At 62.2% G+C, this 43,488-nt stretch carries 46 protein-coding genes and 2 pseudogenes; 35 read left to right on the forward strand and 13 right to left on the reverse strand.

Translation table 11 applies throughout. From position 1 onward, the window contains the following. Positions 1-59: 59 nt before the first annotated feature. Complete coding sequence (locus HN018_RS27820) at positions 60-1,010, reverse strand: GntR family transcriptional regulator (RefSeq protein ID WP_171837198.1); 951 nt, start codon at positions 1,008-1,010, stop codon at positions 60-62. A gap of 274 nt (positions 1,011-1,284) precedes the next feature. Between HN018_RS27820 and HN018_RS27825 the strand changes: the two genes are divergently transcribed. The 3 genes from HN018_RS27825 to istB (HN018_RS27835) all read left to right on the forward strand — a co-directional run bounded on the left by HN018_RS27825 (position 1,285) and on the right by istB (HN018_RS27835) (position 5,010). After that, positions 1,285-2,433 (forward strand): pyridoxal phosphate-dependent aminotransferase, encoded by a 1,149-nt coding sequence (locus tag HN018_RS27825; RefSeq protein ID WP_239479501.1) that lies wholly within the window; start codon positions 1,285-1,287, stop codon positions 2,431-2,433. Between the two features lie 286 nt (positions 2,434-2,719). Continuing rightward, positions 2,720-4,231: an IS21 family transposase gene (istA, locus tag HN018_RS27830; RefSeq protein ID WP_408886729.1), complete on the forward strand. Its 1,512-nt coding sequence runs from the start codon at positions 2,720-2,722 to the stop codon at positions 4,229-4,231. An 11-nt stretch (positions 4,232-4,242) separates the two neighbouring features. Beyond that, positions 4,243-5,010, forward strand: a complete 768-nt coding sequence (gene istB, locus HN018_RS27835; protein ID WP_171837390.1) for an IS21-like element helper ATPase IstB — start codon at positions 4,243-4,245, stop codon at positions 5,008-5,010. A 343-nt stretch (positions 5,011-5,353) separates the two neighbouring features. Here istB (HN018_RS27835) and HN018_RS27840 read toward each other — a convergent pair whose 3' ends face one another. Beyond that, a complete protein-coding gene (locus HN018_RS27840) occupies positions 5,354-6,253 on the reverse strand; it encodes a LysR family transcriptional regulator (RefSeq protein ID WP_171837233.1) in 900 nt (299 codons plus the stop codon). A gap of 113 nt (positions 6,254-6,366) precedes the next feature. Here HN018_RS27840 and HN018_RS27845 point away from each other — a divergent pair, with 113 nt between their 5' ends. From HN018_RS27845 to HN018_RS27890, 10 genes and pseudogenes are all read left to right on the forward strand, one after another. Further along, positions 6,367-7,107 (forward strand): SDR family oxidoreductase, encoded by a 741-nt coding sequence (locus HN018_RS27845; RefSeq protein ID WP_171837239.1) that lies wholly within the window; start codon positions 6,367-6,369, stop codon positions 7,105-7,107. A 61-nt stretch (positions 7,108-7,168) separates the two neighbouring features. Continuing rightward, positions 7,169-8,071: an SDR family oxidoreductase gene (locus HN018_RS27850; protein WP_171837232.1), complete on the forward strand. Its 903-nt coding sequence runs from the start codon at positions 7,169-7,171 to the stop codon at positions 8,069-8,071. A gap of 10 nt (positions 8,072-8,081) precedes the next feature. After that, positions 8,082-8,531 (forward strand): DUF4158 domain-containing protein, encoded by a 450-nt coding sequence (locus tag HN018_RS27855; protein WP_171837231.1) that lies wholly within the window; start codon positions 8,082-8,084, stop codon positions 8,529-8,531. 252 nt (positions 8,532-8,783) lie between these two features. Beyond that, a complete protein-coding gene (locus tag HN018_RS27860; RefSeq protein WP_171837229.1) occupies positions 8,784-9,143 on the forward strand; it encodes a hypothetical protein in 360 nt (119 codons plus the stop codon). A gap of 10 nt (positions 9,144-9,153) precedes the next feature. Next, positions 9,154-9,915, forward strand: a pseudogene (gene istB, locus HN018_RS27865) (IS21-like element helper ATPase IstB). A 79-nt stretch (positions 9,916-9,994) separates the two neighbouring features. Next, complete coding sequence (locus HN018_RS27870) at positions 9,995-10,132, forward strand: hypothetical protein (protein WP_171837228.1); 138 nt, start codon at positions 9,995-9,997, stop codon at positions 10,130-10,132. Positions 10,133-10,303: 171 nt separating this feature from the next. Beyond that, positions 10,304-11,725, forward strand: coding sequence for a sugar porter family MFS transporter (locus HN018_RS27875; protein ID WP_171837227.1), 1,422 nt, complete (start codon positions 10,304-10,306; stop codon positions 11,723-11,725). Positions 11,726-12,422: 697 nt separating this feature from the next. Further along, entirely contained in the window at positions 12,423-13,097 is a 675-nt protein-coding gene (locus tag HN018_RS27880; RefSeq protein WP_171837226.1) for a ParA family protein, read from the forward strand. A 146-nt stretch (positions 13,098-13,243) separates the two neighbouring features. Next, entirely contained in the window at positions 13,244-13,435 is a 192-nt protein-coding gene (locus tag HN018_RS27885) for a hypothetical protein (protein ID WP_171837225.1), read from the forward strand. Positions 13,436-13,726: 291 nt separating this feature from the next. Continuing rightward, positions 13,727-14,353 (forward strand): helix-turn-helix domain-containing protein, encoded by a 627-nt coding sequence (locus HN018_RS27890; RefSeq protein ID WP_171837224.1) that lies wholly within the window; start codon positions 13,727-13,729, stop codon positions 14,351-14,353. A gap of 38 nt (positions 14,354-14,391) precedes the next feature. Here the strand turns inward: HN018_RS27890 and recD2 are convergent, their stop codons facing one another. Then, complete coding sequence (gene recD2, locus HN018_RS27895) at positions 14,392-16,587, reverse strand: SF1B family DNA helicase RecD2 (RefSeq protein WP_171837238.1); 2,196 nt, start codon at positions 16,585-16,587, stop codon at positions 14,392-14,394. Between the two features lie 183 nt (positions 16,588-16,770). Between recD2 and HN018_RS27900 the strand changes: the two genes are divergently transcribed. The 3 genes from HN018_RS27900 to HN018_RS27910 all read left to right on the forward strand — a co-directional run bounded on the left by HN018_RS27900 (position 16,771) and on the right by HN018_RS27910 (position 18,808). Continuing rightward, positions 16,771-17,205, forward strand: a complete 435-nt coding sequence (locus HN018_RS27900; RefSeq protein WP_171837223.1) for a nucleotidyltransferase family protein — start codon at positions 16,771-16,773, stop codon at positions 17,203-17,205. Beyond that, complete coding sequence (locus HN018_RS27905) at positions 17,205-17,567, forward strand: HepT-like ribonuclease domain-containing protein (RefSeq protein WP_171837222.1); 363 nt, start codon at positions 17,205-17,207, stop codon at positions 17,565-17,567. The genes HN018_RS27900 and HN018_RS27905 overlap by 1 nt, the downstream gene beginning before the upstream one ends. Before the next feature lie 218 nt (positions 17,568-17,785). Then, positions 17,786-18,808 carry a PAS domain S-box protein gene (locus HN018_RS27910; protein ID WP_171837221.1) on the forward strand — a complete coding sequence of 341 codons (1,023 nt, stop codon included), beginning with the start codon at positions 17,786-17,788 and terminating at the stop codon, positions 18,806-18,808. 107 nt (positions 18,809-18,915) lie between these two features. Here HN018_RS27910 and HN018_RS27915 read toward each other — a convergent pair whose 3' ends face one another. Both HN018_RS27915 and HN018_RS27920 read right to left on the reverse strand, forming a co-directional pair. After that, positions 18,916-19,869: a sensor histidine kinase gene (locus HN018_RS27915; RefSeq protein WP_338034065.1), complete on the reverse strand. Its 954-nt coding sequence runs from the start codon at positions 19,867-19,869 to the stop codon at positions 18,916-18,918. A gap of 45 nt (positions 19,870-19,914) precedes the next feature. Continuing rightward, entirely contained in the window at positions 19,915-20,526 is a 612-nt protein-coding gene (locus HN018_RS27920; protein WP_239479503.1) for a chemotaxis protein CheB, read from the reverse strand. A gap of 246 nt (positions 20,527-20,772) precedes the next feature. Here HN018_RS27920 and HN018_RS27925 point away from each other — a divergent pair, with 246 nt between their 5' ends. Continuing rightward, entirely contained in the window at positions 20,773-21,198 is a 426-nt protein-coding gene (locus tag HN018_RS27925; protein WP_204259812.1) for a helix-turn-helix domain-containing protein, read from the forward strand. Here the strand turns inward: HN018_RS27925 and HN018_RS27930 are convergent. Continuing rightward, the gene (locus HN018_RS27930; protein ID WP_171837219.1) at positions 21,161-21,367 is read right to left on the reverse strand and encodes a hypothetical protein; all 207 of its coding nucleotides are present in this window, start codon (positions 21,365-21,367) and stop codon (positions 21,161-21,163) included. The genes HN018_RS27925 and HN018_RS27930 overlap by 38 nt on opposite strands. A gap of 274 nt (positions 21,368-21,641) precedes the next feature. Between HN018_RS27930 and HN018_RS27935 the strand changes: the two genes are divergently transcribed. The 3 genes from HN018_RS27935 to HN018_RS27945 are packed head-to-tail and all read left to right on the forward strand — an operon-like array spanning position 21,642 to position 22,820. Then, positions 21,642-21,893 (forward strand): AbrB/MazE/SpoVT family DNA-binding domain-containing protein, encoded by a 252-nt coding sequence (locus HN018_RS27935; protein WP_171837218.1) that lies wholly within the window; start codon positions 21,642-21,644, stop codon positions 21,891-21,893. Next, entirely contained in the window at positions 21,890-22,288 is a 399-nt protein-coding gene (locus HN018_RS27940) for a type II toxin-antitoxin system VapC family toxin (protein WP_171837217.1), read from the forward strand. Before HN018_RS27935 ends, HN018_RS27940 begins: the two co-directional genes overlap by 4 nt. Before the next feature lie 10 nt (positions 22,289-22,298). Further along, positions 22,299-22,820 carry a hypothetical protein gene (locus tag HN018_RS27945; protein ID WP_171837216.1) on the forward strand — a complete coding sequence of 174 codons (522 nt, stop codon included), beginning with the start codon at positions 22,299-22,301 and terminating at the stop codon, positions 22,818-22,820. A gap of 120 nt (positions 22,821-22,940) precedes the next feature. Here the strand turns inward: HN018_RS27945 and HN018_RS27950 are convergent, their stop codons facing one another. From HN018_RS27950 to HN018_RS27960, 3 genes are all read right to left on the reverse strand, one after another. Beyond that, complete coding sequence (locus HN018_RS27950) at positions 22,941-23,456, reverse strand: hypothetical protein (protein ID WP_171837215.1); 516 nt, start codon at positions 23,454-23,456, stop codon at positions 22,941-22,943. 314 nt (positions 23,457-23,770) lie between these two features. Continuing rightward, positions 23,771-24,052 (reverse strand): conjugal transfer protein TraD, encoded by a 282-nt coding sequence (locus HN018_RS27955; protein ID WP_171837214.1) that lies wholly within the window; start codon positions 24,050-24,052, stop codon positions 23,771-23,773. A 13-nt stretch (positions 24,053-24,065) separates the two neighbouring features. Beyond that, positions 24,066-24,374, reverse strand: coding sequence for a conjugal transfer protein TraD (locus HN018_RS27960; protein WP_171837213.1), 309 nt, complete (start codon positions 24,372-24,374; stop codon positions 24,066-24,068). A 163-nt stretch (positions 24,375-24,537) separates the two neighbouring features. Here HN018_RS27960 and traA point away from each other — a divergent pair, with 163 nt between their 5' ends. From traA to HN018_RS27975, 3 genes are all read left to right on the forward strand, one after another. Then, a complete protein-coding gene (traA, locus tag HN018_RS27965; protein ID WP_338034063.1) occupies positions 24,538-27,387 on the forward strand; it encodes a Ti-type conjugative transfer relaxase TraA in 2,850 nt (949 codons plus the stop codon). Positions 27,388-27,391: 4 nt separating this feature from the next. Continuing rightward, a complete protein-coding gene (locus HN018_RS27970) occupies positions 27,392-28,027 on the forward strand; it encodes a hypothetical protein (protein ID WP_171837212.1) in 636 nt (211 codons plus the stop codon). Positions 28,028-28,122: 95 nt separating this feature from the next. After that, the gene (locus tag HN018_RS27975; RefSeq protein WP_171837211.1) at positions 28,123-28,317 is read left to right on the forward strand and encodes an AbrB/MazE/SpoVT family DNA-binding domain-containing protein; all 195 of its coding nucleotides are present in this window, start codon (positions 28,123-28,125) and stop codon (positions 28,315-28,317) included. A gap of 16 nt (positions 28,318-28,333) precedes the next feature. On the opposite strand, the gene HN018_RS27980 is transcribed toward HN018_RS27975, so the two are convergent. Continuing rightward, positions 28,334-28,711, reverse strand: a complete 378-nt coding sequence (locus HN018_RS27980; RefSeq protein ID WP_171837210.1) for a PRC-barrel domain-containing protein — start codon at positions 28,709-28,711, stop codon at positions 28,334-28,336. A gap of 142 nt (positions 28,712-28,853) precedes the next feature. Between HN018_RS27980 and HN018_RS27985 the strand changes: the two genes are divergently transcribed. The 6 genes from HN018_RS27985 (at position 28,854) to HN018_RS28010 (ending at position 33,067) form a co-directional block, all read left to right on the forward strand. Further along, positions 28,854-29,567, forward strand: coding sequence for a hypothetical protein (locus HN018_RS27985; RefSeq protein WP_171837209.1), 714 nt, complete (start codon positions 28,854-28,856; stop codon positions 29,565-29,567). 99 nt (positions 29,568-29,666) lie between these two features. Next, positions 29,667-30,926, forward strand: coding sequence for an ATP-binding protein (locus HN018_RS27990; protein ID WP_171837208.1), 1,260 nt, complete (start codon positions 29,667-29,669; stop codon positions 30,924-30,926). A gap of 227 nt (positions 30,927-31,153) precedes the next feature. Continuing rightward, entirely contained in the window at positions 31,154-31,477 is a 324-nt protein-coding gene (locus tag HN018_RS27995) for a nucleotidyltransferase family protein (protein WP_171837207.1), read from the forward strand. A gap of 176 nt (positions 31,478-31,653) precedes the next feature. Beyond that, positions 31,654-31,857, forward strand: a complete 204-nt coding sequence (locus HN018_RS28000) for a hypothetical protein (RefSeq protein ID WP_171837206.1) — start codon at positions 31,654-31,656, stop codon at positions 31,855-31,857. After that, positions 31,854-32,045, forward strand: a complete 192-nt coding sequence (locus tag HN018_RS28005) for a hypothetical protein (protein WP_171837205.1) — start codon at positions 31,854-31,856, stop codon at positions 32,043-32,045. Before HN018_RS28000 ends, HN018_RS28005 begins: the two co-directional genes overlap by 4 nt. A gap of 8 nt (positions 32,046-32,053) precedes the next feature. After that, positions 32,054-33,067 carry a tyrosine-type recombinase/integrase gene (locus HN018_RS28010; protein WP_239479499.1) on the forward strand — a complete coding sequence of 338 codons (1,014 nt, stop codon included), beginning with the start codon at positions 32,054-32,056 and terminating at the stop codon, positions 33,065-33,067. A gap of 40 nt (positions 33,068-33,107) precedes the next feature. Here the strand turns inward: HN018_RS28010 and HN018_RS28015 are convergent, their stop codons facing one another. After that, positions 33,108-34,010, reverse strand: a complete 903-nt coding sequence (locus tag HN018_RS28015) for an SMP-30/gluconolactonase/LRE family protein (RefSeq protein ID WP_171837204.1) — start codon at positions 34,008-34,010, stop codon at positions 33,108-33,110. Between the two features lie 154 nt (positions 34,011-34,164). On the opposite strand from HN018_RS28015, the gene HN018_RS28020 reads away from it, so the two are divergent. The 5 genes from HN018_RS28020 (at position 34,165) to HN018_RS28040 (ending at position 40,330) form a co-directional block, all read left to right on the forward strand. Beyond that, on the forward strand, positions 34,165-35,943 hold the full coding sequence (locus HN018_RS28020; protein WP_171837235.1) for a thiamine pyrophosphate-requiring protein: 1,779 nt from the start codon (positions 34,165-34,167) through the stop codon (positions 35,941-35,943). A 12-nt stretch (positions 35,944-35,955) separates the two neighbouring features. Beyond that, the gene (locus HN018_RS28025; RefSeq protein ID WP_171837203.1) at positions 35,956-37,056 is read left to right on the forward strand and encodes an enolase C-terminal domain-like protein; all 1,101 of its coding nucleotides are present in this window, start codon (positions 35,956-35,958) and stop codon (positions 37,054-37,056) included. Positions 37,057-37,058: 2 nt separating this feature from the next. Further along, positions 37,059-38,039, forward strand: a complete 981-nt coding sequence (locus HN018_RS28030) for a hypothetical protein (RefSeq protein ID WP_171837202.1) — start codon at positions 37,059-37,061, stop codon at positions 38,037-38,039. Beyond that, a complete protein-coding gene (locus HN018_RS28035) occupies positions 38,032-38,697 on the forward strand; it encodes a gluconate 2-dehydrogenase subunit 3 family protein (RefSeq protein ID WP_171837201.1) in 666 nt (221 codons plus the stop codon). The genes HN018_RS28030 and HN018_RS28035 overlap by 8 nt, the downstream gene beginning before the upstream one ends. Before the next feature lie 64 nt (positions 38,698-38,761). Next, positions 38,762-40,330, forward strand: a complete 1,569-nt coding sequence (locus tag HN018_RS28040; protein WP_408886864.1) for a GMC family oxidoreductase — start codon at positions 38,762-38,764, stop codon at positions 40,328-40,330. A 211-nt stretch (positions 40,331-40,541) separates the two neighbouring features. Here the strand turns inward: HN018_RS28040 and HN018_RS28045 are convergent. Then, positions 40,542-41,144, reverse strand: a pseudogene (locus tag HN018_RS28045) (IS630 family transposase); the annotation flags it as partial. Between the two features lie 87 nt (positions 41,145-41,231). Here HN018_RS28045 and HN018_RS28050 point away from each other — a divergent pair. Continuing rightward, a complete protein-coding gene (locus HN018_RS28050; protein WP_171837200.1) occupies positions 41,232-42,260 on the forward strand; it encodes an IS110 family RNA-guided transposase in 1,029 nt (342 codons plus the stop codon). A 60-nt stretch (positions 42,261-42,320) separates the two neighbouring features. On the opposite strand, the gene HN018_RS28055 is transcribed toward HN018_RS28050, so the two are convergent. Beyond that, the gene (locus tag HN018_RS28055; protein WP_171837199.1) at positions 42,321-42,830 is read right to left on the reverse strand and encodes a helix-turn-helix domain-containing protein; all 510 of its coding nucleotides are present in this window, start codon (positions 42,828-42,830) and stop codon (positions 42,321-42,323) included. Positions 42,831-43,488 lie beyond the last annotated feature (658 nt).

The raw sequence follows: 43,488 nt of genomic DNA on the forward strand, positions 1-43,488 counted from the left end.
CTCGTGTCACCAGCCGCCACTTCGAGCGTTGGAAGTTTAACCCGTGCTGGCGATAGCGGTCATCCATCGTGAGATGTGGCCCAGAAGGGAGCATGTCCTACTCGCGCTGCACTTGTAGGCCACTCTCCGGAACGAGGTTCTTGTCGTGCCATTCTTGTAGAGCTGACCGACGCCAGGTGACGTCGCATAAGATCGGCTGCATCTCCGCGCTTGGCGGCCAGCAAGAGACGGGCGATCTGCAAGTGTTCGCGGCATCTCACTACGGCGTAATCGCGATCAATCGACTGCCTGAACTCCCTGATCCGGCGCAAGGTATCGATGCGCTTCAGATTATCCCGGAAGAATGCATTATGGCTACATTCGATGACTAACTGATGTATTTGGCTGTTCAGTTCGAATAGTTCTGCATCGGAGACGGTCCAGATTCTGCCTGCAACCAAACTTTGCTGCTCACGGCAGCACTCCTCCAGAGCCGGGTGTTTCAGCTCGAAACCGGGGTCCAAGATCGCCGCAGGCTCGATGACCAGCCGGAACCGGTAACTGTCCTCATAGGCTTGCGCCGAGGTGAGCAGCGGCAGGAACGCCCAGCCGCGACCGGGTAGGCGCTCGATCCATCCTTCACCGGCAATCCGGCGAAGCACTTTCGCCAGTTGAACGCGCGTCAGGCCGTACCGCCGGACCAGGGTATTCTCTGTAACCTTATCCGGCAGCCCGCCGGATAGCCGGTCTTCCGCGACCTTACCGTAGATCTCCTCGTCGCTGGCTGGCGGCTGCGGTCTTGGCCGTATGTCCTGGATAGGCTTGAGGACCATATAGCCGCCACGCTCGGGCGCTCCCACGATCCCTTCGGTCTGCAGCACGCGCAGGGCGTTGCGGACGGGTGAACGCGACACGCGCAACTGGTCTGCCAACTTTCGCTCGACCAACAGGGTCCCTTCAGGTGCGTGGCCAGCGCGGATGTAGTCGGCGATCTGTGTCGCGACCCGCGCGGTAAGTTCTGTTGCCTCCATCAAACTCTCTGTTTGGTCCAGTGTGCAGCGTCTGAGTGCTTCTAATACCACGGGTGTTGCCGCGTAACCCGGATGCCGGAGATGGCTGCTGGTGCGGCGTCCTGCCCGTTGGTTAGGCAACAAGGCGCTGTTATGGTTTTAAATGGTTGCTTAGTGCCAAACGCTCGCGTAAGCGCCATAGCATGCTGGGCATGTGCCTCGGCGGTGTGCAGGAGGGTCCTTGAGCCAGCTATCCAGTCGTCTCGGCCAGTTCCGTCCATCACCGACCACCGAGATGGGTGCCCTGGTCCGCCGCCTTAGGGCCGAGGGCCGCGACATCATCGGCATGGTGAACGGTGAACCCGACTTCTCGACGCCGGACAACATCAAGGACGCTGGTATCCGGGCCATCGCGACGAACAACACCCGGTACACCGACTCCAACGGCACGGCCGAGTTGCGCACGGCGCTGTCGGCGAAGTTCAAGCGCGAGAACGGCCTTGACTACGCGCCTGACCAGATCGTGGTCAGCAGCGGCAACAAGCCCCTGCTGCATGCCGCACTCCTGGCGATGATTGATCCAGGCGACGAGGTCATCATCCCGGCGCCGCACTGGCCGTCGCACCCCGACATCGTGCAGATGGCTGGTGGCGTGCCGGTTTCTGTGCTTTGCCCGATAGAAGCCGGGTTCCGGCTGTCGCCTGAAGCCCTGGAAGCCGCCATCACTCCGCGGACCCGTGCGCTGGTGCTCAATTCTCCCAACAACCCCACCGGTGCCGCCTACGACAGGCATGAACTGCAAGCGCTCATCGCCGTCCTCAAGCGGCATCCTGATATCTGGATCCTAACCGACGAGATCTACGAACACATCCGCTTCGACGGACGGGACATGCCGTCACTTGCCGCCCTCGACGAGGAGATCGCGGCCAGGACAGTGACGGCGAACGGCGCCTCCAAGGGTTATGTAATGACGGGCTGGCGCATCGGCTTCGCCGGCGGCCCCCGGCCGATCATGGAGGCGATCTCGTCCATCGTTGGACAACTAATCGGTTCGCCCTCCGCGATCTCCCAAGCCGCGATGATCGAGGCATTGGCAGGCGACCAAGGCTTCCTCCAACGGAATGCCTCGATCTTCCAGGAACGCCGGGACATTGCGGTGGAGGCTCTGGGGCAGATGCCCGGCCTGCGCTGCCATGTTCCGGAGGGGGCCTTCTACCTGTTCGTTGACTGCGCCGGCGTCATCGGATGCACCCAGCCTGATGGACATGTCATCCAGACAGACGACGATTTCGTGCGCGGCTGCGTGAAGCACGCCGGAGTGGCGTTCGTGCCGGGAAGCGCGTTCGGGTTGTCCCCGTACTTCCGTCTCGCCTACTCCCTAGAAACGGGCCAGCTCCGCGTCGCCATGGAACGGCTGCGCCGCTACTGCAACATGATCCACTGACCACCGGTCCGGTGTTGCGCGCGCTCTATCCTCGTCTCGCTTAAGGAGCTTGCTGGCATGTTGCGTGTTCCGGCTGATCCTGATCACTGATTCCGTTTGATGGTGATCATTGAATCCGTTCGATCTCGATCATGCATTCCGTTTGATGGCGATCATCGGTTCCGGTGATCCTGATCATGCTGGAGATGACGATGCCGGTCGGCTGCCGCTGACAGTCTTCAACCGAGGGTAGTGTCGACCTGTTGCCGGGGAGCAAGGGGTCGGGATGCCAGGCGAGAGAGTGTCGATGCGCAAGATACGCGAGCTTCTGCGGCTGCGGTTGGAACAGCGGCTGCCGCAGCGAACGATCGGACTGAGCCTGCGGCTGGGCCAGGGAACGATCAGTGATTACCTGGGCCGGGCCCATCGTGCTGGCCTGGATTGGCCATTACCGGATGACATGGACGACACGCAGCTTGAGGCGCTGCTGTTTCCGCCACTGCCGGATGTGCCGCTGGATCAGCGGCCGGTGCCAGACTGGGCGGCGGTTCACCGCGATTTGCGCCGGCCAAACATGACGCTGGCCCTGTTATGGGAAGAATACCGCGCAGGATCGGCTCACGCGTTTGGCTACTCGTGGTTTTGTGATCTCTATCGCGCGTGGGCCGGACGGTTGAAACCGACGCTGCGCCAGGTGCACACGGCCGGCGAAAAGCTGTTCGTCGACTTCGCCGGTCAGAGCATGTCCGTCATCGACGGGGCAAGCGGGGAGAAGCATCAGGCCGAAATCTTCGTGGCTGTGCTGGGGGCGTCGAGTTTTGTCTACGTGGAGGCGACCTGGAGCCAGACGCTGCCGGACTGGATTTCGGCTCATGTCAACGCTCTGGCCTTCTTTGGCGGCGTGCCGCACCAGATCGTCAGCGACAATCTCAAGGCCGGCGTCACCAGGGCCTGTTTCTTTGAGCCGACGATCAATCGCACCTACGCCGAGATGGCGGCGCATTATCGCAGTGCGGTCATTCCGGCCCGGCCCTACAAGCCGCGCGACAAGGCCAAGGTCGAAGTCGGCGTGCAGGTGGTCCAGCGCTGGGTTCTGGCCCAGCTCCGTAACCGGCAGTTCTTCTCGCTGGCCGATCTCAACTTGGCGATCCGTGAGCTGGTCGAGCAGATCAACGACCGGCCGATGCGCGGCTGGGGCACGACGCGCCGTGCCCTGTATGAACAGCTCGATCGTCCGGCCCTGCTGGCGTTGCCAGAAGTGCCTTACGAGTATGCGGACTGGCGGTACTGCCGGGTTAATCTCGATTATCACATCGAGATCGCCCGGCATTTCTATTCGGTGCCGTTCCGGCTGGTCCGTCAGCCTGTGGAGGCACGCATCACAACCAGGACGGTGGAGATTTTCCACCGCGGCAGCCTCGTGGCCACGCATCTTCGCAGCGTGCGCCAGCATCAGCCAAGCACGGTGAGCGACCACATGCCGAGCACGCACCGGCGCTACCGCGACTGGACCCATGAGCGGATCACACGCGAGGCGATGGCAACCGGCGACGATACCGCGGCTCTGATCGAGATCGTGCTGCGCTCGCGGCCACATCCCGAACAGGGTTTGCGCTCCTGCATCGGTATCCTCGGCCTGCGTGGCCGTTACGGCCCGGAACGGGTGGACGCTGCCTGTGCCAAGGCCCTGGCACTCGGCACCCGCTCCTACGGCTCTGTCGCCGCGATCCTGAAGAATGCCCAGGAGAAAAAGTCCGCCATCACTGACCAGCCCAGCCTGATGCACGAGAACATTCGCGGTCCTGGCTACTATCATTGAAAGGAAAGACAATGCTGATCCATCCCATGGTGGACCGTCTGCGCGATCTTGGCCTGGCCGCGATGGCCGACGCATTCATCGAAATGAGCCGCCAAAGTGCGGCCGATGATCTGTCGCGCGAAGACTGGCTCGGCCTGCTGGTCGATCGCGAGGTGACCGCGCGAGACAACAAGCGGCTCGGCCGGCGGCTCAGCCATGCCCGGTTGCGCCAGAATGCGGTGGTCGAGGACACTGATCTGCGCACGCCCCGCGGGCTCGATCGTGGCCTGTTCCAGAGCCTGGCGGCCTGCGGTTGGATCCGCGACAGCCAGCATCTGCTGATCGTCGGCCCGACCGGCGTGGGTAAATCCTGGCTGGCCTGTGCGCTGGGACACAAAGCCTGCCGGGAAGGTTACGCTGTGCTCTACCGCCGTGCGCCGCGGCTGTTTGCCGACATCGCCACGGCGCGTGGCGAAGGGCGCCTGCCGCGCCTGATGCGGACAATCGAGCGCACACGCCTGCTCATCATCGACGATTGGGGCCCGGAGCCGCTGTCGGCTGAACAGCGTCGCGACCTGATGGAGATCGTCGATGACCGCGATGGGAAAGGCTCGTTGCTGATCACCAGCCAGGTCCCAACGAGCCGCTGGCACGAGATCATTGGCGATCCCACTCTGGGCGATGCAATTCTCGACCGCATCATTCACCGGTCCCATCGCATCGAGCTGAAAGGCGAAAGTCTGCGCAAGCGCCAGGTCCTGAACACGGCAGAAGGCTTGACGAGCGCCAAGGAGAAGTGAGACCTGTTCAACCGTCAGTGGTAGCTCACCGGCACCACGTCATGCTGTCCGCCATGCCCTCCCCAGGCAGGGTGAACACCGTGATCCGGATCACCATGAACGGTGATCACGATCAGCTGGAATGGCTGATCAGCATCAACGGAATACGCAGGCATGTATCATCATTGCTTGGATTCCGGCCTCCATGGCCAACCAGCGGTGGGCACGCAAACGCCTGTCAGCCCGGTTGATAAGCGCTTTGGAAACAGTGCGAGGCCGGGAGCGAGGCAATCAGCCCGTCTCTCACGCCGGCTTGGCCTCCCGGCCTGCGCAGTCCGTGAGCCGGTTAGGATCGATGCCTTCCTCACTCAGCCGCCGTTTCGTTTCTGATTTTGGCGAACAACCAGTTCAGGAAGGTTCGCAGTCGCGGGGAGAGCTGCTTGGCGCGGGGATAGAGCACCGACACGGGTGACGGCGACGGCGGGGTGTCTGTCAGCACCGGTGACAGTGTCCCGCGACGGAAATCCTCTTCCAATCGGTAGCGCGGCGCCTGGATCAGCCCCAACCCCATGCGCGCCGCCGCTGCATAGGTCTCTGCGCCGCTCACCGTGATGCTCGCCGGCAGGATGACGGTGCGCGCCACGCCGTTGCTGATGAACTCCAGGGGCAACACGCTGCCCGTCGCCGACGAGTGGAAGCCGACCATGCGATGCCCGTCCAGGGCGTCGAGGTCCTGAGGGACGCCGTGGCGCGCGAGGTAGGAGGGAGACACGCACGTCGTCTCTTCGAGCGTCGTCAGACGACGTGTGATCAGGTCGCTGTCGGGCAGGCGCCCAACGCGGATGGCGCAGTCCACGCCATCGCGCACCAGGTCGACGTAGCGGTCACCCTCGCTGATGAACAGCTCGACACCAGGATATTCGGCCAGGAAGCCGGGTAGGTGCGGCACGATGAAGTGGCTCGCCATCGTCCCATGCACGTTAACGTGTAGCATCCCTTGCGGCTTGGCCCCGGTTAGGGCGCCCTCCGCGTCCTCCAGGTCGGCGATCAGACGCAGGCAGCGCTGATAATAGGCTTCCCCGTCGAGCGTCGGACTGACGTGACGCGTCGTCCGTTGCAGGAGTGGAACGCCAAGGCGGGCCTCTAAGGCCTTCACAGCGTCCGTTACGGAGGAGCGCGGCAAGCCGAGGTCCTCAGCCGCGTGGGTGAAACTCCTGCGCTCCACGATCCGGGTGAACACCCGCATGGCATGAAAGCGGTCCATTGTTCGACCTGTCGAATTGTAATGCCGGATTACGCCTGATTATGCGCTTAGGCGGAAGTGCCATGTCTGATGCGTTCCAGCCGCCATCGCGCGGCAAATCAGGAGAAGGCATCATGAGCAGCACATCCCAGAAGGTCGCGATCGTGACGGGCGCATCGGGTGGCATCGGCGCCGCCGTGTCCGAACGGCTGGCCAAGGACGGCTTCACCGTCGTCGTGAACTATGTTGGCAACGCCGCGGGCGCCGAGGCCTTGGTGCGCAAGATCGACGCGGCCGGGGGCCGGGCCACGACGGCGCAGGCCGACGTGTCCGACGCCGCCGCGTTCGTCCGCATGTTCGACGCGGCCGAGGCTGCTTTTGGTGGCGTGGACGTGCTCGTCAACAGCGGCGGCATCATGAAGCTGTCGCCGATCGGCGAGACCGACGATGCCCTGTTCGACCAGCAGGTCGCGGTCAATCTGAAGGGTGTGTTCAACGGCCTTCGTGAAGCGGCTCGGCGGCTGCGCAACGGCGGGCGCATCGTGAGCTTCTCCTCAAGCGTTGTGGGCCTCTACCAGCCCACCTACGGGGTCTATGCGGCGACAAAGGCCGGTGTGGAGGCGATGACGCACATCCTGTCCAAGGAGCTCCGGGGCCGCGACATCACAGTCAACGCCATCGCCCCCGGTCCGGTCGCGACCAAGCTGTTCCTGGACGGCAAGCCGAAAGAGGCGATCGAAGGTGCTGCGAAGGCATCTCCCCTCGGGCGGCTTGGCGAGCCGGACGACATCGCCCGCGCGGTCTCGTTCCTCGTGGGTCCGGACGGTGGCTGGATTAACGGTCAGATCCTGCGCGCCAATGGCGGCGTCATCTGATCACCCTCGTGCGGTCCCCCACTCATCGCTGACCAACCGTTCCCGACAGGAGAGTTCTCGCATGTCTCAATCTGTGATCCTCGTTACCGGCGCGTCGTCCGGCTTCGGCCTGATGACAGCCAAGTCGTTGGCCGAGGCCGGCCACACCACCTACGCGTCCATGCGCGAGACGAGCGGCAAAGGGGCTGCCCTCGTCGCCGAGCTTTCGGCCTGGGGAAAGGAGCGCCACGCCGACCTGCGCACCGTGGAGCTGGACGTGCAGTCCGACGCTTCGGTGGACGCGGCCGTGTCCCACGTGCTTGCGGATGCGGGACGGCTGGACGTGGTCGTCCACAACGCCGGGCACATGGTGTTCGGCCCGGCCGAGGCGTTCACCCCGGAGCAGTTGGCGCAGCAGTATGATGTCAACGTGCTTGGCACCCAGCGGCTGAACCGTGCCGCCCTGCCGCACATGCGCCGACGGCGGCAAGGGCTGCTGGTATGGGTCGGCTCGTCCTCGACGCGAGGCGGCACACCGCCCTTCCTGGGGCCTTACTTCGCGGCCAAGGCGGCGATGGATGCGCTTGCGGTGTCATATGCGGGAGAGCTGGCGCGCTGGGGGGTAGAGACCACCATCGTCGTGCCCGGCTCGTTCACCACGGGCACGAACCACTTCGCAAACGCGGGCAAGCCGTCCGACGCAACCCGGGCGGCGGAGTACGAGGACGGTCCCTATGCCGGGGTTTCCGATCAGGCGCTGAAGGGACTGGCTGCCCTGTCTCCCGAGGACGCCGACCCGGACGAGGTAGGGCGCGCCATCGTGCGGGTCGTTGATGCCCCCTTCGGCAAGCGTCCCTTCCGGGTCCACATCGACCCAGCGCAAGACGGCGCCGAGATCGTCAACGGCGTGGCCGACCGCATGCGTCGGGAGATGTTCCGCGACATTGGCCTAGCCGACTTGCTCACACCCCGCACCAAAGACTGACCGGCGCTGCGTGTCGGCCATTCACGAGGGCGTCTGGGATCTGGTTCCGGCGGATCGCCTCCTGGTCGAGGCCAAACGCTGGACCAACTGGCTGCGCTTCGCCGTCATGCTGCTGTTCTTCCGCGCCCGGGGCCGCTTCCCGCGCGTCGCGGCCGAGCTAGACGGGGCCGCGGTGGCGGAGCTGGCGCGCACCCTTGGCGTGCCGGAGCCGAGTATCGCCGAACCATTGCTGCCCGACGCTGCGGACCGCACGGCGGAGCGGCAGCGCGCCGAGATACGCGCCCTGTTCGGTTTCCGCGAGGCGAGCGCGGCCGACGCGGAGGCGCTTGGCTGTGCGACAAGACTATTGCCCGGACTCGCAACCCCGTCGAGCTTGCCGCGGACGCCGAGGCCAGGTGCCGTGCGCTCTGTATCGAGCCGCCCGCCCCCGACCGCATCGCGCGCATCGTCCGCACGGTAATGCGGGTCTACGAGGACGGGCGAATAGCTGCAGTCCATGCCCGGCTGACGCCGGCGACGCGCGTGAGCCTGGACACCCTGCTGCAGCCTGTCGAACCGGAGGTGACCGGCGACGCCGGGGACGGGGCCGTGCCGGACGGCAGGATGGACGCTCTCCTTTATTCATCTACGTGCCGGACCCGGCCGCGCCAGCGTCGCCAGCCTGCGTGACGAATTGGCCAGGCTTGGGGCAGTCCGCAGGGTCGGCTTGCCCGTGGACCTGTTCACGGACTGGGGCCTTCAGGACCTGGGGGCATGCCGCCAGCGCGTGGCCGTCGAGGCGCCCCACGAACTCCGCCGCCATCCGGACGCAGCCCGCCATGTCTGGCTGGCCGCCTATGTCCACCTGCGTGGCCGTGCCGTCACCGACACCCTGGTCGATCTGCTGATCGAAACCGTCCACCACATCGGCGCCCGCGCCGAGAACAAGGTCGAGCAGGAGCTGCTGGACGACATCAAGCGCGTCGGCGGCAAGCAAGACCTGCTGTTCAACCTGGCCAATGCCGCAGTCGAGAAGCCCGACGAACTGCCCGTCCAGCACGAGAACATCCGCGGCAGCAGCTATTATCATTGAGGAGCACCCCATGCTGACCCACCCCACCACGGACCGCTTGCACGAACTCGGTCTTGCCGGAATGGCCCGGGCACTCGAGGAGCAGCGGCGCCATCCAGACGCCACCGATCTCGGTTTTGAGGATCGCCTGGCCATGCTGGTCGAGCGCGAGGCGCTGGAACGTGACACCAAGCGGCTGGCGACCCGGCTGCGGTTCGCAGGCCTGCGCCAACAGGCCACGCCGGAGGACGTCGACCATCGTGCCGCCCGCGGTCTCGATCGCGCGCTGTTCGGCAAGCTGACGGGCGGCGAGTGGATCGAGCGCCACCAGGATCTGCTGGTCACCGGCCCGACCGGCACCGGCAAAACCTAGTTGTCGTGCGCTCTGGGACATCGCGCCTGCCGCGACAACCGCTCCGTGCTTTATCAGCGCGTGCCACGATTGCTAGAAGCGCTCGGCATCGCCCGCGGCGACGGACGCTATGCTCGCATGCTGAAAAGCCTGGCGAGGGTGCAACTGCTGATCCTGGACGACTGGGCCATCATGCCGCTGACGGCGGAACAGCGGCCCGACCTGATGGAGATCGTCGACGACCGGCACGACCGCGCCTCCACCATCGTTACCAGTCAGGTGCCGGTCGAACTCTGGCACGAGCATATCGGCAACCCGACCATCGCTGATGCCGTCCGCGACCGCCTAGTCCATGGCGCGAACCGCATCGAACTGAAAGGAGAAAGCATGCGAAAGCTGCGCGCCGCCAAAGCCAGGCTTGACGAAGCCGTCGTCCAGTAGCTCAACTCCACCCGCTCGCGACACGTACGGCTACCCGGCTGGGATCATCGGAATCCCCGGCTGGCTTCGATCGGAATCGATGGCTGGTTTCAATCGGAATCACCGGCTGCAATCGTCGGAATACGCACTACACGCGCTGACGCCCCTGTTCTGGGGGCATATGAACCCGTATGGCCGCTTCGACCTCGACATGCGGACCAGGCTCGACTTCAACTGACTCGAAGTGGCGGCTGGTGACACGAGTGTTGGGTCAGGGCCTATAAGCACCGATGATCCATCAATCCACGCCGGCTACTTCCCTCACCAAGGTTTTGGCGATGTCTGCCGAACGTGACCTTCTGAGGCAGGACATGAGCGAGACGTCCGGCGTATGAATCCCAACCAACACGTGTCGACGGTGCCGAACGTGGAACCTGAAGTCGCTGCCACCATGACGCCATGGCTTGTCGTAGTTCTGGCTGTCATCCTGCTCTCGGGCGCGTTGTTCGGCTACGACCAGGGTGTCATCTCAGGTGCCCTGACCAGCATCAAGAGGGAGTTCTCGCTCAGCGCGCTTCTGGTAGAGGTGGTGACCAGCTGGGTCACGCTAGGCGCATTGTTCGGTGCGCTGTTGGGTGGCGAGCTGGCGGACCGGATAGGGCGTCAACGCGCGGTGTTGATTGCTGGCGTGGTCTTCACCCTCGGGTCGCTTGTGGAAGCGTTTGCCCCCGGCACGTTGATGCTGGTCGGCGGTCGGCTGATCGTGGGCTTCGGAGTCGGGGTCGCTGCCGTAGCGGCACCTTTATATGCCGCTGAACTGGCTCCCGCGGCGCTGCGCGGACGTTTCGTCTCGGCGTATCAGCTTGCCGTAGCCGGCGGCATCTTCGCTGCCTACCTCGTCGACGGATGGCTGTCTGAAGCCGGGGCTTGGCGCTGGATGCTGGGCTTGTCGGCAGCACCGGGCCTGATGCTCATCGCCGTTGGGTTGCTGGCGCCGCAGTCGCCGAGATGGCTGATGCGGGTCGGCCGTCGGACCGACGCCGCCACCCAGATGAGGAAGATACACCCAGGCACCGACCCCGGTCCCGCCCTCGACGCGATCGCGACCACGCTGGCAAATGATCGCGGTCAGGCGTCATGGGCTGAGGTGTTCGGCAAGCGGTGGCGTCGCCCATTGCTGGTTGGGGTGGGCCTAGCAGTGTTTCAGCAAATCACCGGCGTCAACGCGGTCATCTACTATGCGGATCAGATATTTCAGGCGGCCGGTTTCACGACCCAGGCAGCTCAGACAACGGTGACGACCTGGGCAGTGGGCGGCGTCAACGTTGCCGCCACGTTCATCGCCATAGCCTTCATAGACCGGCTGGGACGGCGCAAGCTGCTGCTGGCTGGATTGTTTGGCATGACCCTGAGCCTTGTCGTCGTCGGCGCTGCCTTCGAGTTCATCACGACCGGCAACGCCCCACATCCTGCTGCTACGAGCACGGCGGGGATCGTGACGCTTGTGGCCCTCGTCGTGTTCATTGCCTGCTTTGCGTTCTCGCTGGGGCCGGTAGTCTGGACCGTCATCAACGAAATTTCCCCCGGGCATATTCGGGGCCGGGCGGTCGCGGTTGCAACCGCCGTCAACTGGGCAGCAGCATTCTTCGTTAGCCAGATTTTCCTGACGCTGATCGACACACTCGGTAATTCATTCACCTTCTGGCTGTTCGGTTTGTTCTGCATCGTTGGTTGGATATGGGTCTTCTACGCCGTGCCAGAAACCAAGGGCCGGTCGCTCGAGCAGATCCAGCTTCTATGGAAGAAAAGCGAACCAGAGCACGCCGGCTAGAGCAGCATCGGAAAATGCCAGGCTTCAACACGCCAATCACCTGGTCATCTGACCGGGCCAGCTCGCCCGGTCCGTTATCTGCTGGCAAGGGCGGCAGGCAACGCCAGATCATCTTGCTGTCTCTAATCCCCTGCGGCATGTCCGCTTTTATAAGCAACAAAAGATGCATTCAGACGACCGGAATGAGCTCACAGCGGCCATTCGACCGGTCAGCCATTTCCAATGCCGGTTGCGATCGTCGGAAAACCATCGCTTTCCGGTAGGCATATTACACTAATGTTAATTGTGTAGCAGATCCGTGGCCAAGCGAGCTTGAACGACCGAGTTCGAGGATACCAATCTGCCGATTCCGATACACTTCTTGTGATACATGCCCAAATGCGCGCGCCAGGCCCCTGCCCAACTGTCGCTTTGGTCGTCCTCATCGGCACCGACCAGAGCGCTTGGCGCTTCTACCGCTTCGCTACTTGTTTCGACTTCTTCGGCGGCACGCTTTTGCTTCGACATTCGGGCCGGCTCGGGCCAATCGGCGCGCCTGTGCCTTCTGTCTCACGACAAGAATCAATATCTTGCTTTACGTAAGACATCTTTACGTAAAAATATCTTACGTAAAGATCTAAATATGCGTAAAGACAACTTTGCATCTTTACGTAAAGCCCGTATTGGGCGAGCATGACGTGCCGTTACAGGAGTGCACATGCCCGTTCTCACCATTGCCAGCCGCAAGGGCGGTACCGGCAAATCAACAGCAAGCGTCGCGATCGCCAGCATGCTTGATGCTGAGGGTGTTGACGTCGGTCTGTTAGATACTGATCCAAACCAAGGGGCCTATCGCTGGGCGACTCAGAAATATGGTGGGACCACACTCAAAGCTTACGCTGAGTCTGACACGGAAAAGCTGGCGGATTTGCTCCCTACCCTTGCAGCTAGGCACGCAGTACTGATTGTCGATACTGCGGGTTTTGGAAATCAGGCTGCGACTGTCGCTATGGCCGGCGCTGATGGCGTTTTGGTTCCAGTAACACCAGGAGAGGGCGATGTGGTTGAGGCTGGGCGGACAGTTGGGTTTGTAGAGGGGTTAGCAAAGATGGCCCGCCGGCCAATCCCGGTGCGGGTATTACCAAATCGGCTTCGGCGCAGTACCACCTTAACAAAGCATGTTTTAGCTGAAATGGATGCCAACGGCCTGCCTAGGCTTAAGGCTAGTCTGAGTGAGGCTGTCAGCTACGGTGAGATGTCATTCTCAGCTGCACTACCGCGAACCGGCACTGCAGCTGGTGAAGTTGAAGCGCTCGTTGCAGAGCTACGTGAGCTGCGCTGGCTTCCAGAGAAGGGAGCTACTTCGTCTTTGCGTAAAGAAGTAAAGGCGTAAAGATGGCTACGAAGCGTCTTCAGTCGGCCGGCCGGCCCAACCGAGCGCCGCCTGATACAGCGATAGAACCCACAGAAGCACCCCGGCCTACGGCTGCCGAACTTCTCCGGTTAGCTGGAGCCGATCAAAGTCAGCCTCCTGCAGTCATGCGTGAGCAGCACAAAACAGTACTAGTTAATTTTCGGGTGACTGAGAAACTGGCAATTGCGCTTGCCTCTGCGGCGATCGAGAGAGGTATCACCCAAAAAGTGATCCTTGCACGTGCGCTTAAAGCAAGCGGTTTGGATGTGCCGCCGGAAGACTTACAGGATCGTAGTCCGCGCCGACGCGGCAAATAGCGTTTACGTAAATTCGTAAAGACATCTTTACGAATTTACCCGAAAGTTGTTGCACGTCAGTGACTTGCGGGGCAATTTTAGGATGTCGCTCGAATCCTCGAGCGAGGGACAAATCATGATTTAAAACGCGAAAGGCGGCTCCAGAAGGAACCGCCTCTCCCACCCCTCACGGGGCACTGTCTGTGACTTGGCAGTTCAGATAATGCCCACCGGAAGGTCTTTTTTCAAGCCCTATGGCTCGAGATGGGAGAGCTTTATCCTTCACGTGCTGCCCTCGCCAGGAGACTGACGATGACGGGTAAGCTTGTGGGACGCCTTGGGCGTTCCAAACGAGAGAAGGTATTCGGCGAGGGCAGGGCGATCCCGCTCGACCGCAACGCCAAGGCGCGGATCTGGGCCTACGCGCTGGCCCGTACCGCCAAATTACGCCGCCCCGGCCAGCACCGTGGCCCTCTTACCCGCGCCACGCTGGACGTACTGCGGACGCTGCTCTGGGGCTTCCACAACTGGAGCACCGGCCGGTGCTTCCCCTCTTATGAGCGGATCGCCGATAGCGCGCGCGTGCATCGGGCGACCGTGGCTCGGGCGATCGCAGCTCTCGAGCGAGAAGGCGTCCTGACCTGGGAGAACCGCCTGGTGCGCCAGCGGGTCGCGATCGAAGGCCTGTTTGGCCCGCAGTGGGTGATGGTGCCCAGGCGCACCTCCAATGCCTACAGCTTTTACGACTATCGCCGTGATGCCTTTGGCCAACCGGTTGATGTGCCTTCTTCTCCTAAGTCGCAGAAGTCGACTAAAACCATATCTCAAGAGAATCAAAAGCTTGCTCATGAACAAACGGAGTGCGGGGCGATCGTAACTCTCGATCCCGACAATCCGCTCGAGGCAGCTCTGCTCAGGCTGGGTCAGGCTATGAGATAAATCGGGGATCTACGGACCTTCAGGGGCAGAGCAGAGCCTCAGTTGGTTCCCTGCAGCCACTCACGCAGCTTGGACCACCGTCTGCGGGCATTGCCGTTCCTGACCGCCATGGCCAGTGCCTTCCGCTGCCCGACCAGAACCACTAGGCGCTTGCCACGGGTGACGCCAGTATACAGCAGGTTGCGCGCCAGCATGGCGTAGTGCTGCGTCGCCAGCGGGATCACCACCACCGGATACTCCGAGCCCTGCGCCTTGTGGATTGTGGTCGCATACGCCAGCACCAGCTCATCCAGCTCCCCGAAACCATACTCCACCGCACGCCCCTCGAAGCTGACCGTCAGCGTGCTTTCCTCCATGTCGATTGCGCTGATGATGCCGAGGTCGCCGTTGAAGACGTCGCGCTCATAATCGTTGGCCACCTGCATGACCTTGTCGCCCGGGCAGAAGGTCCAGCCGAACCGTTCCACCCGCTGGTCGCCCGGTGGGTTCAGCACCTGCTGCAGCGCGACGTTGAGCGTCCTCGCCCCCAGGCTACCGCGGTTCATCGGGCACAACACCTGCACATCGCGCACCGGATCCAGCCCGAACCGCTTGGGGATGCGGCGGCTGACCACAGCCAAAAGCTTGGCAGCCGCATCTTCCGGCTCGTCCGCTTCCACGAAGAAGAAGTCCGACCCTTCCGGCGCCGTCAGCTCCGGCATCTGACCCTGGTTGATGCGGTGCGCGTTGGTGATGATCCGGCTCTGCGCTGCCTGGCGGAACACCTCGGTTAACCGGATCACCGGCACTGCGTCGGAGCCGATGATGTCGGCCAGAACCTGACCCGGTCCTACGCTGGGCAGCTGGTCCACGTCGCCGACCAGCAGCAAGGCTGCCCGGTTTGGCAGCGCCTTCAGCAGGGCGCGCATCAGCGGCACATCCACCATGCTGGCTTCGTCCACCACCAGCAGATCGCACTCAAGTGGATGCTCCTCGCCCCGCTTGAAGCCGCCGGTCTTCGGGTCTGCCTCCAGCAAGCGGTGGATGGTGCGCCCATCCAGCCCAGTGCTTTCCGTCAGCCGCTTGGCCGCCCGACCGGTGGGCGCACACAACGCCACCTGCATACCCTTGGCGCCGAGCACCTTCAGGATGGAGTTCACCAGGGTGGTCTTGCCGACGCCGGGACCCCCGGTGATCACCAGCACCTTGGTCCGCACCGCCAGGGTCAGCGCTTCGATCTGGCTCGGCGCCAGCTTGAGCCCGGTCTTGCCCTCCACCCATGGGATCGCCTTGGCGACCTCGATCATCGGCCAGGGCGGCCGGTCGGCGGAAAGCAGGCGCAGCTGCTCGGCAATGACCTGCTCGGAGCGGTAGAGGCCGGCCAGGAACACGCACGGCGCGTCATCCACGGTGTCGGCGATCAGGGCGCCGTCCTGCAGCTCCAGCCCAAGGGCCATCTCGATCAGTCCGGTCTCGACCTCGATCAGCTCGGCAGTGCTGTGGATCAGTTCGGCAACTGGCAGGCCACAGTGACCTTGGCCGGTTGCCTCCGCCAGCCCGAAGGACAGCCCAGCGCGCACCCGGATCATCGCGTCCTTGGCGATGCCCAGCTTGGCGGCGACCTGGTCCGCTGTGCGGAAGCCGATGCCACGGATGTCACGGGCGAGGCGGTATGGGTTCTCGGTGATCAGCGCGATCGCTTCCTGCCCGTAGGTCTTGAAGATCCGCACCGCCCGGCTGGTGCCGACGCCGTTGGCGTGCAGGAACAGCATGATCTCGCGGATGGCCTTCTGGTCGGCCCAGCCGGCGACGATGCGGCTGGCCCGCTTGGCGCCGATGCCGGTCACCTCGCGCAGCCGTGCTGGCTCCTGTTCGATCAGGTCGAACACCGCCTCGCCGAACGCCTTCACCAGGGCCTTGGCATAAACCGGACCGATGCCGCGGATCATGCCCGAGCCCAGATACTTCTCGATGCCCTCCAGCGTCGTCGGCTGGGTGGTGACAACGGTGGCGGCCTTGAACTGCAGCCCGTGCTCACGGTCGTTGATCCACCAGCCGGTGGCGCTGATGAACTCGCCGGCGTTGACGGCGGCGGCATGCCCGACCACCACCACCAGGTCGCGCTGCCCACGCGCCTTGACCCGCAACACGCAGAAGCCGTTCTCGGCATTGTGGTAGGTGACGCGCTCCACCAGACCCGACAGCGTCTCGGTCGGGGTCGAGGCTGTACTCGCGCTGCCGGCTGCCTGTTTCAGGTCGCAGGTTCCTTAGCTGCCAAGATTGGCTTCAGCTCGTCAGCCTGGCTGAACCTAGCCCGTCCTCGGCCAAGTCTTCCTCGATATCGAGCCGCACGCATCTGGACACGAAAATCTTGCTTACCATTGACCATCATGGTTTGTGCACAAAGTGTTTTGTGCATAGGTGATGTGATGGAAGGGATGGCTTACCTCTCCGTTCGGGTTCCTGAGGGGGTTCGGAACCGCCTGAAGGCTGCAGCCGCCCAGCGCGGTGAACGGTTACAGGATCTGGTCGGCGGCCTCGTTGAGCAGTTCCTCACCGAAATCGAGCGCAAACCGCCCGAGTTGGCCGATGTGCTCCAGCGCCTTCGCTTGATCCAGGGATCGCTGCAGGCCCGAGGGGTCGCATCTTTGTGGGTGTTCGGCTCCGTCGCCCGGGGAGACGCCCGCCCCGACAGCGATGTCGACGTCACGATTGAGTTTGCTCCAGATGCGGCGCCATCGCTGTTCGAGATCGGCCACATCAAGGATGAGGTGGAGGCAGCTCTTGGTCATCGCGTGGACCTTGGAGAGCGCTCGACCATGACGCCCAAAGTGGCAGCCACAGCCGAACGTGACATGGTTCAAGCGTTCTGATGCCCAGGAGCCCGGAAGAACGCCTGCAAGACATTCGTGAAGCGGCCACCGACCTGCGGGATTTCGTGGGGTCAATAGAAACAGCAGCCTTCCACCGGATCCCGCATGCCGACCGGATGGGCTTCAGGGCATTGAAGAACGCGCTCACGGAATTAGGCGAAGCCGTGAAGGCGCTGCCAGCAGACATCGTTGCGCGTCATCCTCGGATCGACTGGAAGGGGTTCGCCGGCTTACGTGACTTGGTCACCCACCAGTATTTCGGCCTGGATACCAAGCGGCTGCTCCCGATCATCCAGACCGAGATTCCGGCCCTGCTCGTCGCCGTCGAGATAGAGCTACGTCTGGAGGACTCCTCTTCCTAAAGATCGCCCGTAACCTGCCGCCGGTCCTCTTCCTCGCGATTGCAGGCGCTTTCGCGTTCGGTTGAACCATTCCGGAGATCAGAAGCATGCAGAACAGCTGAGACTAGCTTTATCCGCTCATCCTGATTGCGGGCGCCCTGCAGGCATGACCGAAGATGTGACGGAACTCTCCAGCGCGGCCTGGGATCCCTCTATCGGGTCGCTCGGAGGCGCGAAGCATGACGACAGTACGTTCAAGGCTCCAGTTGCCGAACACAGAGGCCGCTCAGAGCTTTGCCCTGTTCAAGGCCACGGTCGAGGCTGTCGGCGACGCCGTAGTCGTCACATCCTGTGAGCTGGATCCACCAGGTCCCAGGATTGAGTACGTTAACCCGGCCTTCACCCGCATGACCGGCTTCAGCGCCGAAGAGTCGCTTGGCCAAACGCCACGCTTTCTGCAGGGTCCATTGACGGACCGTGTCGAGCTGGACCGGCTGCGGGTTTGCCTCATCAACGAACAAACGTTCGATGGCGAAGTCATCAACTATCGAAAGGACGGAGGCGCCTACCTCATCGAGTGGATGGTCACGCCGGTCAAGAACCCAGCTGGCCAGACAACGCATTGGCTGTCGGTTCAGCGAGACGTTACCGCGCGCAAACAGCTCGAGCACCAGCAGAAGCTTCTGGTGGCCGAGTTGCACCACCGGACGCGCAACCTGCTTGCCGTGACGCGCGCTATCGCGTTGCGCACGTTGCCGAACTCGTCGGATCGGGACGTGTTCGATGCCAGATTGGCGGCACTTGGTCGGGTGCAAAGCTTTCTATCGACGACACCAACTCAGTTCGTGTCGCTGGACGACATCGTGCGCGGCGAATTGGAAGCCGTTGGCGAGGACGGGCTTGGACAGGCGACGGTCGAGGGACCATTCGTCGAACTGCCCTGCGACAAGGTGCAGGCGTTGGTGTTGTTGCTGCACGAGTGCGCCACAAACGCGATCAAGCATGGGGCGTTGTCGCAGCCGGATGGGCGGCTTGCGGTTCGATGGCATTTCGCCGAAGAGGCGCGTCTAGTGCTGACCTGGCAGGAAAGCGGAGTCAGGATGCCGGCCGATCCCAACCGTCGCGGTTTTGGTACGGATCTGATCACGCGCGCGCTGCGCTACCAACTCTCGGCAGAAACCTGGCTTGAATTCCGATCCGATGGCGTGTGGTGCACGATCTGGCTGCCAGCCGAATCGTTTCGAGCAGGCCATACGTCCTGAGGCCGGTCGTCTGGTAAAGACCGCATCGGGCTGTGCCAGACCATGCTAGCCCCACTCCTCATGCTCATCTCGCACGCTCCTAGGAAATAAAGCAGAGCCTGAAAAGGCTACCTCGTCATGCAGGTCTTGCTAATCCGTAGTGTGACCACAGCACCCTGCGGTAGCCAATCGTATGTGATGGAGCCTTCGAGCTGGAAGGAGATACTCCGCGAGATCAGCTTGCTGCCGAAGCCCTTCGGTCCCTGACTGGGGTTAAGGGCAGGACCACCCCGCTCGGTCCAGAGTATGACATGATCACTGCCCTCATCGGTGCAGGATACGTCCAATGTTCCGCTTGCGGCCGACAGGGCGCCATACTTGACTGAGTTGGTGGCCAGCTCGTGGACGACCAGGGCCAGCGTCGTGGCGCTTGCCTCCCCGACCGGCCGTTCCGGCGCGGAGATATGCAGGCGACGGCCGATCGTCGTCTGATCGTCGTAGGGTGCGAGCAGCACGGCCAGAAGTTCGCCAAGCAGCGCCTTATTCTCCTGGCCAGGATTAGGGCGGACCAGGCTGTGGGCGCGCCCCAAGGCCGCCAGCCGGCCGGTCAGGTCATCGGCCATTTCCGCTTTCGTCTCGGTCGATCGGGCGGCCAGGCTAGTCAGGGCGGATGCCAACGCAAACAGGTTCTTGATGCGGTGGTTCATCTCGCCCGCCAGCAGCTCGCGAGTTTCCTCGGCCTGCTTGCGATCGGTCACGTCGAGAAAGACCCCGAACATCACCCGGTTGACGATGCCGACATCCTCACTTTGGCCGCGCGCCGAAATCCATCGGATGCTGTCGTGGTGCAGGATGCGGAAGTCTATCTCGTAGGCGCCGATCATCCCGCGGGTTGCGGTGAACGCCGCCTTTACGCGGCCCAGATCCTCGGGGTGGATACGGGCAGACAGGGTTTCGAAGGTGACCGGCCTGTTTCTGGACGCGCCCCATAGGGCGTGCGCGCGCTCGTCCAGTGCGATCTCATCGGTATCGACGTTCCATGACCAGAGGGCAACGCCGGCCGCATCAGTGGCGACGCGCATCCGTTCGGCATCCCAAACCAGATCGCTAGATCCGCTCCATAACATCTAGAGGTACCTCGCTTCGGTGGTCACCCGCCCGACCATCTCAGCGATCATGTGCGCCGTTCCCACGAGATCAACCGGACCGTCGTGTTGAATAGCGTTCTGCTGCATACCCGGCGGCCATTTGCCGCGGGGGTCGAGCACCATCGTCACCCCGCTGGCGGCGTGGACAGCGGCTAGACCGCGAGACCCGTCATCCAGCGAGCCGGACAGGATGATGCCGATGGCCCGGCCGGGGGAGAAGGCCGCGACTGAGTTGAAGAGGGTGTCCACGGTTCGGTTGCGCAGCTTGTCGTCCTGACCCGTGACCAGGCTGGCCTGGGCGTCAGTCTTCAGCGTGAGATGGCCGTCCGGTTCACCGATGTAGCAGGTGCCAGGCACGAAGCGTTCAGCGTCACCGGCGACCACCACGGGCATACCGGAGCCCCGAGCCAGGATGTCCCGCAAGTGGCTGATCTTGTCGAACGGCCGATGGAGCACCGCCAGAACGACCGCATGCACAGGCTTGGGAAGCAAGTGGAGCAAGGTCACCGTGTCCGTCATACCCTCGCCGCCGGAGGCGCCGATTGCGATGATAAAGGGAAGGCCACATTCACTCACGAAAATATTATACATGTCTATCGGAAAAGTTACGCGTGTTTTTTAAGACTCATTGTGAGCAAACACGGGCGGAGGCGTACGGAGACTTCGTGATCGTCCAGGCCATTATGAAGGGACTGGGGTTCGATGGACTCGTCTTTGAAGGAGCAGTTCGCCCGACTGGGGCCCGTCCGGGCCATCGACCGTGTAGCATCTGGTACACCCGCCGTGTTCTCGATCCGCCTCCAGCCGGATCATCCAGCTCCTAGGACGATCGAGGCCATGTTCGTCCTGGCCCGCCGCGGGCTGAGCATGTTGAAGGCGAAGCGGCAGATCGAGGCTGTGATCGAGACGGGGCAGGCAACCGTCGAACTCCCGACCGTCGAGGATACGTCTACTGTGGTGGCCGAACTCGATACGGCGGGTTTTGAGGCCCAGTTGGTGCAGTTGTCCACGACGCTCGACGTGCGCCATGTGCGGCAGAAACTCGGACTGTCGCGGGAGCAATTTGCTCTTCGCTACGGCCTGGAAGTCGAGGCGGTTAGGAATTGGGAGACCAGTAAACGGGACCCAGACACTGCGGCGCGCAGCTATCTGCGGGTAATCTCGAATGCCCCTGAACAAGTCGGGCTGGCCTACGCTCAGAACCCGTCGCCGTATCAGTATGGGTTTAGAAGATACCGGTCAGCTGGACGTTGTCGGCATTGATCCCGAGCCGCTTGTAGAGGGTTTCGTAGCGTGGATCCTGTGGCGCATAGGCAGCGTCCGGATGGCTGCCATCGGAGCCAACGATCCGTAACCATTCCTTCTGACCGTGGCAGACGCTCCGGGCGGTGGGCACCTGAACGGCGAAGCCGGCTTCGTCACCTTTCCACAAATACGTGACACAATCCTCGCAACACGCCTGAGCATAGCCAGACAGGACCGAGGCTGATTGTCGCTCTGCGGTTTTACGCTTTGGCCGCAGTCTGATCGCCCGCACGTATTCGGCTCCAATCGGGGATAACTGCGATCGGCATGACGGGCCGTTGATCCATTGACGTTATTCGGCTCGATCTATGTGCCGACCCTATGAAGGTAGGCCTGAAAACAACTTCCTAGTTAGTAATGCATCCTTACATTATATTGCTCTCGATAGGGAGAGCTGAGCCATGACGACATTGACCGTCACCACGCGGGGCCAGGTCACGTTCCGAAAGGACGTGCTGCATCATCTTGGCATTCACCCTGGTGAGAAGATCGAGCTGGATATGCTGCCGGACGGGCGGGTGTCGCTTAAAGCAGCCAGACCGGCCGGAACGATCGATGGCTTTGTCGGCCTGCTCGCCGGAAAGACCAGAAAAGTGGCCAGTCTCGAGGAGATCGATGCGGCTGCGTCGTCCGGTTGGGCTAGGCGCGAATGAAGATCACCGTCGACACCAACATCCTGGTTCGGGCTGTGGTGCGTGACGATGAAAAGCAGGGAGAAGCCGCCGCGGCTCTTCTGAAGGAAGCAGAGCTGATCGTCGTGCCGCTTCCCTGTCTCTGCGAGTTCGTCTGGGTGCTGCGCCGGGTCTATGGGTTCGGACAGCCCGATATTTCCATCGCTCTGCGTGTTCTGCTCGGCGCCGGCAACGTGGTCGTCAACCGTCCGGCCGTTGATGCTGGTCTGGCTATCTTCGAGACTGGCGGCGATTTTGCCGATGGCCTGATTGCCTATGAAGGGCGCTGGCTCGGTGGCGAGGTGTTCGTCTCCTTCGACAAGAAGGCCGTCGCGCTGATCGCAAAGCAGGGGCAACAGACCCGGCTGCTGGCCTGACCCTCTGCCAATGAATCATCCTGATCTTCTATTGCCGGATGCAGGATCCCTTCTGCTGCTGAGCGAACTTGGGCAGCTCGCGCTGTTGCCCTTGATCGGCCGGCAGCTGGTGCTGGTCGACCTGGTGCGGATGGACCTCATGCGCCGTTCGCCCAAGCTGGCGGATCCCGTGCTGGGCTGGCTCAAGGCACAGGGCGAACGGGTGCGGGTTGATACAACTTCAAGCGGCGAGATGCTGCGACGGCTCTGGACCTATGAGCCGGAGTATTGGCCCTTGGATAGCGGCCTGATCGCGATCGCCGAATGGCTGGCCAACGCCACGCTGGAGGCCGATATCGAGTTGCTGATACTGACCGAAACTCCTCGCCTGCATGAGGTTGCCGGCATGCGCGGGCCGGATGCTGATATCGATGTCATCGGCATCAGCGGTCTGCTCAAGCTGGCTGAGGCACGCGGGCTCGTCACATCGGCAGCGGCCATACTCGGGGGCCATATACTCAGGCATCAACGCACGCGGCGCCGCCGGTCCTGACGCTCTTCCTCACTGGCGCTCATCGTTGTGGCGGCGACCGCTAAATCCTGGTGCGCCATGCCGACCCGCAGGAAGGCGACGCGTAACGCTGGTTCGGGCCCTGCAGTGCCCCCAATTTGCTTAGAAGATGCCGGTCAGCTGGACGTTGTCGACGCTGATCCCGAGGCGCTTGTAGAGGGCATCGTAGCGTGGATCCTGCGGCGCGTAGGCAGTGTCGGGATGGCTACCATCGGTGCCGACGATCCGAACCCATTCCTTCTGGCCATGGCAAACGCCATCGTCATTCTCACGCATGCAGCTGACATCGAGCAGGACATAGGTTTTACCTTGCGTGCTGGTCAGGCAAGCCCAGGAGACGACTGCAGCGGCGAGCGCCTTCTGCCGGCCGATCGCGATCATGCCCGCTTTCGGATCGACCTGCAGGGAAACGGACTTGTGGGCTGGTGTTCCGCTCAGCATGATTTTCTGTGCGAGCCAGGCGAAGTCGTCGTTTGGCGGCACATGCGGATCGGTGGTTGAGGTCGCTGTGACTGTCGCCGGCCCACAGCTCAATGTGCTGGTGACGGTCTTTGGCGCGGCAATCGCGGTTGCTGACAGCGTCGTGCAGATGGCCGCGACAGGAAGCGTGATTTTCACCGTCTAGCTCCACTGGCTGCGGCTGATGACTTATCGTGCGTGCAGGAGATCAAATATGTCTCATAGCGGTTCTTTGCCGCTTGCACCGAGACCTGGTTCTGCCCGGCGCCAGGAAGCGAGGACCACTCCAGCCGCAGCAGCCTGAAAGCCTCATCCAAGGTAGCGCGGCCCCCACAGACAGCTACCTGAGCATGGCGTCTACCGATCTTCCACCAAGCCAGCTTGTCCTGGCTGGCGGAGCAGCTTCAGGAAGGCCTGAACCTTTGGGTCGCTGATCGTGCACAACACAGCCGATGCCATGATCATTGTCCTCGTCACGCTATCTCGGCTGCATCATTCTCGAACGTACGACGCCCCCGCCGTTGCCATCGAGCCTTTAGATGTTGCGGATCCTCTTCCTCACGCCCATGCAGCTGATCGGCCACGTCGAGTAGCGCACCGAGCAGAGTCGCTCGATCATCCTCCAGCAGCTCCACTAAACCAGCCTTTTGCACCAATCCGCCAAGCTCGATCAGCTGGCGGGTACGGGCACGTCGGTCCTGCACCCACTGGCGGGTATCGTCACGGGTTCGCGCTCGCTCGAGCCGGGTCTGCATGATGGTCAGGCGCCTAAGCTGCGCTGCCGTTGCCTGTGCTTGCTGGAGCAGGGTTGCCGGACTTCGACTGCTTCCCCCGCTTGCCCCCTGTTTGAAACAAGGTCTCACCACGTTCGGTCCACCTCGCGATGGCTTCCGGCTGCTTCTTGCTCTGCTCAAGGGCTGCCATCAGTGCACCGGCAAAAGCCTCCAAGGGGAGGGCGTCAGCACCGACCATCTGGGCGATCTCGCCGAGCTGGATGGTCTTCTGGGACTTGACCTTCTTAGCGCGCTCCATAAGCGTTTGGAGTTCAGCGTCGTAATCACGGGGCTTGCGGGCCATGGTCTTCTCCAGCTGCCGTTTGGCATCCGTAGCCTACCGGCGCCCTGGTCATCCCGTAAATATGGGAACGTCGCTAACCCCGTCATTTCTGTGACCGAAGCACAGCGAAGGTCAGTCAGGAAATGCGCGCTTATACGTCACTGCGTGACGTGCGCTGAGAGTCGTGCCAAACTCCGGCCGCATGGCCATCTACCACTTCAGCGCCAAGATCATCAGCCGCGGCGGTGGGCGCAGCGCGATCGCGGCTGCTGCCTACCGTGCAACTGAAATGCTTGACGACCACCTGACCAGCCAGGTGCACGACTACACCGCCAAGCAAGGCGTAGCGCATTCGGAGATCCTGCTTCCCGCCGGCGCACCGGCCCGGTTCCTGGACCGCTCGGTGCTGTGGAACGAGGTCGAGGCCAAGGAGCGGCGCAAGGACTCACAATTGGCCCGCGACGTCGAAATCGCCTTGCCGCGCGAGCTATCCCGTACGGAGGCGATTGCCTTGGTGCGTGACTTCGTGTCCGAGCAGTTCGTCGCGCGCGGGATGATCGCCGACCTGAACGTGCACTGGGGCAAGACGGCGGATGGTGAAAAGCAGCCGCATGCGCACGTCATGCTCACCATGCGGTCCGTCAGCGAAGAGGGTTTTGGCCCCAAGGTTCGGGAGTGGAACTCGACCACGTTGCTGACGGACTGGCGTGAGCGCTGGGCTGAGCTTGCCAATGAGCGTCTCTGTGCTTTGGGGCATGATGCACGGATCGATCACCGGTCCAATGCCGAGCAAGAAATCCCGCTGCAGCCCCAGCACAAGATCGGTCCGGCCGGAGCCCGCCGAGAAGCACGTGGCGAGGATGCGGAACGAGCTGACGAGCATCGGGCGATTGCCAGAGAGAACGGCGCGCGCCTGCTGCAGGAGCCGGAGATCGCGCTGCGGGCGCTGACGCATCAGCATTCCACCTTCAGCAAGCGTGACCTGGCGCGCTTCGTCAGCCGGCATAGCGACGGGGCAGATCAATTCACCGCAGTGATGGCGGTGGTACAGGCATCGCCGGAGCTGGTCCGCGTCGGCGAAGATGGACGCGGTCAGGAGCGGTTCAGCACGCGTGAGATGCTGGAGACGGAAGCACGGCTCGAGCGGGATGCATTGGCGTTAGCGGCAGCCTCCGGGCATGCGGTGAGTGAACGGGACAAGGCAACCGCCTTGCGTCGCACAAGTGCTGGCAGCGGTGCTGGATCAGGCGGTCTCGGGATCGAGCAGCAGGCGGCGTTTGTGCATGTGACGGGTGACGCCGATCTGGCGGTGGTGGTTGGGTTCGCCGGCACCGGCAAGAGCACGATGTTGGGCACGGCGCGGATCGCGTGGGAAGCAGCGGGCTACCGAGTGCACGGTTCTGCATTGTCCGGTATTGCGGCCGAAGGTCTGGAAGGTGGATCCGGGATCGAGAGCCGCACTATCCACAGGCGGTTGCATGCATGGGCGCAGGGACGTGAGGAACTGACAGCGCGCGATGTGCTGGTGGTGGACGAAGCCGGGATGATCGGCTCACGGATGATGGACCAGCTGATGTCGCGGGTGCGCGAAGCCGGGGCCAAGTTGGTGTTGGTGGGAGACCCGGAGCAGCTGCAGGCGATCGAGGCCGGAGCGGCATTTCGCGCGATCGCCGACCGGGTTGGAACGGTGGAGATCACCGAGGTTCGGCGGCAGCGCGCGGCCTGGCAACGGACTGCGACGCGAGAGCTGGCCACGAGCGGTACAGCTGCGGCGCTGGAGCGCTATACCGAGGCCGGGATGGTGCACGCGTCGGCCACGCTGGTGGAAGCCAAGGCGGCACTGGTGGCGGGATGGGATCTGGAGCGGCAGCGTCAGCCAAACGAGAGCCGGGTAATGCTAGCCTCCACACGGGCGGACGTGACGGACCTCAATCAGCTGGCGCGTGGTCGGCTGCAGGCGGCAGGTGCGCTCGGTTCGGACCATGTGGTGCAGACGGAGCGGGGCGAGCGCTCGTTCGCCAATGGCGACCGGCTGATGTTCCTGCGCAACGAGCGCGGACTGGGTGGGAATGCAGGCGGACGGAACAGCGTCGCGGTGAAGAACGGTACGCTCGGCACGCTGATGGCGGTGGAGTCCGGTGGCGAGCGGCTGACGGTGCGTCTCGACGGTGCCGGGCCAGAGGGAAGCAGTAACAGCCGGCATGTCACGTTCTACCTGCGGGATTACGCGCATCTCGATCACGGCTACGCGGCCACGGTGCACAAGGCACAGGGCGTTACGGTGGACCGGGCACATGTGCTGGCCACCGAGATGATGGACCGGCACGCCGCCTATGTCGGTCTGACCCGGCACCGGGACGGGGTGGCGCTGCACTATGCGCGCGAGACGTTCGGGGACGCTGTGCAGCTGGCACGCGCACTCGGGCGGGAGCGGGCGAAGGATACCACGCTGGATTACGGATCCGGTGACCTGGCGCAGCGCTACGGGGCGCGACGTGGCCTGGTGCCAGAGAGCGAGATCGTGCTGCCGGCAGCGGCGGCCAGGCAGGCGCGTGAGGTGGAGCTGGCGCGCGACGTGGCGGCCGGTCGGGCGCGGTTCCGGGATCGCTTTGCGGCGCATCGGCAGCAGCGCCAGGCGGCGGCAGAGCGCGACGAGCAGGCACGCGGGCTGGTCGGGCAGTGGGACCAGCTGATCAAGAGCTATGGCGCAGCACTGCCGGGGCTGGATCGGGATCCGGTTTATGTCGCCGCCCGACAGAAGTTGCTGGGCTTCGGGCAGCACGTGCGAGAGCGGCCGGAGCTGGTGGCGGTGCTGCGGGAGCGTGGGGCGGAGTTCGGGATGGCCGAGCGGCCCAACCTGCAGCGGGTGCTGGCCGATCCAAAGCCGGAGCAGGTCATCGACGGGATCGTGGCGCAGTCGGAGAACGCGCAACGGGCGCAGGCGGCTGCGTATCAGGAGCGGGTCCGGCAGGCGGCGGAGGTAGCGCGTCGGGCTCAGGAGCAGCGTCCACGTGGTCCACGAATGGGAATGTGAGCCGATGAGCGATGAAGCGGAGGATCGGCTGTACGGGCTGATCGAGATCGCCGAGCGGCACCAGGCAGCGGTGCAGGCAGCGCTCGAAGGGCTGGCCGTGGAGCGAGCGGCGCTGAAGGCTGAGCGGGAGCGGCTCGGTCAGGACGTGAATGGGCTCAGCCGCACTATCCGCACGGCGGTGCAGGGTGGAGTGGCGGAGAGCATGTTCGTGGCGGCCGAGACCGGAGCGTCAGCGCTCAAGGCTGCGACCGGGCCGCTGCTGGGACGGCTGGACCAGGTGGGGACCATAGCCGACCAGGCGGAGGCAACACTTCGGCGGGTGGTGCTGTGGGCAAGCTGGCGGCTGCTGGGCTGGGGTATCGCCGCGATCGCAGCACTGGGGATGATGTGGTGGCTGGCCAGCAGTGCGGTGCTGTGGTGGGACGCCGGGGCGATCGGCCAGGCGCAGGAACAGAAGGGCGAGCTCGAGGCGCAGATTGCCGAGCTCAGGGCAAACAAGGATGGATGGGAGAGGGCCGGCATGCTGGCGAAGATCACGCAATGCGGGCCACGGAGCCGCCCCTGCGTTCGGGTCGACGAGAACGCTGGGCAATTCGACGCCGACGGGCACGGCGACTATCGGGTGATCCAGGGATACTGACGGAGAACGTTCCTCAGGAAGGCAGTGCAGGAACTGCGCGCGCCTGACACCAGGGACACGCTTGTCATGTAAGGATCTTCCTTACATGATGAGGCATGATTACCAGCCGGCTGACCAGCAAGGCGCAAACGACCATTCTGCAGCCAGTGCGGGTGGCCCTGCATCTGCATGAAGGCGACGAGATCGCGAACGTCATCGAGGCCAGGCGTGTAGTGCTAACCGACGACTCGCTCAGCACCTTCCTCGAGTGGGACAGCTCCGCTGATGTCGAGGCCTATGCTGCTCTGTGAAGATTAGGGTCGCTCTTTAGGAAGCGAGACCGGCTCCGTGCCCATAATAATCATCGATGTCATGGCCGCGGAGATCATCCCACACACTCATCTCATTGGCTGCGTAAGCCGGTGCACCTTCAAGTCGGTCCCGGCTGAGGTTGATCACATAGCCGCCTTGGCGAGGGTCATATTTCAGCTGATTCCAAGGCAGCGGGTGATATTTATCACCGATTCCGAGAAAGCCGCCAAAGCTCAGGATGGCATACTCTGCTTTTCCAGACACCTTGTTAAGCATGACATCGTACACGTTGCCTAACTTCTCGCCGGCCTCGCTGTAGACGCTTGTACCGCTTACTTTGCTGGCGGCGATGATACGGCCACCGGTCTCGCTTGGATTGTCTATGCTAGCCATGGTGTTCTTCCTTTTGCCGTTGAGTTATGCGCAATTAATGCATTCCTGGAGATACGTAATCTAGCCTGTGTCGAAACGTTGGCAGGCGCTACAAGTTTGATGCTGGGGCCAGCTGTGTTTAGCCGCTCAGGATAAGAACATCGTGCCGACCGAGCACGGCCTGGCGCTGGTCGATCCAGGCGTCACTGCCCAACTCGAGTGGCTGCTAGACGAGGTCCTGGTCGTGCAGATGAAGATGATGAGCGCGATCGACGCGGTCTGCGCCCAGGCGTCGGGAATCATTGGCCGGCTGACGGACCACGCCGCAAGCGGGGCGGCTTCGCTTGTCGCCACGACCGCGGCAGGCCCAGCCGGCCCCGACCGTCCGCCGACGCCGGCGATGAAGGCCTATGTTGATAGCCTTGCGAAGCAGAACGGGGTCAAGCCTCCTGGAGGCTACACCAGTTCCAGCGCGATCTGCCCTGCCTTCCTCGACAGACATGCGTTTTCGAAGCAGGCTCACAGCAAAGAGGCAACCTCAGCCGCCAATCCGACTCGCTCATGCACCGGATTGCAGGCAGCTAGGGGCAGCTGGCGCGTCCCCAAAGAGAACTACCAAGGCAAGGCGATCGACAAAAACAAGGCGGTCTCTCGATCATCCTCAGCACCTGCTGCTACCTCTGCTGACGGACCAACTGAGACAGCACTCAGAATCTCCTACAGCAATAAGGAAGTAGCGCTGAAACTCGGCCCGCCCACTACCGCGATGGCAGTTGGTATGGACCTGCCGGTGTCAATCTCGCAGCATTCTGACAAAAGGGCTGGCTCTGATTTCCACATAACATCGAGGAAATCTCCAAATAACTTGGATGAATAAGGACTTTGCCTATCTTACGAAATTCGGCTTAGCAGGTTCCCGTCCGAACTGTGCTATCTTGTAGATATATCCGGTGACTAGCTCTGAAGGATGACCTGCATGACGATCAAGGGGCTTGAGGAGGAGAAATTTCGTCAGATTCTTGCGGCGCATCTTACGCCCAGCCAACCGATCTCTAGCCCAGAGCACCTTAAGGGGCGTGAGCATATGCTCACTCAGATAAGTCGGTCGTTTAACTCGCCAGGAAAACACATATTTATCCATGGTGATCGAGGCGTCGGTAAGACGTCGCTGGCACAGACAGCTGCCACCCTCCGACAATCCTCGGATGCAGAACCGATTCTAGTCGGGTGCAGCAATCCTTCGTTCCTGGCTATTGTACGCGATGCTGTAAAGCGCTGTTTGCCTGTTGGAGACGGGGTCCTGCAGAGGAAGAGGGAGACAAAACTTAAGGCGGGGATAGCTGGCTTCGGCGTTGAACTGACGAGGAGTATTGCCGCCGGCAACGTGCCAGATGTCGAGTCAGTTAATGACGCAGTTCAGCTTCTCAAATTCGTCGCCGAGTACCACTCAACGCAGCCAGTGATTATACTTGATGAGTTCGACCAATTGACCGACGATGGCGAGCGCAAGCTTTGCGCTCAAATGATTAAGGAGGTCTCTGACCAGAGAGTGAATGTGAAGTTTATCATCTGCGGAATTGGTTCTAGCTTGGTAGACTTGATAGGCAGCCATCTCTCGACTGGAAGATACTTAGCACCATACAGCCTCGACAGGCTGACCCATGATGCGAGGTGGGATATTCTTACCTCCGCCGCTACCGCCATGGGCGTGGAAATAGGGCACTCCTTTAGGGTAAGAATAGGTCAGATCAGCGACGGGTTTCCATCTTACATCCATCTGATAGGTGAACAGATCTTATGGAATATGTTCGATGATGAGACTGAAACAAGCGCCTGTGCACAAACACACTTTAATGAAGGAGTTAGGCAGGCTGTGTCAGAAGCCCAGCCTACGCTTAAAGCTATTTACGAAAAGGCAACTCAGAAATATTCTAATGACTACGAAGAAATATTGTGGGCATTAGCCGATCAGCACCTTATGCGTCGACAGACTACCGATATTTATGACAAGTCATACCTGAGGATCATGGGCGAGCGGAGTTCGTCCGACCACCCCATATTAAGTAAGCCAATATTTTCCCAGCGCCTCAACAGTCTAAAGAGTGCCAGGCATGGTGAGATCATAGTAGGTACAGGTGCCGGCTGGTATGAATTCCGGGAAAACATTGTTCGCGGCTTTGTAAGGCTTAAGGCCGAGAGTATGGGTATCGAGATTGGCGTAGAGGGTTATGGATAGCAATGCCGAACACAACCTGCACCGACTGCATTTCTTTTCCGGTTGCAGACTGAACTTCTTGAGAAACGAACGCTTCGTTTAGTCAGCGGCCTAGAGCCGATAGGCTAGTTCTGGCCAGGCATGCAGTGGTAGCCGCCGCGGCCTTGCCTCCACCTCGCGCTACATATGATAATGTCCTTTATCATATATAGTTTGACCTGGGACCGGCCTGGTTGGTATAAACAGTGATGTCCCCTGCCCTGGCCAGCGACCCGGTCCTCGTCCACCTCCGCACAGCCCTGACCGGGCTCTATGGCTCGCGTCTTGAGCGGGTCTTGCTGTTCGGGTCCCGGGCCCGCGGTGATGCCCAGCCCCAGTCCGACTATGACGTTGCCGTATTCCTTGAGCCGCTGCATGACCGATGGGCCGAACTTGATCGTCTGGCCGACCTACGTGTGCGTTTTCTCGACGAGACCGGCGCGTTCATCGACGCCAAGCCTTATTCGACAGCGGCCTATGGCGACCCCACGCCGCTGATGCACGAGATCCGACGCGAAGGCTTGGATCTGTGACCGAAGAAGGAAGGATGTTCCTGGCGAAAGCCGCCAAGCTACTGAACGAGGCGGAAATGATGCTGTCGGTCAATCTGAACGAGGCCGCTGGCCGGTCCGCCTACCTCGCGGGTTTTCATGCTGCTTAGGCGCTGATTTTTAAGCATCTGGGCAAGGTCCTGAAGACGCATGCTGGTGTGCACGCGGAGTTCCTCCGCCTGACCAGGGACGATCCTCGTCTTGATGCCGACCTGCGCGTCTTCCTATCGCGAAGCTACAACCTCAAGGCCATCGCCGATTACGAGACCGATCCGCAAACAGGCGTGACCCCGGCACGTGCGGCGGATGCCATCGCAATAGGACGTTGTTTCGTAGCCAGCATCGAGAATATTATCGAATGAACGAGAACCCGTTCTCCCAGGGAGCTCCTGGCGGAAACGAACGTGCGCCGCCTGAGGTTGATAATTCCGCCCAGTGGCGTAGGCTTGAGCAGACCATAATGGAAGCCCGCGAGCGGTTCGGCAATCTTCCGGCCGACGAGCTGCAGGCAATCCTCGACGAAGCAGTCATGACGTCGCGTCAGGCTTGATAACGTGCATGACTGATCACCAGAATGGGGTTTCCATGCGCGTCACGCTCATTGAGCAGGAAGCGACCCAGAAGGTCATTTCCTTCAATGATGGTCACGTGCCCGTTCTCGTTGTGGCCGCCGGTGAACGTGCCGGAATCCGGTTTCTTGAGTTCTTTGCTTCGGCGATCCGCAATCCGCACACCCGGCGAGCCTATTTGCGCGCGGTCAGAGACTTCCTTGCCTGGTGCGAGACGATGGGCGTGTCCTCGGTTGCTGGGGTGCAGCCGTTACACGTAGCTAGCTGGATAGAGCTGCAGACCCGGGAGCGATCGGCGCCCACCGTGAAGCTGCACTTGGCCGCGCTCCGCCATCTGTTCGACTGGCTGGTCACCGGCCAGGTGATACCCACCAACCCAGCCGCCTCGGTCCGTGGCCCGGCGCATAGCGTACGCAAGGGCAAGACGCCGGTGCTGGATCCGCTTGAGGCCCGGCAGTTGCTCGACAGCATTGACGTCTCGACCCCAATCGGGCTGCGGGACCGGGCGCTGATTGGGCTGATGGTCTTCAGCTTTGCGCGGGTTGGGGCGGCGCTGGCCATGCGGGTGGAAGACGTCTTCGTGCAAAACCGCAGGCTCTGGGTGCACCTGCGCGAGAAGGGCGGCAAGCGACACGAGATGCCCTGCCACCATACGCTTGAGGCCTACCTGCACGCCTATCTGGAGACGACCGGGATCGCTAAGGATCCAAAGGGGCCGCTGTTCCGGACCATTGGTCGCGGTACCGGGCGGTTGAGCCGGACCCCCCTTCCTCAGGCAAATGCCTACCTCATGGTGCAGCGGCGCACGCTGGCGGCTGGCATCGGCACTCGGATCGGCAATCACAGCTTCCGAGCAACGGGGATTACCGCCTACTTGAAGAACGGCGGGACGCTAGAGAATGCAGCCGCCATGGCCAACCATGCCAGCACCCGGACCACCCAACTCTATGACCGTAGGCGGGATGATATCAGTCTTGATGAGGTTGAACGGATCAGAGTGTAGCATCCGGGCCCATTAGGATCAGCGCAGTTCCCCGGCCGGATCAGGCGGATGCTAGTGTGCAGCGGCGCGGCACGCCGGTCCGGCTGGGCCGGAGCCGCAGCAGTCCGCCAGCATGTGGTTCGGCACGTCGCTGAGCATCGCTGAGCTTGTCGGCGGCGCTGGTGACGTAGAGCGTGTCGAGCTTCGGGCCGGCGAAAGCACACATAGTTGGCTGGCTGACCGGGAGCACGATGTCGCAGTCAATGCTGCCATCCTTGTTGAAACGACGTAGCCGGCCTGCCCCGTGTAGCGCGCACCAGTAGCCACCGTCGGTATCGACGGCGGCGCCATCGGGCAAGCCGTCCCCTTTGGGGATTGCAGCGAAGGTACGACGATGACTTAGCCGGCCGCTCTCGGGCTCGAAGTCGAAGCTCCAGATCACGCCCGCCTGACTGTGCGAGAGCAGAAATTGCCGACTATCGGCGCTCCACGCCATGCCATTATGCAGCTCTGCTGCGTCGGGTTCCGGCTTCAGCCCACCTGCCCTGGTGAAGCTGTGCAACGAGGCGGCGATCGGCACGCACACCCCTGGCTGCAGCGGGTCGAACATCACGCCCACCCAGAAGCGACCGGTCACGTCGCAGGCGCCCTCGTTGAAGCGGTGCAACGCCGGGTCGAACGGGGGCGGGGCGAGCAGCGTCAGCCTGCCCGATGCGAAATCCAGTGCGAAGACGCCGGTGCGGAGCGCTACGACGGCGCCGGAGAGGTCATCGTCCAGCACGAACGCACCAATGTCGGACGGAAGCGGCCATGCCCGCTGCGCGCCGCTTTCTGGATGATAACGGTAGAGTGCCGGCTTCTTGACGTCGATCCAGTAGAGTGCTGCTTCGGAGGCGGACCACGTTGGTGATTCCCCAATCGTAGCACCTGCGTCCACAGCCAGCTCGATCACTTCGTCGGACATGCATCGATCTCCTGGTAGCGGTCTTGGTACAAGAAACGTCGATCGCCCTCCTCTGTCCATCTGCGGAACCAGATGGGGCGAACGGCGTAAAGCGGCAAGGCCTCGATCAGTATGCACCGGTCGACGCAGTACGGCGTGGAGACCAGCGATGAGCATGACCGTCAGCGATTTCGTGTGGAGCCGTCTCGGCGAGTGGGGCTTGAAGCGGGTGTTCGGCTATCCGGGTGACGGCGTTGGCGGGCTCGATTTGGCGCTTGAGCGAGCCAAAGAGAAGATGGCCTACGTCCAGGTGCGGCACGAGGAAATGGCCGCGTTCATGGCATCGGCGCATGCTAAGTTCACTGGCGAGGTCGGGCTTTGTTACGCAACGTCCGGACCCGGCGCGATCCATCTGTTGACTGGCCTTTACGACGCCAAGATGGACCATGTACCGGTAGTGGCGATCGTGGGCCAGCAGGCGCGCACAGCGATCGGCGCACATTATCAGCAGGAGGTCGACCTCCAGGCGTTGTTCAAGGACGTCGCCAGCGAATATGTCGTGACGGCGATGGTGCCAGAGCAGATCAGGCACTGTATCGACCGCGCAGTGCGGATCGCTGCGACAACGCGCAGTGTGACCTGCGTTATCATTCCGAACGACCTGCAGGAACTTGCATACAAAGATCCACCACTCGTCCACGGTACCACGCACACTGGTGTGGGTTATGCAGGCCCGGCGAAGCTTCCGGAGCAGTCGCTGCTGCATCAGGCCGCGGACGTCCTGAACGCTGGCAAGAAGGTCGCGATCCTGGTGGGGTCGGGTGCCCTCGGTGCGACAGACGAGGTAATCGCAATCGCTGAGAAGCTGCAGGCGGGTGTCTCGAAGGCGCTGCTCGGGAAGGCGGTACTTCCCGATTCCCTCCCCTGGTGCACAGGCGGGCTCGGGCTGCTTGGGACCAAGCCTTCCTGGGACCTCATGCAGGAATGCGATACGCTCCTGATGATTGGCTCTTCTTTTCCATATAGCGAGTTCCTGCCGAAGCCGGGCACGGCACGCGGTGTGCAGATCGATCTAGACGGTACAAGACTTAGCCTGCGCTATCCAATGGAAATCAACATGGTGGGCGACTCCGCTACCGCGTTGAAGGCGCTACTGCCGCTGCTTGAGCAGAAGAAGCCCGGAAGCTGGCGCAAGGAGATCGAGAGCAACGTCGAAGCATGGTGGAAGACACTCGAGGACCGCGCCATGCAGCCGGCCAATCCGATCAATCCGCAACGGATCTTCTGGGAGGCGTCGAAACGCCTGCCGGAGAACTGCATCATGACCGGTGACAGCGGCTCGGTCGCAAACTGGTATGGCCGCGACATCAAGATGCGTCGCGGCATGATGGGATCGCTGTCCGGCAGTCTGGCCTCGCTCGGTGCGGCGACGCCCTATGCGGTGGCAGCAAAATTCGCGTTTCCTGACCGTGTGGTGCTGGCCTTCATCGGCGACGGCGCCATGCAGATGAATGGCCTGAACGTAATGATTACCATTTCCAAATACTGGAGGGAGTGGTCGAACCCGAAGCTGATCGTGATGGTTCTTAATAACCAGGACCTGAACCAGGTCACGTGGGAGGAACGCGTCCAGCTCGGTTCCGGCAAGACAGAATCGACCCAGGCCATCCCAGATTTCGCCTACGACAAATATGCCGAACTGCTCGGTCTCAAGGGCATCGTCGTGCGTGACCCGGAGAAGCTGGGTGCCGCCTGGGACGAGGCATTCGCCGCCGACCGCCCGGTCATCATGAACGTTTATGCCGATCCGAACGTGCCGCCGCTACCGCCGCACATCACCTTCAAGGACGCCAAGAACTTCCTGACCATGATGGCTACCGAACCGGAGCTCGGCAGCGTGCTCAAGAACAGTGCCAAGGAGCTATTGGCTAGCGTCCTGCCCAGCAAGCACTGAGCCTTGTTCGACATGCTGCCGATTGGCGTGGTGCGGGCACAGGCCTTTGCTATTCCAACTGACGGCCCGGAGGCAGATGGTACCGCTTCCTGGGATAGTACCACTCTTGTCGTCGTACACGCGCAGGCCGGCGATTGGGAGGGGATCGGCTACAGCTATGCCGATCTGTCCGTTGCGGCACTGGTAAACAGCAAGCTGGCATCGGTAATCGTGGGCAACGACGCAAGCGATCCGCCGCGCGCTTTGCGCCTGATGCAGGTTGTAGTGCGCAATCTTGGTCGCGATGGCATCGCCGCCTGCGCGATCTCGGCAGTCGACACAGCCTCATGGGACCTGAAGGCGAAGCTACTGGATGTGCCGCTGGCGCATCTGCTCGGGCAGTATCGCAACGCGGTGCCGATTTATGGCAGTGGCGGCTTCACCAACTACGATGATGGCCGTCTTGCCGAGCAACTCGCCAGATGGGTTGAGCATGATGGATGCCGTTGGGTAAAGATGAAGGTCGGCATGCATCCGGAGCGGGATCCAGAGCGGGTCTCGCAGGCGAAGGCGGCAATCGGACCAGCTACGCTGTTCGTCGACGCCAATAATGCTTATGGCGTAAAGCAGGCGATCGAGTTCGCCAGACGCTTCCTCGACGAGCAGGACGTGAGATGGTTCGAGGAGCCAGTCTCGTCCGACGATCTCGTCGGACTGCGTCGCGTGCGTGATCAGGTATCGGCGGCGATAGAGATCGCCGCCGGCGAGTACGGTTACGAGCCGACCTACTTCCGGCGCATGCTGGAGGCAGGGGCAGTCGATGTGCTGCAGGCGGATGCCACGCGATGCGGCGGCGTAACGGGGTTTATGCTGGCAGCGTCGTTGCCGGAGGCGTTCCATGTCGACATATCGGCGCACTGCGCGCTGGCGCTGCATCGTCACCTTGGCACGGCGGCACCGCGGTTCCAGCATTGCGAGTGGTTCCATGACCACGTTCGGATCGAGCGCATGCTGTTCGATGGCGCGCCGGTGCCGCATGATGGTGCGATCATGCCCGATCCGGAGCGGCCCGGTTTTGGGCTCGTGTTCAAGCGGCAGGACGCGGAACGCTTCGCCGTCTGCACAGGGAGCTGAGAATGGCGCGCGACATGACCGCACTGGGCAGCTCGGGCATGGCGGCGTTGGGGCTGGCAAGCCTGGCTGCAACCCGGCTGAAGCAACAGGCAACGTCTCGTTTGGCAAAGACGCAGAATCAGGCGGCCTCGTCTCCTAGCGCCCCAGCACGGCTCGATCCGGATGCGGCTGTTCACGCCGCACGTCGGCTCAATCGTGCTGCCGGGGTGCTCGCCGCCTCGGTGCTGGCCGACAGCGCTGTGGAGCATTATCGCGGCCAATTCCACAACAGGGCTATGGTCACGCCGCTGGTAACGGCCAGCTTGTCGCTCGCGGTGAGCGCGCACGGCAACGCCGACAAGCGGCCGGTTGCACACCGCGCGCGCGACGGCGTCTATCTGCTGGCAGCCGCGACAGGAGTGATCGGCACGGGGTTCCATCTTTACAACGTACTGAGCAAGCCTGGTGGGCTGAGCTGGCAGAATTTGTTCTATTCAGCTCCACTTGGTGCGCCGGCAGCGCTCTCGCTTTCGGGTGCTATGGGTTTCCTCGCCGAGCGAGTGCGGGATACCTCTCCAGGCTCGTCGCCGATGATTGCCGGCGTCGCTGCGGGCCGTGTCGTCGGCGTCGCGACGAGCGTCGGCCTGCTCGGAACAATGGGTGAAGCTGGGCTGCTGCATTTTCGCGGAAACTACCAGAACCCGTTCATGTATGTGCCGGTGTCGCTACCACCGGTAGCAGCTGCTGCGCTGGGGCTGGCGGCCCTCGGCCGTACTGGGCAGCGCAGCCGATGGGCGCGCACTTTGCTGCGGCTGACCGCGGCGATGGGTTATGCCGGCGCCGGGTTTCATCTACGTGGCGTGGCGCGGCAAATGGGCGGCTGGCGCAACTGGAGCCAGAACATTCTGAACGGGCCGCCGGTGCCGGCGCCACCGAGCTTCACTGGGCTTGCCATGGCGGGGCTCGCGGCGCTCGGCCTTCTGGAGGACCATCCCGATGACTGATCATGACGGCACGCGCAATCCGGACCGTTACCCGGACTATGACGTGATGAGCAAGCAGTTCTCGCCGTCTTGGAACGAGGTCACGCGCAAGGTGGTGCATGCGCGCCTTGCCGTGCCGCGGGAACCGCGTTTCTTCAATCAGGGCGAGTGGGACACCCTGCAGGCAGTCTGCGCCCGGATCATGCCGCAGCCGGCGACCGGTGCGATTATTCCCCTTCCCGCCTATGTCGACGCCAAGATTACCGAGAAGCACGAGGATGGTTACCGATATGCGTCGCTGCCGCACCAGGGTGAGGCGTGGCAGCGCGGATTGGCAGCGCTCGACCAGGAGGCGGCGGACTCGCACGGTGCTCGCTACCATCTGCTGACACCGGAGCAGCAGGACGCATTGCTGCAGCGGATGCAGGATGGCAAGCTGGATTGCAGCGCGTGGCAGGGCATGCCGTGCAAGCTGTTCTTCGAGCACCGCGTGATCGCCGACATCACGCATGCCTATTATGCCCATCCGATCGCCTGGAACGAGATCGGCTTCGGCGGTCCAGCCAGTCCCCGCGGCTATGTGCGCATGGGGCTCAATCGCCGCGATCCATGGGAAGCGGCTGAAGCGCATCCCGGCAAGGAAGCGCACGCAAGGCGGGAGAACAAGCGTGTCGGCTGATCCGTTCGCTGCACCACGTGGTGCCAATGGCCGAGCTCCGGACATTTTCTCCGAAGATGGCTGGATGCCGATGCGGCAGTATAGCGAGGACGAGGCCGTCGATTTCTTGGTGATCGGCACCGGTGCCGGTGGCGCACCACTAATCGCCGGCCTCGCTGAAGGCGGCTTCTCGGTGGTAGGTTTCGATGCCGGTCCGTGGTTCCGTCCGTTGGAAGAGTTCGCTTCCGACGAGCAGGAGCAGAACAAGCTCTACTGGACCGACACGCGCGTCGTCGACGGCGCTAATCCGATGGTGATGGGCGGTAAGAATAGCGGCAAGGCGGTCGGTGGCAGCACCGTGCATTTCGCAATGGTATCACTGCGGTTCAGGCCCGACTGGTTTAAATCGCGCACTACGCTCGGCTACGGCGCTGACTGGCCGCTCGATTGGCGCGAGATGTGGGACTACTACACGAAGGCCGAGCAGGCTCTGAAGATCTCCGGCCCGGTTGTCTATCCGTGGGGCCCGAAGCGGCCACGCTATCCCTATCGCGCTCACGAACTTAATAGCGCGGCTGAGCTGCTTGGTCGCGGTGCCGAGGCAATGGGGATTCGCTGGACGCCAACACCGCTCGCCACCGTATCGGCGCCACGCGGCGATAGCCCGCCCTGCGTCTACCGGGGCTATTGCCGGTTCGGCTGCTCGACCAATGCCAAGCAGAGCGCGCTGGTCGCGTTCGTGCCGCGTGCAGTCAAGGCCGGCGCCGAGATCCGCGATCTCGCCATGGTCGGGCGCATCGAGGTAGACAGCAGCGGACGTGCCACCGGCGTGCACTACATTCGCGAGGGAAAGTGGCGGTTTCAGCGCGCGCACAACGTGATCGTGGCAGGCTACGCGGTCGAGACGCCGCGTCTGCTGCTAGCATCGGCGACCGACCGCTACCGAGACGGACTCGCCAACAGTTCCGGCCTGGTCGGCAAGAACCTGATGACGCAGTCTAACCAGGCAGTATTTGGAACGATGCAACAGGAGGTGCGCTGGAACAAGGGACCGCCTTCGCTGTCGCTCACCGAGCACTGGAACTACGACGACCGCAAGGACTTTTCTGGCGGCTATTGCTGGATGGCGCAGGGCCCGCTGCCGGTCGAATGGGTGACGGTACAGACTGGCTCACGCGGCTTGTGGGGCCAGAAGCTCATCGACGAGATGGAAAAATACAACCATCAGGTTGGGCTTAAGATGGTTGGCGAGATGCTGCCAGATGAGCGCAACACTGTCACACTCGATGATGAGGTCGACCAATACGGGCTGCGCGTTGCCCGCGTTACGTACAGCTGGGGCGATAACGACAAGGCGCTGATCCAGCATGCACTCAGCCAGATGCAGACCAGCCTGGAGGCGGTCAGTGCTACCGACATCTTCCGACAGGAGAACGATACGAACCATCTCGGCGGCACCGCCCGCATGGGCAATGACCGTCGAAACAGCGTCGTCAATGCTGATTGTCGAAGCTGGGATATTCCCAATTTATGGGTCTGCGACGGCTCGGTGTTTCCAACCGTCGGCGGCGTCAATCCGTCACTAACCATTACCGCAATCGCGATGCGAACGGTAGATCGGATCAAGCAGATGGCTAAGCGCGGGGAGCTTTAAGATAAGCAATCAGCTACACTACTACCCAATAATATAACAGATCCCGGCTCGCACATGCAGGAGTGGCTTATTTCGGCGATACCTAATCGTCGATCCTGATACTTCTTGCGTCATCATGCTCAAAGTTTTATCCAGGATCCATTCCGTTTCGGTTGCGATCTTCTCGATGTATTAGCTCTGGTGAAGGTAAAATGACTAGAGCAGAGTCTGATCATTCTGGCTCGTAGCCTGCGGCGGTGAAGTAGTTTTCGCACTCGCGTTGGCTGAAGGTTGGGAGCGCGTCGCGGATGGCGTTCCAGAGGTCATCGATGGTCCGAGCGGCTGCCTTGCGCAGCACCGCCTTCAGCTTGGCGAAGGCGTTCTCGATCGGGTTGAAGTCCGGTGAGTAGGGCGGCAGGTATCGCAGCGTGGCGCCTGCAGCATCGATCAAGGCGCGAATGGAGACACCTTTATGGGCGGCCAGGTTGTCCATCACGACGATGTCGCCTGAGCACAACGTCGGGACGAGCACCTGCTGGATGTAGGCATGGAACGCCGCGGCGTTCATCGGACCGTCGAGCACCATTGGTGCCGTCATGCCGGAGAGCCGGAGTGCGCCCGTGAAGGTGGTGGTCTTCCAGTGCCCGTGCGGAACAGGCGCGCGGCAGCGGTGACCACGCCGGGCGCGGCCGCGCAGGCGCGCCATCTTGGTGGAAGCACCGGTTTCATCGATGAAGACCAGACGGGCCGGGTCGAGGTCTGGCTGGGCGTCGAACCAGGCCTGCCTGCGCACGGCGACGTCCGGCCGCTCCTGCTCGCTGGCGTGTGCTGTTTTTATGGGATGGCCCGCCCCTTATCTCTCCGACACCGAAAACTGGAGCGCTAAGCTGTCAGGGCAACCGGAGAAACAGGAGCTGGGCTAATGCAGATTGCAGTATTGGGTATCGACCTCGGCAAGAACAGCTGCAGTGTCGTGGGGCTAGATACAACCGGGCGCGTTGTCCTGAAGCGTCGCCTCCACCGTGATGGCGTCCTGAAGCTTGCAGCGAGCATGCCCAGCTGCGTGATGGCAATGGAGGCCTGCTGTGGGGCGCACCATCTTGGCCGGATATTGCGCGATCAAGGACACGAGGTTCGGCTGATGTCGCCGGAATATGTCCGACCCTACGTCAAGGCTCAGAAGAATGATGACCGGGATGCCGAGGCGATCGCCGAAGCGGCAACGCGGCCGACTATGCGGTTCGTGACGCTGAAGAGTGAGACACAGCTCGACATGCAGAGCCTGCACCGTGCCCGCGACCGGCTGGTCGGCGAGAGAACGGCTCTGATCAACCAGCTGCGCGCCATCCTGCTTGAGCGTGGCATCATCGTGCCGCAGGGACGACGTAAGATGGAACTGCACCTCGAGGCGCTTTTAGCCGGAGAAGGCGTTGGGCTGAGTGCAAGAACCCGGTTGCTGGTCGACGATCTGCGTCTCGAGTGGGGCGAGCTGGATCGCCGTATCGAGGGTTTTGACGCCGAATTCGCAGCAAAGGCGCGCACCGACGAGACCGCCCGCCTGTTGACCACGATCCCGGGTATCGGCCCGCTGAACGCGACGGCGCTGGCGGCCGCCATCGGCAACGCCCAGACTTTCGGACGTGGACGCGACCTGGCCGCCTGGCTGGGGCTGGTGCCCAAGCAGATGACGACCGGCGGCAAGCCGAAGCTTCTGGGAATAACCAAGCGCGGCAACGGCTACCTGCGCAAGATGCTGATCCACGGTGCGCGTGCAGCCTTGCCGTCGCTGTCCAAGGGTGAGACCGCGATGGGTGGCTGGTTACGCGGCTTGCTCGCGCGAGCGCACGTGAACACCGTAGTGGTGGCGCTGGCCGCCAAGCTGGCACGGATCATCTGCGCAGTGCTTCGGAGCGGGCGGAAGTTCGAGCTCACGACTGCAACGGTGTCATAATCAATAGAATTGGCTGGTCGCGCTCACCCGGCGCGGACGGTTGATGGGGTCTGCGGGTGGTTAATGCGAGATGGCCTGACAGTTGATCGGCGTTCTGGAAACCTGGTTCAAAAAATGGCGCTCGACGCCGATGTTTTTATGAGGACCGGGACGTGCGGATCTCCATCTTGGCCGGGACAATGTCCCGAGACCGGATACGTTGGCGTAGACTGACCAGATCGGATCGCAAAGATCGCTTGCAGAGGGGGCGGGCCATACGTTTTTGAAGGTCATCCCGTGGCGGTCGAGGAAACGCCAGATCGTGCTTGGCGCGAACGACGCACCATTCCGCTCACGTAGCAGCTCAGAGAGTTCGACGAGAGTGATATCCACCTGCGCGTCGATAGCCGCGAGGATCACCTCCCGGTAGCTCTCGATCCGCTGGGAGCGCAGGTCGCCGCCCTTGGGCCGCGGTGTTGTCAGTCCCTCCGTCCGCCAGGCCCGAACCCAACGGACCGCTGTCGCTACTGCCACGCCAAACCGCGCGGCGGCAGCATTGCGCGACATGCCGCCATCGACGGCGGCGATCACCCGGTCTCGAAGGTCCTGAGAAAGTGTCCGTCCCATCCATGCTGGCCTCCAATCCAGCCAGCATAGTGAATCAGATCTGCTCCGCGTCGGGGAAGAACTTTCGATTCCAGTCGGTCAGATTAGGCTCTAGCTAGATGTCGACAAGAGAAAACAAAACCCGCAAGGTATGAATCCATGGCCAGGAGCGGGCCAAGGCTGTTCAACACTCTTGTGCCGCCACCATTGAGTCAGATCTGCAACAGGAGCGACGTGAAATAGACGGCTGATCGATTTGGGGGTTCTCGAAGCGGATAATCTCTGACTCTTGGCAAGGCAACCGAATCGGAGGTTGCCTTGGCTACGTTTTCCCCGTTGCTGGATATGCTGACGGACATCCCTGATTCGTGCCGGGCCGAAGCCAAGCTCAACACGCTGCTCCACGTCCTGTTGTTTGCCATTCTCGCCATCGTTACCGGCTGCAACTCGTATCGTGGCATCGTCACCTTTATTGACGTGCATCGGTCGTCTGTCCGCACTCATGCTATGCCGTGGCGGCCGAACCCTGGCACCTCCACCAGGCGACACTGTCGGCTCGCAAACTGTAGATCATCTATAGTTAAGAAAAATGAAACAGCAGGACCTTCCGGAGTGATCGTGCCTATAAGGCCTCAACCCAACA

The organism is Lichenicola cladoniae (assembly GCF_013201075.1).
GTDB lineage: Bacteria > Pseudomonadota > Alphaproteobacteria > Acetobacterales > Acetobacteraceae > Lichenicola > Lichenicola cladoniae.

Coding starts and splice junctions, on each gene's coding strand:
- HN018_RS27820 (WP_171837198.1), bottom strand. CDS start 1,010: ATGGAGGCAACAGAACTTACCGCGCGGGTCGCGACACAGATCGCCGAC.
- HN018_RS27825 (WP_239479501.1), top strand. CDS start 1,285: ATGGGTGCCCTGGTCCGCCGCCTTAGGGCCGAGGGCCGCGACATCATC.
- istA (WP_408886729.1), top strand. CDS start 2,720: ATGCGCAAGATACGCGAGCTTCTGCGGCTGCGGTTGGAACAGCGGCTG.
- istB (WP_171837390.1), top strand. CDS start 4,243: ATGCTGATCCATCCCATGGTGGACCGTCTGCGCGATCTTGGCCTGGCC.
- HN018_RS27840 (WP_171837233.1), bottom strand. CDS start 6,253: ATGGACCGCTTTCATGCCATGCGGGTGTTCACCCGGATCGTGGAGCGC.
- HN018_RS27845 (WP_171837239.1), top strand. CDS start 6,367: ATGAGCAGCACATCCCAGAAGGTCGCGATCGTGACGGGCGCATCGGGT.
- HN018_RS27850 (WP_171837232.1), top strand. CDS start 7,169: ATGTCTCAATCTGTGATCCTCGTTACCGGCGCGTCGTCCGGCTTCGGC.
- HN018_RS27870 (WP_171837228.1), top strand. CDS start 9,995: ATGGCTGGTTTCAATCGGAATCACCGGCTGCAATCGTCGGAATACGCA.
- HN018_RS27880 (WP_171837226.1), top strand. CDS start 12,423: ATGCCCGTTCTCACCATTGCCAGCCGCAAGGGCGGTACCGGCAAATCA.
- HN018_RS27885 (WP_171837225.1), top strand. CDS start 13,244: ATGCGTGAGCAGCACAAAACAGTACTAGTTAATTTTCGGGTGACTGAG.
- HN018_RS27890 (WP_171837224.1), top strand. CDS start 13,727: ATGACGGGTAAGCTTGTGGGACGCCTTGGGCGTTCCAAACGAGAGAAG.
- HN018_RS27900 (WP_171837223.1), top strand. CDS start 16,771: ATGGCTTACCTCTCCGTTCGGGTTCCTGAGGGGGTTCGGAACCGCCTG.
- HN018_RS27905 (WP_171837222.1), top strand. CDS start 17,205: ATGCCCAGGAGCCCGGAAGAACGCCTGCAAGACATTCGTGAAGCGGCC.
- HN018_RS27910 (WP_171837221.1), top strand. CDS start 17,786: ATGACGACAGTACGTTCAAGGCTCCAGTTGCCGAACACAGAGGCCGCT.
- HN018_RS27915 (WP_338034065.1), bottom strand. CDS start 19,869: ATGCGCGTCGCCACTGATGCGGCCGGCGTTGCCCTCTGGTCATGGAAC.
- HN018_RS27920 (WP_239479503.1), bottom strand. CDS start 20,526: ATGTATAATATTTTCGTGAGTGAATGTGGCCTTCCCTTTATCATCGCA.
- HN018_RS27925 (WP_204259812.1), top strand. CDS start 20,773: ATGTTCGTCCTGGCCCGCCGCGGGCTGAGCATGTTGAAGGCGAAGCGG.
- HN018_RS27935 (WP_171837218.1), top strand. CDS start 21,642: ATGACGACATTGACCGTCACCACGCGGGGCCAGGTCACGTTCCGAAAG.
- HN018_RS27940 (WP_171837217.1), top strand. CDS start 21,890: ATGAAGATCACCGTCGACACCAACATCCTGGTTCGGGCTGTGGTGCGT.
- HN018_RS27945 (WP_171837216.1), top strand. CDS start 22,299: ATGAATCATCCTGATCTTCTATTGCCGGATGCAGGATCCCTTCTGCTG.
- HN018_RS27955 (WP_171837214.1), bottom strand. CDS start 24,052: ATGCAGACCCGGCTCGAGCGAGCGCGAACCCGTGACGATACCCGCCAG.
- HN018_RS27960 (WP_171837213.1), bottom strand. CDS start 24,374: ATGGCCCGCAAGCCCCGTGATTACGACGCTGAACTCCAAACGCTTATG.
- HN018_RS27970 (WP_171837212.1), top strand. CDS start 27,392: ATGAGCGATGAAGCGGAGGATCGGCTGTACGGGCTGATCGAGATCGCC.
- HN018_RS27975 (WP_171837211.1), top strand. CDS start 28,123: ATGATTACCAGCCGGCTGACCAGCAAGGCGCAAACGACCATTCTGCAG.
- HN018_RS27980 (WP_171837210.1), bottom strand. CDS start 28,711: ATGGCTAGCATAGACAATCCAAGCGAGACCGGTGGCCGTATCATCGCC.
- HN018_RS27990 (WP_171837208.1), top strand. CDS start 29,667: ATGACGATCAAGGGGCTTGAGGAGGAGAAATTTCGTCAGATTCTTGCG.
- HN018_RS27995 (WP_171837207.1), top strand. CDS start 31,154: ATGTCCCCTGCCCTGGCCAGCGACCCGGTCCTCGTCCACCTCCGCACA.
- HN018_RS28005 (WP_171837205.1), top strand. CDS start 31,854: ATGAACGAGAACCCGTTCTCCCAGGGAGCTCCTGGCGGAAACGAACGT.
- HN018_RS28010 (WP_239479499.1), top strand. CDS start 32,054: ATGACTGATCACCAGAATGGGGTTTCCATGCGCGTCACGCTCATTGAG.
- HN018_RS28015 (WP_171837204.1), bottom strand. CDS start 34,010: ATGTCCGACGAAGTGATCGAGCTGGCTGTGGACGCAGGTGCTACGATT.
- HN018_RS28020 (WP_171837235.1), top strand. CDS start 34,165: ATGACCGTCAGCGATTTCGTGTGGAGCCGTCTCGGCGAGTGGGGCTTG.
- HN018_RS28025 (WP_171837203.1), top strand. CDS start 35,956: ATGCTGCCGATTGGCGTGGTGCGGGCACAGGCCTTTGCTATTCCAACT.
- HN018_RS28030 (WP_171837202.1), top strand. CDS start 37,059: ATGGCGCGCGACATGACCGCACTGGGCAGCTCGGGCATGGCGGCGTTG.
- HN018_RS28035 (WP_171837201.1), top strand. CDS start 38,032: ATGACTGATCATGACGGCACGCGCAATCCGGACCGTTACCCGGACTAT.
- HN018_RS28040 (WP_408886864.1), top strand. CDS start 38,762: ATGCCGATGCGGCAGTATAGCGAGGACGAGGCCGTCGATTTCTTGGTG.
- HN018_RS28050 (WP_171837200.1), top strand. CDS start 41,232: ATGCAGATTGCAGTATTGGGTATCGACCTCGGCAAGAACAGCTGCAGT.